The sequence below is a fragment of the Pseudomonas sp. GW821-FHT09C10 genome (assembly GCF_059418085.1).
This window is the reverse complement of the sequence record NZ_JBWKPE010000021.1, coordinates 1-55563: the sequence shown is the minus strand read 5'-3', so window position 1 is coordinate 55563 and position 55563 is coordinate 1. Positions and strand designations below refer to the sequence as shown.

Sequence of the window (55563 nt, the reverse complement as noted above, 5' to 3'; positions counted from 1 at the left end):
GGTCACCCTGCGTGCCTGGGAGCGCCGTTATGGGCTGATACAGCCCACGCGCACCGAAAGTGGGCATCGCCTCTATTCCAAGGCCGATATACAGACAGTCCATCGTATTCTCGATTGGATCGAGCGCGGCGTGGCCGTGAGCAAAGTGGGCAAGATCCTCGCTCGCGACGATCAGCAGGCCGAAGCCGTGCGTGCGCAGCGCGATGCCGTCGAGGAAAGCGAATGGCCGCAATGGCAGGCGCGGCTGATGCAGGCCGTCAGCGACTTCGATGACCGTCAACTGGAGCGTGTGTATGGGCAGGTCCTGGCGACCTACCCACTCGACGTGGTGTTTCAGGACATTCTGATGCCTCTGTGGAATGAGCTGTTGCGTCATCAGGGGCGTTTCGGCCAGGCCAGCGAGTGGCTGTTCTTCGACAACTTCCTGCGAGTGCGTGCCTTGGAGCGCCTGCAACTGGCGTGTGCTTCACCCGTGCCGCGGGTATTGCTGGCGGCCATGGCGGGTGAGTGCCGCAAGTTGGAGTTGCTGGTGGCGGCGCTCTTGATGAGCCGGGATGACCTGGCCGTGAAGGTGCTGGGCATGGGGCAGCCGTTTGACGAGTTGACGCTGGTCTGCGAGAAGACTCGCCCACAGGCGCTGATCCTCTTCTCCAATTACTCGCATAACCATGATCTTGCCGGGCGCTTGAACCGCTTGGCGTTGACCCTGGATTGCCCGCTGCTGCTTGCAGGTGCGGCGTCGGATCTTGCCGAGTACGACCTGGCCGGCACGTCCATCGGCTGCCTGGGCAATGAAGGTCGCTTGATGCGGCGGCGCTTGCAACAGTTTCTCAGCGGCGCGCTGGATACCTGATTTCAGGCATGCATGTGCGGGTGGACCAGGCGGTGCTGGTGCAGGATGAACTGACGCAGACGCTCGGTTTCATCCGCATCGCTTTGACTCAAGCGGTAGGCAAACAAGCCCCGCGCCGTTTCCCGCTCGAACGCGCCGCGCAGCACGATGCGTTCGTAGCCCGACGGGCTGAACCACAGGGAAAAGGTTTTTGGCGGCTTGATCCGGCCGCGAATCTCCACCAGCACGCCCTTGAACGACACTTCATGCACCCACAGAGCGCTCGCAGTGCCCCGAATTTTCTCCAGAGCCACCGGCGTTTCAAGCGCCAGGCGCCACGGACGTATCATCGGCCCGTCTTCAAAAATACTCGGCACGCCCAAACGCAGATGCACCGCGTTGAACTCATCCTCCACCAGATGCAGGGGGAAGGTCAGTTGCTGGTTGTCGAACTGCGCCTGGATGGTGACATGGTCGTGGGCGGCGAGGCGGGTGAGCAAGTCGCGAATCTGCGCACCGCCGTTGACGGTCAGGCTCGACGAAGCATCCCGCAGGTTGAGTTGCGGGTTGTGCTGCATGTTCTGAATGAAATCCAGCTCATCCTGGGTCAGAAGCGCATTGCGTTGCATCGTGCTTGCTCAATGGAGAGTGCTAAAGTGCCATTATCCGCTCTTATCGCTGCACTTTCTAAATTTTGTTCAATCCGCTTGTCACTTTGAGCGCTGCCAGCTCGGCCTTGACCTGGGCCAGTTCGCTTTCCAACTGCGCAACACGCTGCTGGGCCTTGACCTGAAGCGTGACGTCCTTTTGTACTCCGACGAAATACGTCTGCTTGTCCGCGGCGTTGTAAACCGTTGAAAGCGACAGTTCGTTCCAGAAATGGCTGCCGTCCTTGCGGTAATTGCGCAGGGTTTCCCGGCAGGCACCGCCGTTCTCCAACGCGTCACGGATGGCCATCAGGGCCGGCTGGTCGCGGTCGCCGGATTGCAGGAAGCGGCAGTCCTGATAGAGGATTTCGTCGAGGGTGTAGCCGGTCAGCCGTTCGAATGCAGGGTTCACGTAGATCAGCGGCTTGTCCTTGCCTTCTCTTTCAGCGACGACGATGCCGTCGTTGGAAGCGTTGATCACCATTTGCATCAGCTTGGCGTTAATCATTGAGCGGTCCATGGCTTGTGGTTGGAGTGGGCAGTTTAAGACATGCCTTGAATCTTGCACGGCGGGCGCCGAAATATTTGCGCCAGCTGCTAATATCCCAGGCTTTCGCTCAACTACAGGATCAGATTGATGAAAGTCGCCATCCTTTCCGGCTCGGTGTACGGCACGGCTGAAGAAGTCGCGCGCCACGCCGCCGACCTCCTCAACAAGGCCGGCTTTGAGGCCTGGCACAATCCCCGTGCGACCTTGGCGGATGTACTAGCCTTCAGTCCGCAAGCCTTTCTGGCGGTGACCTCCACCACCGGCATGGGCGAATTGCCCGACAACCTGCAACCCCTGTATTCAACCATTCGCGACCAACTGCCCGCCGCTTGGCGCGGCCTGCCCGGCGCAGTGATCGGCCTGGGCGATGCCAGCTACGGCGATACCTTCTGTGGCGGTGGCGAGCAAATGCGCGAGCTGTTCGGCGAGTTGGGTGTGCGTGAAGTGCTGCCGATGCTGCGCCTGGACGCCAGCGAAAGCGTCACCCCGGAAGCCGACGCCGAGCCATGGCTGGCCGAGCTCGTCACTGCACTGCGCGCTTGACCGGAAACTCGCGTAACAACGCCAGCCAGGCCTGGGCGGCTCTCGACAGGTAGGCGCCCTCACGCCAGATAAAGGCAATGTCCCAGCGCAGGTAATCGGGCGCCTTCAACGTCAGGCGCACCACGCCAGGTCGCACCAGCCCACGGGCGACCACGCTGGGCAGCAGCACCACGCCTTGGCCGGCGGCCACCAAGGCTGCGAGGAAGTCCGCCTGGCCGCTGCGGCCGATTTCCTTCGGGGTAAAACCCAACTGCTGACACGCCTGCATCAGGCGGTCGTTAAGCACAAAGCTGCGCTGGTACATCAGGAACGGCGTGTCCGCCAATTCCTCAAGGCGCACCTGGGCGTTGTCCGCCAGGGGATGGTCAATCGGCAGCAGTGCGTCCAGGGGTTCATCGCAAAAGGCCTGCCAGGCAAACGCCGGGTCATTGGGTTTCAAGCTGCCGCCCACTTCCAGCTCACCGTTCAGGATGGCCTGTTCGATATTGCGGCTGCCGCCTTCCAGCAGTTGGATGGTGACGTTCGGGTAGCGCCGGCGGTACTCGGCAAATAGCCCGGCGAACAGCGTGTCACCCGCCAGCAGCGGCAGGCCCAGGCGCAACTCGCCGCGGGTGAGCTGCTGCATATCGTCCAGCTCGCTCAGCAGTTCGGCTTGCAGGCGCAACATGGCTTCGGCGCGTTGCAGTACGACCTGGCCGGCGGCGGTCAGGCGGATCTGCGAGCCGATGCGGTCGAGCAGCGGTGTGCCAAGGCTTTGCTCCAGTTGCGCCACCTGTTTGCTGACGGCGGACTGGCTGATATGCAGGGTTTTCCCCGCCTGGGTAAAGCCCCCTCGGTGGATCACTTCGACAAAGCTGCGCAGCTGTTTGAATTCCATCGGCCTGATTCCATTTTGGAATGGTTGGCAGTCTAACAATTCGCTGTGGGGATGGAAGGCCGCACTCTAAAATGGGGGCCTGCGAGGATCCAAAGCCCATGAAACGTTTTCCCTTCAAACACCTTGGTCGTTTGCTGACTGAACTGGTCGTGCTGCTCGCGATTTATCTGCTGGGCACCCACTTGGCGACCTGGCTGGCCTGGCCCATTCCCGGTGGCGTGGTGGGCCTGGGCCTGTTGCTGGCAACGTTCGCCAGCGGCCTGGTCAAACCGGCGGCACTGCAATTGGGCGCCGGGGTGTTGATGGCCGAGATGCTGCTGTTCTTCATCCCGGCCCTGATGAGCCTGCTCGATTACGGCGGCCTGCTGCGCAACGATGGCTGGCGCATCCTGTTGGTGATCGGCTTGAGCACGCTGGCGGTGATGCTGGTCACGGCGTTTACGGTGGAAGCGGTGTGCCGCTGGAGTTTGCGCCATGAAGCTTGAGCTGATGCCGCTGTTCTGGCTCGCCTTGACCCTGGGCGCCTACGTGTTCAGCCGCTGGCTCTACCGGCGTACCGGGCGCTACCTGCTGTCGCCGCTGATCCTGGTGCCGGCACTGTTGTTGGCGGTGGCCGTGCCGATGCACACCGCCTATGCCGAATACGCCACCGACACCCACTGGCTGATGCTGGTGCTGGGCCCGGTGACCGTGGCGTTTGCCGTGCCGATCTGGCAGCAACGCCGCTTGCTGGCGCGGCACTGGCCGGCGTTGCTGCTGGGTATGGTGGCGGGCAGTGTGGCGTCGATCGCGACCTCGTTCGGCCTGGCGAAGGCACTGGCGCTGGACGGTGCGGTGACGATGTCGCTGGTGCCGCGCTCGATCACCACACCGTTCGCCATGCCGGTGTCTTCCGACCTGGGCGGCGTGCCGGAGCTGACGGCGGTGTTCGTGATGTTCACCGGTGTGTTCGGCGCCATGCTCGGCGGTGTATTGCTCAAATGGCTGCCGCTGCGGACACCCCTGGCACGTGGCGCGTTGTTTGGCGTGGGCGCCCACGGTGCGGGTGTCAGCCGCGCCCATGAAGTGGGTGGCGAAGAGGGCTCGGTCGCCGGTCTGGTGATGGTGTTGACGGGGTTGCTCAACCTGTTTGCCGTGCCTTTTCTGGCGGCGCTTCTATGACGCGCTTTAAACAAACTTCAACTATTCTCTGAACTGACCCGCTCGGTCATCAAGCTGGCTGCCAAGGCAACTCCGGCGGCCATGAGGTCTGACTAGACTGGCCCATCACACAAAAAAACAACAATAAGACAGTGCGCCAAGGAGGTCATCGCCGTGAGCCTAGCCCCCGTTCTATCGCCGCAGAATGTCAAAGACCAGGTCAGCGCTGCCGAATGGCAGACCCGCGTCGACCTGGCGGCCTGTTATCGCCTGGTGGCGCTGCATGGCTGGGATGACCTGATCTTCACCCATATCTCGGCCAAGGTGCCGGGCACCGATGACTTCCTGATCAACCCCTACGGGCTGATGTTCCACGAGATCACCGCGTCGAGCCTGGTCAAGGTCGACCTGGCCGGCAACAAACTGATGGACAGCCCCTACGACATCAATCCGGCGGGCTACACCATCCACAGTGCCATCCATGAAGTTCGCCATGATGTGACGTGCGTGCTGCATACCCACACGGCTGCGGGTGTGGCCGTCGCTGCACAGCAGCAGGGCGTGTTGCCCATCAGCCAGCAATCGCTCTTCGTGCTGTCGAGCCTGGCCTATCACGCCTACGAAGGCGTGGCCTTGAACCACGAAGAAAAAGCCCGCCTGCAGGCCGACCTCGGGGATAGCAATTTCCTGATGCTGCACAACCATGGCCTGCTGACCTGCGGCAGTACCATTGCCGACACCTTTCTGATGATGTTCACCTTCCAGCGTGCCTGCGATATTCAGGTGCTGGCGCAGAGTGGCGGCGCCGAATTGATCGCCATCGGGCCGCAGATTCTTGCCGGTGCCAAGGCGATGGTGGCGGCTGTTACAAAGAGCGCCCAAGGCATGGGCGGCGCGCTGGCCTGGCCGGCCTTGCTGCGCAAATTGGACCTGCAAGACTCAGGGTATAACCGCTGATGCCACTCGCCGAAATCCCGCTCAGAGTCTGGCGCAAGCGTGGCCAGGATTTCGTCTTTCGCGGCCGTACCCTTCGCTATTGGGTGGCCGGGCAGGGCGAACCGCTGCTGCTGATCCATGGCTTCCCCACGGCCAGTTGGGACTGGCATTACCTATGGCAACCCCTGGCCCAGCGGCACCTGGTGATCGCCTGCGACATGCTCGGCTTCGGTGACTCGGCCAAGCCGCTGGACCACGATTATTGCCTGCTGGAGCAGGCGGACTTGCAACAGGCCCTGCTCGAACACTTGCGAGTGGAACAGCCGGTGCATGTGTTGGCCCACGACTACGGTGATAGCGTCGCCCAGGAACTCCTGGCCCGGCACTACGAAGGCCGGTTTGAGATGGCCAGCTGTGTGTTCCTCAATGGCGGGTTGTTCCCCGAAACCCATCGCCTGGCGCTGGTGCAAAAACTCTTGCTCAGCCCCTTGGGCTGGATGATCGGCCGCGCCTTTGGGCGCAGTGCCTTGTCTGATAGTTTCGGCCAGATATTCGGCCCCGACACCCGGCCCAGTGAAAGTGCCCTGGATGATTTCTGGAGCCTGATCAATGCCAACGGCGGCACGCGCATCCTGCACAAACTGATCGCCTACGTCCCCCAGCGCCGTCGCCTGCGTGATCGCTGGGTCGGCGCGATGCAGCGCGGCGAAGTGCCGTTGCGGGTGATCGACGGCGAAGTGGACCCGATCTCCGGCGCGCATATGGTCGAGCGTTACCAGCAACTGGTGCCCGACGCCGACACGGTGTTGCTGGCCAATATCGGCCACTACCCGCAGATCGAGGCGCCGGTGCAGGTGCTCAGGCACTACCAGGCCTTTCGTGATCGGCTCGGGCAGCCCGTGGTGTGGCAGGGGGCTTGCCCCCGATGGCAGAGTGTCAGTCACTGAATGCGCTGACTGACACTCTGCCATCGGGTCATCTTCATCATCCCCCAGCCTTATCGAGCACCATTCAGCCTCCGCCGTATTTATTGTGACCGCAGGCGCGTTGCCGGACACTCGAACCATTCCCATTGTCGCCAGCGGAGTTTGGTATGAGTGAGTCAGTGCAGTTCCAGGATAAGGTCGTGATCGTCACCGGTGCCGGCGGCGGATTGGGCCGGGCCCATGCGCTGCTGTTCGCCAGGCACGGGGCCAAGGTCCTGGTCAACGACCTCGGCGGTTCTACCCAGGGCGAGGGCGCCAATGCCTCCGCCGCCGACCGGGTGGTCGCCGAGATTCGTGCTGCGGGTGGTGTCGCCGAGGCCAACCATGACTCTGTCACCGACGGTGACAAGATCGTCCAGAACGCCCTCGACGTTTTCGGCCGCATCGACGTAGTGGTCAACAACGCCGGCATCCTGCGTGACAAAACCTTCCACAAAATGGACGACGCCGACTGGGACCTGGTTTACCGCGTGCATGTCGAAGGTGCCTACAAAGTCACCCGCGCTGCCTGGCCCCACCTGCGTGAGCAAGGTTACGGCCGGGTGATCTTCACCGCGTCCACCTCGGGCATCTACGGCAATTTCGGCCAGTCCAACTACGGCATGGCCAAGCTCGGGCTGTACGGCCTGACCCGCACCCTGGCCCTGGAAGGGCGCAAGAACAACATCCTGGTCAATGCGATTGCCCCTACCGGCGGTACGCGCATGACCGAAGGCCTGATCCCGCCGCAAGTGTTCGAGCGCCTCAAGCCGGAACTGGTCAGCCCGCTAGTGGTGTACCTGGGCAGCGAAGCGTGCCAGGAAACGTCCGGGCTGTTCGAGGTGGGTGGCGGCTGGATCGGCAAGACCCGCTGGGAACGCAGCCTGGGCGTGGGCTTCGACCCTGAAGCCGGGTTCTCCCCCGATGATGTGGCGGCGCATTGGGCGCAGATCTGCGACTTTGAAGGCGCAGCCCACCCCAACGACAACATCGAAGCGTTGAAGGAGATGATGGCGAACTTGCAGAAGTACAGCCTGTGATCGTTGCTTGAAAAAGCTTGAATCCCACGGGGCGCTGATGGCGCCCCGTTTTATTTCAGGCAAAAAAAAGCCGCTGCAAACGCAGCGGCTGAAGTAAGACGTTGGATCAAGGAGCGACAAATCAACGTCAGTGAACACGGGTAACAGATTGAAAAAAGGCATCAATCCATTCAAGTCTGGCTGTTCTTCCCGAGGGGGAAGCGGGCTGTTTGCCCTGAAAGCCAAGCAAGAATAGTCGGTTGTTACAAAATGAGTAATCCCGATTCATGACAAGGACTGTTACTGAAATCGCAACAGTTTCAGGGCAAGCCATCCATTCCCCTGATAACCCGCCATCCACCCAATCCATGGGCCCGCCCGCACCCCGGCCAGAGCGGCTTGTCATCCTTTCGAGCGATAGAGCGAATCCCTCCTTGGTGCGCTTATCGCTCCTGATGCGCGGCAGTAGGGTGAGGCCTTCTGTCACTCACCGGGGAAGACGCATGACAAAAACAACAATGCGCGCCATCTTCACGCCACAGGCGCTGGCCGCTGCGGTTGCGTTGGGTTGCTGTGCCCAGGCACAGGCTGTTTCCTTCAACATTGGCGAGATCGAAGGGCAATTCGACTCCTCGCTGTCGGTCGGCTCGAGCTGGGGCATGCGCGATGCCGATAAAAAACTCGTGGGCACCGTCAATGGCGGTACGGGGCAGGCTTCCACGGGGGATGACGGGCGTCTCAACTTCAAGAAGGGCGAGACCTTCTCCAAGATCTTCAAAGGCCTGCATGACCTGGAGCTGAAGTACGGCGATACCGGTGTGTTCGTGCGCGGCAAATACTGGTACGACTTCGAACTCAAGGACGAAGACCGCGAGTTCAAGCAGATCAGCGACCACAATCGCAAGGAAGGTGCCAAGTCCAGCGGCGCGCAGATCCTCGATGCGTTCGTCTACCACAACTACTCCCTGGGCGACCTGCCGGGCACCGTGCGTGCCGGCAAGCAGGTGGTCAGTTGGGGCGAAAGTACCTTCATCGGCAACTCCATCAACAGCATCAACCCGATTGACGTGTCGGCGTTCCGTCGGCCCGGTGCTGAGATCAAGGAAGGGCTGATCCCGGTCAACATGCTGTTCGCGTCCCAGAGCCTGACCAACCAACTGACCGTGGAAGGCTTCTACCAGATGGAGTGGGACCAGACGGTGCTGGATAACTGCGGCACCTTCTTTGGCGGTGACGTGGCGGCGGATGGCTGTACCGGCAACTACACGGTGGGTAGTCCGGCGATTGCACCGCTCCAACCGATCGCAGCGGCTCGCGGCCAAGGCTTTGTGGTGACCCGCGAAGGCGTGGTGGTGCAGCGTGCCGGTGACCGCGATGCACGGGACTCCGGCCAATTCGGTGCAGCCTTGCGCTGGCTGGGCGATGACACGGAGTACGGCCTGTACTTCATGAACTACCACAGCCGCACGCCGACTGTGGGCACGATTACCGCCAACACCAATCTGGCGACCATCGGTGGTATCGCGGCGGCAGCTCCGGCGGGCTTCGGTTCGGCCCTGGCCCAGAGCACCATGCTTGGCCGTGGCCAGTACTACCTCGACTATCCGGAAGACATCCGCCTGTTCGGCGCCAGCTTCTCCACCACCTTGCCCACCGGCACGGCGTGGACCGGCGAGATCAGCTACCGCCCGAATGCACCGGTGCAGCTCAACACCACTGACTTGACCCTGGCCCTGATCAACCCGATTGCCGGCAATGCGGCATCGCCGATCCGTTCCTCCTTCGGCACCGACAACAAGGGCTACCGCCGCAAGGAAATCACCCAGATCCAAAGCACCATGACTCAGTTCTTCGACCAGGTGCTGGGCGCTGAACGCTTGACCCTGGTGGGCGAAGCGGCCGTGGTGCATGTGGCCGGCCTGGAGGATAAATCCAAGCTGCGTTACGGCCGCGACTCGGTGTACGGCGCCTATGGTTTCCAGGGTGACACCGACGGTTTCGTCACCTCCACCTCCTGGGGCTACCGCGCGCGGGCGATCCTCGACTACAACAATGCGATTGCTGGGGTGAACCTCAAGCCCAACCTGTCCTGGTCCCATGACGTGGCCGGCTACGGGCCCAACGGGATCTTCAATAAAGGCGCCAAGGCCATCAGCGTCGGCGTGGATGCGGACTATCGCAGCACCTACACCGCCAGCCTCAGTTACACCGACTTCTTTGGCGGCGACTACAACACCCTGACCGACCGCGACTTCCTCGCCCTCAGCTTCGGCGTGAACTTCTGATTTGGCTTAAAAAAGAAGGACAAGAATCCATGCGTAAGACAATTGCAGTATTGGCCCTCAGCCTGTTGGCTTCCCACGTGATGGCGGCGGTGTCGCCGGAAGAGGCGGCCAAGCTGGGCACCACCCTGACACCGGTCGGCGCCGAAAAAGCCGGCAACGCCGATGGCTCGATCCCGGCGTGGACCGGCGGTATCCCGAAAAACGCCGGCGCGGTAGACAGCAAAGGCTTCCTCGCCGACCCGTTCGCCAATGAAAAACCGCTGTTCGTGATCACCGCCGCCACGGTGGACAAGTACAAGGACAAACTCTCCGACGGCCAGGTGGCGATGTTCAAGCGCTACCCCGAGACCTACAAGATCCCGGTGTACCCGAGCCACCGTACGGTCAACCTGCCACCGGACATCTACGAGTCGATCAAGCGCAGCGCGCTGAACGTCAAGACGATCAACGACGGCAACGGCCTGGAAAACTTCACCGGCAACCGGTACTACGCTTTCCCGATTCCCAAGAATGGCGTGGAAGTGCTGTGGAACCACATCACCCGCTACCACGGTGGCAACCTGCGCCGCATCATCACCCAGGCCACCCCGCAGACCAATGGCAGCTACACGCCGATCCGCTTCGAGGAGGAAGTGGCGGTGCCCCAGGCGATTCCCGATATCGACCAGGCCAAGGCGGCCAACGTGCTGAGCTATTTCAAGCAATCGGTGACCGCCCCGGCGCGCCTGGCGGGTAACGTGCTGCTGGTGCACGAGACCCTCGACCAGGTGAAGGAGCCGCGCCTGGCCTGGATCTACAACGCCGGCCAGCGCCGCGTGCGCCGCGCGCCGCAAGTGTCCTATGACGGCCCGGGCACCGCGTCCGACGGCCTGCGCACCACCGACAACTTCGACATGTTCTCCGGCGCCCCCGACCGCTATGACTGGAAGCTGGTGGGCAAGAAAGAGATGTACATCCCCTACAACAGCTACAAGCTCGATTCGCCGTCGCTCAAGTACGACGACATCATCAAGGCCGGTCATATCAACCAGGACCTGACCCGTTACGAACTGCACCGCGTGTGGGAAGTGGTCGGCACGGTCAAGCCGAGCGAGCGGCACATCTACGCCAAGCGCCACATGTACATCGACGAAGACAGCTGGCAAGTCGCGCTGGTGGATCACTACGACGGTCGTGGCCAACTGTGGCGCGTCGCCGAAGGCCATGCGCAGTTCTACTACGACCACCAGGTGCCGGCCTACACCGTCGAGACCCTGTACGACATCATTGCCGGGCGCTACATCGCACTGGGCATGAAGAACGAGGAGAAGAGCAGCTTCGTGTTCGGCTTTGCGGCCAAGGCAGCGGACTACACCCCGGCGGCGTTGAGGGCTGAAGGCGTGCGCTGATCCCAATATGAAATGCAACCAAATGTGGGAGGGGGCTTGCCCCCGATGGCGGTGTATCAGTCAACCAATCCAGTGACTGACAGTCCCTCATCGGGGGCAAGCCCCCTCCCACAGTGGGTTTTGTACACATGGGGTTCTGTGCATGGCCCTCAATCACCCCGCTGAATACTTCTTCAACAACCACCCGCCACAGGACTAGGGTAAGCACCAAGTTGCATAACAATAAAAAAGCAGGATGCAGCAATGACTGCCATGACACGCTGCCTGGACCGTCCTGGATTCATGCCCCGGCTGTCCGCTCACCATCTGCTGCGCCCACGCCTGGCCGAACCGTTGCTGACGGACCAGGCCAGGGTCAAATTACTCTGCGCCCCCGGCGGCAGTGGCAAGAGCGCACTGCTCGCCGAATGTGCGTTGCAGGCGCCAGCGGGTTGCCAGGTGTACTGGTTGCCCCTCAATGGCGCGGTGCTCAGCCCCCTCGACCTGTGCCTGCGGCTGGCGCAAAACCTGGGCCTGACGTTTACCGATGAAGCCACCTTGTTGCTCGACCTCAGCCGCTGGCAGGCCTCGGCGTGGCTGTTCCTCGATGATTTTTGCCGCTTGCCCACGCCCGACACCGACGCCTTGCTTGACCGCCTGCTCACCGCCAGCAGCCCGGCCCTGAGCTGGTGGCTGGGCGCACGACGGCGACCGGCGTGCAACTGGCCGCGCCTGCTGCTCGACGATGAGTTGCTCGAATGTGGCGCCGAACTGGCCTTCAGCCCTGGGGAGATCCAGCAACTGCTCAGCCATGCACCCGGGCATTCGGTCGACAGCGTGCAGCAGTTCAGCGCCGGTTGGTGCGCGGGTGTGCGCATCGCCCTGCTGGGGGATGGGCACCCCGACAGAACCTTGCTCGACTACCTGCAACACGAACTGTTCAGCACACTGCCGCCGGAGCTGGCGGAGGCCTGGCGCGTGCTGGCCCATCTGCCGCGCTTCAACGCCGGCCTGTGCGAGCACTTGTTCGGCGCGGGGGACGGTGACCAGTACCTGAGGGATCTGCAGGTGCTCGGCGCGTTTATCCAGCCGTGGGAAGACACCGACTGGCTGCAGGTTTTTCCGCCCCTGGCGCAGCTGATGCAAAACGAACCCTGGCCGGCCAAACGCTCCTGGCATCGCCGCGCCTGCCAATGGTTCTGCGCCGAACAGGACTGGCAGGCCGCCTTCGAACAGGCGCTGCTGGCCGAAGAATATGAAATGGCGGTGAGCCTGTTGCAGCATTTCAGTTTCGAGGACCTGTTCCGCCAGCAGAACGCCGTCTTGCTGTTGCACCTGCATGAGCAGCATGGCGATGAATTGATGCTCGGCTCGGCACAACTGGTGGGGCTGGTGACGGCGGCGTTGCTGTTTGCCGGGCGCTTCGAACAGGCAGCGGTGTGCATCGATCAACTGGCCCGGTTTGCCCCGCAACCGACGGCGGCGCAGCAGCGGTATTTGTTGGCGCGCTGGCAGGCGCAATGGGGCTGGCTGCTGCATCTGAGCGGCGATGCCGAGGGCTCGCGCCTGCATTTTCTGGAGGCGCTGCAAGCCTTGCCCGACAGCGCGTGGACCTCGCGGCTGATGTGCCTGTCGGGCCTGACCCAGCAGGCCTTGTTGCGCGGCGAACTGGACGTGGCCCAAAGCCTGAACCGCGAAGCGCTGTGCCTGGCGCGCGCCCAGGGTTCGTTGCTGCTGGAGGCGCTGCTTGAACTGGATCACGCTCAACTGCTGGAACAACGCGGGGCACCGTACCGGGCCCAGAGCCTGCTGGAAAATGTACAGGCCATGTTGCTTGAACAGCGGCTCAAGGCCGGCCCCTTGGTGGGGCGTATCGCCTTGCGACGCGGGCACCTGGCCTTGCGCCAGGGTCAGGACAGCCTGGCCGCCGAGTGTTTCGACACGGGCTTGAAGATGTGCCTGCACAGCCAGGACAAACGCGTGCTCTACGGCTTTCTCGGCCTGGCACTGTTGGCTGCCAACCGTGGCGATTACGCCCAGGCCTTTGTCCAGTTGCGTGAGGCCGAGCGGCTGATGCAGCAACGCCAGGTGCCGGACACGGTGTACCGCGCGGTGCTGCTGTTGGTCAGCGGGCACTTCTGGTTGCAGCAGGGGCGCGCCGAATTGACCGTGGAAGCGGTGCGCCGCGTGCTGCGTCACTTCCGTGGGCCCCAGGCCAAACAAGCACCGCCGGCGACCCTGGAACTGATCCCGCGTCTTGAATACCTGTTGGTGCTGGCGGAGGTGAAGCTGGGCTGCGCCGAGCAACCGCTGGAACGGCTCCACGCCTTGCTGCAAGCCACCCATCAGCGCGGCATGCTGTGCCTGGAAATCGAACTGCACCTGGTGCTGGGCGAAGTCGCCTGGCAGTTGGGTGATCCGGCCTTGGCGCGCCGCTCTCTGCAAGCCGGCCTGGAGCTGGCGGCGCGTTGCCAGGTGCAGCAAGCGATTCGCGAATTGCGTCTACGCGCGCCGGGACTGCTGAGTGAGCTGGGCCTGGAGCCTCAGGCATCAACCCCGGGCACGGTGGAAAGCCCCTTGAGCCAGCGTGAGCTGGAAGTGTTGCAACTGATCGCCCTCGGCAGTTCCAACCTGGAGATCGCCGACCGCCTGTTTATCTCCCTGCACACCGTCAAGACCCACGCGCGGCGCATTCACAGCAAGCTTGGCGTAGAGCGGCGTACCCAGGCGGTGGCCAAGGCCAAGACCTTGGGCCTGATGGTTTAGATGAACGCCTGACGGTATTCGCCGGGCGTGGCGCCCACGGCCTGGCGGAAGCGATGGGTAAAGTGGCTGGCGCTGGAAAAACCGCACAGCAAGGCAATCTCGCCCAACGGCAGGGCGCCGCCACGCAGCAGGCTCTGCGCGCGGGTCAGCCGGCGCGCCAGCAGGTACTGATGGGGCGGCAGGCCGAAGCTTTGGCGAAACATCCGTGCGAAATGGTACTCCGACAGTGCGCACAACCCAGCCAGTTGCCCAAGGCTGATGGGCTCCTCCAAGTGCTGGTCGATGTAGTCCACCAGCAACCGTCGTTGGTAGGCGGCCAGCCCGCCTTTCAACCGCAGGCCTTCGCGGGCGCCCACCTGGCTGAGCAGGGTGTGGCTGAGCATTTCATGGGCGAGGCTGCTGGTGAGCAGGCGTTCGGCGGGTTCATCCCAGTTGAGGGCGATCAACTGGTGGAAGCGTCGGGCCAGGCGCTGGTCTTCCAGGAAGGTACTTTCCCGCAGCTCCAGCGTGCGCGGTTCGCGGTCAAGCAGGGTAACGCAGCCCAGGGCAAATTGTTCCGGGCTGAAATACACATGGGCCAGGCGAATCTCACCGTTGATCACCCAGGCCGATTGGTGCTCGGCAGGCAGGATGCACAGCTTGTCGGGGCCGCCCTTGTTGCCCGGACGGTCGCGCCGAAACGTGCCGGTGCCGCCACCGACATAGCAGGACAAGGTGTGATGGCTGGGCGCCTGGTAGTCCTGGGAATCGTGATGGTTGCTCCACAAGGCTGCGGACAAGCCGTCACCGAGCTCGGCGCAGGCTTCCAGGCGTGCGTTGGGCGAGCGGTTAAGGGCTTGGAAGACTTGCAGGGATTCCAGGTCTGGCATGGTGTGTGTTCTCCGACGCCTTGCATCCTACTCCGCGCGGTTGGCGCTGTGATCCCATCGCCCGACAAAAGCGCAAGATTGTGCAAGAGCCTTGCCCGGGTTGAAGGCGACACTGTGGCTCAATCGATGGAGCCCGCTATGAACCTTTCCCTATATTTACTCACCGTGCTGATCTGGGGCACCACCTGGATCGCCCTCAAATGGCAATTGGGTGTGGTGGCGATTCCCGTGTCCATCGTCTACCGCTTCGGCCTGGCGGCCCTGGTGTTGTTTGCGTTGTTGCTGGTCAGTCGCAAGTTGCAGGTGATGAACCGGCGCGGGCACCTCATCTGCCTGGCCCAGGGGCTGTGCCTTTTCTGTGTCAACTTCATGTGCTTTCTCACGGCCAGCCAATGGATCCCCAGCGGCCTGGTGGCGGTGGTGTTTTCCACGGCCACGCTGTGGAATGCGCTGAACGCCCGGGTGTTTTTCGGCCAGCGGGTGGCACGCAATGTGTTGATGGGCGGTGGCCTGGGCTTGGCCGGCTTGGGCCTGCTGTTCTGGCCGGAGCTGGTGGGGCATGCCGCCAGTCCGCAGACCTTGCTGGGGTTGGGGTTGGCGTTGCTGGGGACGATGTGTTTCTCGGCGGGCAATATGCTCTCGAGCCTGCAGCAGAAGGCCGGTCTGAGGCCGCTGACCACGAATGCCTGGGGCATGTTGTATGGTTCGTTGATGCTGGCGACCTACTGCGTGGTGCGCGGCATTCCGTTTGAGATGGACTGGAGCGCACGTTACATCGGTGCGTTGTGGTACCTGGTGATTCCGGGTTCGGTGATCGGGTTTACCGCGTACCTGACCTTGGTCGGGCGCATGGGGCCGGAGCGTGCGGCGTATTGCACGGTGCTGTTCCCGGTGGTGGCGCTGAATGTGTCGGCGTTTGCCGAAGGCTACCAGTGGACCGCGCCGGCGTTGGCGGGGTTGGTGCTGGTGATGCTGGGGAATGTGTTGGTGTTTCGTAAGCCTAAGGTGGCTCAGCCGGTGAATCCGATCCTTCAGGCAAAGCAGGTCTAGTGTGGGAGGGGGCAAGCTCCCTCCCACATTTCCTGCATTTCTCACATTTGACCGAGTTGTCTGGTTTATTTGAGCCCTAAACGCTTGGCCATCCGGCCGAGGTTGGCGCGGTCCAGGCCCAGTTCGCGGGCGGCGCCGGCCCAGTTGTGCTGGTGGCGTTCCAGGCAGGCGTTGATGACTTGGCGCTGGTAGTCCTCGGTGGCCTGGCGCAGGTCACCGGTGACGGCCAGGGCGGTTTCTGCCGCTGCTTCGATCACCGGCGTGCTGACGTCGGGCAAGTCCAGGTCCTGGGCGCTCAGGCTCAGAATCTTCGGGCGTTCGCGACAGTTGCCCAGGGCTTTCAGCGCGCTGCGGCCGATCAAATGTTCCAGCTCCCGCACATTGCCCGGCCAGTTATAGGCCAGCAGCGCCGCCTGGGCATCGCTGGTCAGGCGCAGGCTGCCCAGGCCCATGCGTGAGCGGTTCTGCTCGAGGAAGAAGCCGGCGAGCAGCAACACATCACGCCCGCGCTCGCGCAGGGCCGGCACTTGCAACGGGTACACGCTCAGGCGGTGGTAGAAGTCGGCGCGGTAGCGGCCGTTGCGCACTTCGTCGGCGAGGTCGCGGTTGGTGGCGGCGATCAGGCGCACGTCCACCTGGTGTTCCTTGTCCGAGCCCAGGCGCTGCAACTGGCCGCTTTGCAATACCCGCAGCAACTTGGCCTGCACAGTCAGCGACAGTTCGCCCACCTCATCCAGAAACAGCGTGCCGCCATTGGCCAGCTCGAACTTGCCGCGCCGTTCATTCAGCGCGCCGGTGAAGGCGCCACGCACATGGCCGAACAACTCGCTTTCCACCAGGGTTTCCGGCAGGGCCGCGCAGTTGAGGCTGATCAGTGGTTTGTCCGCCCGGGACGACGCCGCGTGAATGGCCTGGGCCACCAGTTCCTTGCCCACCCCGGTTTCGCCGGTGATCAGCACCGTGAGGTCGCTGCCACCCACCAGCTTGATTTCCTCCACCAGGCGCTTGTGGGTTTTACTCTGGCCGATCATTTCCTTGTGCTGCTGGCCGCTGGCCTGGCGGTAGATCTCGGCGCGCTGGTGTTCGTCTTCGGCGCGCAACGCCAGGCGTTCGATACGTTCGGCCACGTTGACGGTGGCGGCGGCGAGGCTGGCGAAGGCTTGAAGGGCGTCCAGTTCCACGCGTTCGAAGCGTTCGGTGTCCAGCGCGTCCAGGGTCAACAGGCCCCAGGGCAGGTCGTCGACAAACAGCGGGCAGCCCATGCAGTCGTGGACTTCCAGGTGGCCGTGCACGCCATCGACCAGGCCGTCGTAGGGATCGGGCAATTCGCTGTCACTGTCAAAGCGTGTGGGCCCAGGGCTGCTGAGCAACACGGCGAAGCGCGGATGTTCGCTGACCTTGAAGCGGCGGCCCAGGGTGTCCGCGCTCAAGCCATCCACCGCCAGCGGCACCAGCGACTCGCCGTCCAGGCGCAGCAGGGCGGCCGCATCACACGGCAACAGGGCGCGCATGGCTTGCAGCAGGCGTCGATAGCGTTCGCCTTCGGGCAGTTCCCGCGACAGGTCGGCGACCAGCGGCAGCAGGGTGGTGAGCAGCGAATGTGCAGTCATAATGACTCCTTGTGGTCCTTATGACTATAAGGTGTAGGAGGTCATACTGACTACATAATGTTCAACCTATTGAAATTAAAGGATTTATTAGTTGGCATGAATGCTGAGTAGCTAAGGGCAATCAGTAAAGAAGCCCAGGAGGCTCCCATGCTTAGTGCCCAAGACCGTGCCATCGTCAAATCCACCGTGCCCCTGCTGGAAAGCGGCGGTGAAGCGCTGATCACCCATTTCTACCGCATGATGCTCTCCGAGTACCCTGAGGTTCGCCCGCTGTTCAACCAGGCTCACCAGGCCAGCGGTGACCAGCCCCGGGCCCTGGCCAATGGCGTATTGATGTACGCGCGGCATATCGACCAGCTCGACCAACTGGGCGACCTGGTGGCGAAGATCATCAACAAGCACGTGGCCTTGCAGATCCTGCCGGAGCATTACCCGATCGTGGGCGCTTGCCTGCTGCGGGCGATTTCCGAGGTGCTGGGCAGTGAGATCGCCACCCCTGAGGTGATGAATGCCTGGGGCGCCGCGTACGGCCAACTGGCGGACATCCTGATCGGTGCCGAAGCCGCTATTTACACAGAGAAAGCCCAGGCCCCCGGCGGCTGGCGCGGTGCGCGGGCGTTTACCCTGGTCAAGCGGGTGGAGGAGAGCGCCGAGATCACTTCCTTCTATTTCGCGCCGGCGGACAACGGGGCGATCCTCGCGGCCGCGCCGGGCCAATACATCGGCATGAGGCTGGTGCTCGACGGTGAGGAAGTGCGCCGCAACTATTCACTGTCGGCGTTGAGTGATGGGGGTGAATACCGCATCAGCGTCAAGCGCGAGGCCGGCGGGCGGGTTTCCAATCACCTGCATGACCAGTTGCAGGTCGGTGCGACGATTGACCTGTTTCCGCCGTCGGGCGAGTTCACCCTGGCGGCCAGCGATAAGCCGCTGGTGCTGATCAGCGGCGGAGTAGGGATCACCCCAACCTTGCCGATGCTGGAGGCCGCACTGGCCACCGAGCGCCCGGTGCACTTTATCCACTGCGCGCGCAATGGCGGGGTGCATGCGTTCCGCGATTGGGTGGATGCACTGGCGGCCAAGCACCCGCAGCTCAAGCGCTTTTATTGCTATGCCGAGGACGACGGCGTGAGCCCGGCGGCGGATAAAGTCGGTCTGTTGAGCCAGGAGCAACTGGCGGCGTGGTTGCCGGAGCAGCGTGACATGGATGCGTACTTCCTGGGACCTAAAGGCTTCATGGCGGCGATCAAGCGCCACCTCAAGGCTCTGGGCGTACCCGAAAAGCAAAGTCGCTACGAATTCTTCGGCCCGGCGGCTGCCTTGGAATAAGACCTGAAGGTTCACACTGTTCAAAATAATGTGGGAGGGGGCTTGCCTCTCCCACATTTGGATCTCTGTTCCTCTCGATTAATCCCCTGTTAACCCCTCTCTGTTTAAACCACTCTCTGTGTGTAAACTTGCGGCCATTGGCACAACCAAACAAAGGGATACGGGGATGAGTGACGAATTGCGTTTAGGCAGGGAGCGGCGCTTTCTGGTGTTGCTGGGCATCATCTGCCTGGCGCTGATCGGTGGAGCGTTGTACATGCAGGTGGTGTTGGGCGAGGCGCCGTGCCCGTTGTGCATCCTGCAACGCTATGCCTTGCTGTTGATTGCGATCTTCGCGTTCATCGGTGCCGCCATGCGCACCAAGGGCGCCCTCACGCTGTTCGAAGGCCTGGTGGTACTCAGCGCTCTCGGCGGGGTGGCCGCGGCCGGTCACCATGTGTACACCCAATTCTTCCCGCAGGTGAGCTGCGGCGTCGATGTGCTGCAACCTATCGTCGACGACCTGCCCCTGGCCAAGGTCTTCCCGCTGGGCTTCCAGGTCGATGGCTTCTGCAGCACCCCGTACCCGCCGGTGCTGGGCCTGTCTTTGGCGCAATGGGCGCTGGTGGCGTTCGTGCTGACGGTCATCCTGGTGCCCCTGGGTATCTATCGTAATCGCCGCCACAAAGGCTGAACCCATCAGTGAAACGCCCCGGTCTTTCCTCAAGGTAGGCCGGGGCGTTTTTGCATGTAGGCTTTTGTGAACAGAGCGTGACGCCGGACAATTTTGGCTGCGCGCAGTGTGCGACATGTTGTCACACGGAAGCCGCCGCAGGACGTTTCTGACCCGCCAAACCAACGCTTAAATTTGCAAAAAGCCTCCAGGATGTGCTGTCAGTTCGTGGTTTGGACGACGCCACGTACCTCACGTCGTACAAGGCTTTGAGTGATGTCCGAATGCCTTGTTTTATGGGGGGTTGCATAGGTTTCGTAGGCCCTTACGGGGTGTAAGGGCTGTGACCGTTTGCCCTATAACACGGCAATTTTTGTGGTTTTTGTTGAGAATTGAACGCGATAAGATCGCGAACCATTGCAATATTGGTGAAGGATTATTGCTGTAATCGATAAAAATTATTTCTTTATAAGACATGGTTTATACATCGCTAGCTAACTACAATCGCCCGCACTGAATGTCCGGTGCTGCTCAATATTTGAGCACTGGAGCGGTCGAGGGGCAGATGGACGGCTCTGTGCGACCCCAAGGTTCCGGCAGCCTTTCAACTATCCGCACCAAATGGAATTGGTCTGTAACAAGGCCTTTAACCACGAAATCGAATAAGAACTCACCGCAGGTCCGTGAAACGCTCCGTTATATGGCGTGCCGGGCAGGCTCTTATTCAATCGAAGAGAAATGCCAACCCTTGGCAGGGTGAAGTGTTGGCGATCAAAACCCAACTGCATTGCGCAAGCTGCTTTAGAGGTCGTGAGATGAGTAAAAACAGGTACCCCCGATTACTAGGCTTTTTGCCGCTGCTTGGCATGATGTTAATGCTGGGAGGCTGCAAGTGGACCTTGATGGACCCAAAAGGACAGATCGGTCTGGATCAACGAAACCTGATCATCACTGCCACCCTGCTGATGTTGTTGGTCGTGGTGCCTGTGATCATCATGACCTTTGCCTTCGCCTGGAAATACCGCGCGTCGAACACCAGCGCGACCTACGCGCCTAAGTGGTCGCACTCCACCAAGATCGAAATCGCGGTGTGGCTGGTCCCGATCCTCATCATCATCGCCCTGGGTTACATCACCTATAAGTCGACCCACGAGCTGGACCCGTACCGTCCGCTGGAGTCCGACGTCAAGCCGATCAACATCGAAGTGGTCGCGCTGGACTGGAAGTGGCTGTTCATCTACCCGGACCTGGGTATCGCCACGGTTAACCAGATTCGCTTCCCTGAGAACACCCCGCTTAACTTCCGGATCACCTCCGACGCCGTGATGAACTCGTTCTTCATCCCTGCCCTGGGCGGTCAGATCTACGCGATGGCAGGCATGCAGACCCGACTGCACCTGATCGCCAACGAAAAAGCTGAAATGGAAGGCATCTCCGCGAACTACAGCGGCGCTGGCTTCACCGGCATGAAATTCAAAGCGATCTCGACGAGCCAGGAAGATTTCAACGCCTGGGTAGCCGAAGTCAAGGCCGCACCTAAACAGCTTGATCAAGCTGAATACGACGCCCTGACCAAACCAAGCCAGAACAACCCTGTCGCCCTGTACTCCGCGTATGAGCCGAACCTGTTTCAGAAAATCGTCGACAAGTACGAAGGTATGAAGCCAGGCAAGCCGGTCAAGCACGAGAAGAAAGAAGTGGCCGCGGTTGAAGGTTCTGACACGGGCTCGCATTCAACTGCTGGGGCAGAGGAGTAAACGATGTTTGGTAAATTAAGTTGGGATGCGGTCCCGTTCCACGAGCCGATTGTGATGATTACCATCGCCATGATCGCGCTGGGTGGTCTGGCACTGTTTGCAGCAATCACTTATTTCAAGAAGTGGACCTACCTGTGGACCGAGTGGCTGACGTCGGTCGACCACAAGAAAATCGGCGTGATGTACATCATCGTTGCCATGGTCATGCTGCTGCGTGGTTTTGCCGACGCCATCATGATGCGTACCCAGTTGGCCATGGCCACCGAAGGTTCGCCTGGCTACCTGCCGCCTGAACACTATGACCAGATCTTCACCGCCCACGGTGTGATCATGATCATCTTCATGGCGATGCCTTTCTTCACCGGCCTGATGAACCTTGCAGTGCCGCTGCAGATCGGTGCGCGTGACGTTGCCTACCCGTTCCTGAACTCCCTGAGCTTCTGGCTGCTGGTTTCCGGCGTGGTGCTGATCAACGTTTCCCTGGGTGTCGGCGAATTCGCCAAGACCGGTTGGGTTGCGTATCCGCCATTGTCGGGCATCCAGTACAGCCCTGGCGTGGGTGTGGACTACTACATCTGGGCGCTACAGTTATCAGGACTCGGGACGACGCTGACGGGGGTCAACTTCCTGGCCACCGTCCTGAAAATGCGCGCCCCTGGCATGAAACTGATGGACATGCCGATCTTCACCTGGACCTGCACCTGGGCCAACGTCCTGATCGTGGCGTCGTTCCCGATCCTGGCCGCTACCATGGCGCTGCTGTCGCTTGACCGTTACCTGGATTTCCACATTTTCACCAATGAACTTGGTGGCAATCCAATGATGTACGTGAACCTGTTCTGGGCATGGGGTCACCCTGAGGTGTACATCCTGATCCTGCCAGCGTTCGGTATCTTCTCCGAAGTGATCTCGACCTTTACCGGCAAGCGCCTGTTCGGTCACCACTCGATGGTCTACGCATCGGGCGCAATCTCCGTACTGGGCTTCATGGTGTGGCTGCACCACTTCTTCACCATGGGTTCGGGGGCCAGCGTCAACGCCTTCTTCGGCCTTGCGACGATGCTGATTTCCATCCCGACGGGGGTGAAGCTATTCAACTGGCTGTTCACCATCTACCACGGCCGTCTGCGCATCACTAGCCAGGTCCTGTGGACCCTGGGCTTCATGGTGACCTTCGCCATCGGCGGCATGACCGGCGTACTGCTGGCCATTCCGGGTGCTGACTTCGTCCTGCACAACAGCCTGTTCGTGATCGCTCACTTCCACAACGTGATCATCGGTGGTGCGGTATTCGGCTACATCGCTGGTTTCAGCTTCTACTTCCCGAAAGCGTTCGGCTTCAAGCTGCACGAAGGCTGGGGCAAGGCTGCGTTCTGGTTCTGGATCTCGGGCTTCTTCGTTGCGTTCATGCCGCTCTATGCACTGGGCTTCATGGGCATGACCCGTCGTCTGAACGCCACTACCAACCCTGAGTGGGTGCCGTACCTGTACGTCGCCATGTTTGGTGCACTCATGATCGCTGTGGGTATCGCCTGCCAGTTGATCCAACTGTACGTGAGCATCCGTGACCGTAAGCAGAACGCTTGCGAATCCGGCGACCCATGGAATGGCCACACCCTGGAATGGTCGACCTCGTCGCCACCTCCGTTCTACAACTTCGCCGTGATCCCGACTGCGAACACCATCGATGCGTTCACCGAAGCCAAGGAAGACGGTACTGCGTACCAGAAGCCCAAGCACTACGAGCCGATCCACATGCCAAGCAACACCGCTACTGGCGTGGTGATGGGTGCGCTGTTGACCGTGTTCGGTTTTGCGATGATCTGGCACATCTGGTGGCTGGCAATCGTGAGCCTGGTGGGCACCATCGGCTACTTCATTGTCCACGCAGCACGTGATGATCAAGGCTACATGGTGCCGGTCGAAACGATCGAGCGCATCGAAGCCGAGCAGCACGCTCGCCTGGTCGCCGAGAAGAAAATCCCGGCCAACCGTGTAGAAACCTCGTTGGAACAGGCTTAAACCATGTCGAACTTAGTGACCAATGCTGGACACGCCCATGTCGATGACCATGGGCACGATGACCATCACCACGACTCGGGGCCGATGACCGTTTTCGGTTTCTGGCTCTACCTGATGACCGACTGCATCTTGTTTGCGTCGATCTTTGCGGTGTACGCGGTGCTGGTAAACAACGTTGCGGGTGGCCCGTCGGGCCACGACATCTTCGAACTGCCTTACGTGCTCGGCGAAACCGCCTTGCTGTTGTTCAGTTCGATCACCTACGGCTTCGCCATGTTGGCCTTCTACAAGGGCAACAAGAAAGGCGTCCTGAGCTGGTTGGCACTGACCTTCCTGTTCGGCCTGGGCTTCATCGGCATGGAGATCAACGAGTTCCATCTGCTGATCTCCGAAGGCTACGGCCCGCACCGTTCCGGCTTCCTGTCGGCGTTCTTCACGCTGGTAGGCACCCACGGTCTGCACGTAACGGCCGGCCTGCTGTGGATGGCGGTGATGATGTATCAGGTCAATAAACACGGCCTGACCAACACCAACAAGACTCGCCTGAGCTGCCTGAGCCTGTTCTGGCACTTCCTGGACGTGGTCTGGATCTGCGTCTTCACCGTTGTTTACCTGATGGGGACTCTGTAATGGCTAATGCACACTCCCATGACCATGACAGCCATGATGCGAGCCACGGCAGCGTTAAGTCGTACGCCATCGGCTTCATCCTGTCGGTAATCCTGACGCTCATCCCGTTCGGTCTGGTGATGTACCCGACCCTGCCGAAATCGATCACTTTGATGATCGTGCTGGCGTTCGCGGTGATTCAGGTTCTGGTTCACCTGGTGTACTTCCTGCACCTGGATCGTTCTAAAGAGCAGCGCGATAACGTGATTGCGTTCGTGTTCGCAGGCTTAGTAATCCTGCTGCTGGTTGGCCTGTCGATATGGATCATGTTCAGCATCCATACGTTCATGATGGCGAAGTGAGGTAAGACCCGATGTCGCTTAAGCACTTTATCCAAATCACCAAACCGGGGATCATTTTCGGTAACGTGCTTTCTGTGGCGGGCGGTTTCTTCCTGGCCTCCAAGGGACATGTCGATCTGGCCATCTTCCTGGCTGCGATGATCGGCACGTCCCTGGTGGTAGCTTCCGGTTGTGTCTTCAACAACTGCATCGACCGTGACATCGATATCAAGATGGAGCGCACCAAGAATCGCGTGCTGGTCCAGGGGCTTATTTCCCTGAAACTGGCGCTGATCTTCGCGACCGTCCTGGGTGTTGCCGGTGTGGCCCTGTTGTACCAGGTGGCCAACCCGCTGGCGGCGTTGTTTGCCGTGATCGGTTTTGTCATCTACGTCGGCCTCTACAGCCTGTACCTCAAGCGCAAGTCGGTTCACGGCACGCTGGTGGGCAGTCTGTCGGGGGCGATGCCGCCGGTGATTGGTTATGTGGCTGTGACCAATAGCTTCGACATGGCTGCGCTGGTGCTGCTGGTGATGTTCAGCCTGTGGCAGATGCCGCATTCCTACGCCATCGCGATCTTCCGCTTCAACGACTACCTGGCTGCTTCGATTCCGGTCCTGCCGGTCAAGCGTGGCATCCAGGTCGCCAAGAAACACATCCTGCTCTACATCCTGGCCTTCCTCGTGGCGACCTTGATGTTGACCTTCAGTGGCTACGCCGGCATGAGCTACCTTGCCGTCGCCGCGGCCATGGGCATGTACTGGTTGTACATGGCCTGGACCGGCTACAAGGCGGTGGACGACACCGTCTGGGCGCGCAAGCTGTTCGTGTTCTCGATCTTCACCATCACCGCGCTCAGCGTGATGATGTCCCTGGATTTCCAAGTGCCGAAAGAGCTGTTGCTGACCTACGCCCACTGAGTGTCTGAGTAATAAAAAGGCCCCGCCTTCGAAAGAAGCGCGGGGTTTTTTATTGAGTGACCTTTAAACTACGACCAAACCCTACCCCTGCAGGAAGCAAAGTGATGAGTAAAAAAGCCGTTATGGTGTTCAGTGGCGGTCAGGATTCGACGACCTGCCTGATCCAGGCGCTGCCGCTGTATGACGAAGTGCACTGCATCACCTTCGATTACGGTCAGCGCCATGTCGCGGAAATCGAAGTCGCCCGGCAGCTGGCCAAGCAACTGGGGGCCACCGTTCACAAAGTGATGGACGTGTCGCTGCTCAACGAACTGGCGATCAGCAGCCTGACCCGCGACAACATCCCGGTGCCTACCGTGAACAGCTCCGGAGAAAGCCTGCCGAGCACCTTTGTGCCGGGCCGCAATATTCTGTTTTTAACCCTGGCGGCTATCTACGCGTATCAGGTCAAGGCCGAGACGGTGATCACCGGCGTGTGTGAAACCGACTTCTCCGGCTACCCCGATTGCCGCGATGAGTTCGTCAAAGCCTTGAACCAGGCGCTCAAGCTGGGCATGGAGTACGACGTACGCCTGGAAACCCCGTTGATGTGGCTGAACAAGGCCGAGACCTGGGCATTGGCGGATTACCACCAGCAACTGGACCTGGTCCGCGAGCAGACCCTGACCTGCTACAACGGCATTATCGGCACCGGCTGCGGCGAGTGCGATGCGTGCAACCTGCGTGCACGTGGCTTGAATGACTACCTGCAGAAAAAGGCAGCGGTCATGCAGAGCCTGAAGCAGAAATTGCAGCTGAACTGACCTCCAACACGCAGCTGTCGAGTCTCGACAAGGCTCGACAGCTGCTACGCATCAGGCAGTGGCGGCGGTCAGGTAGCGCTTGAACAACGAGCGGGCACCGTAGGCCGGCAGGATATTGAAGAACGCAAAGCCGACTTTGATCGCGATCTGTACGTAGATCATGCTCAGGATGTCGCTGGTCTGCATGGCGCCGTAGAACGCGATGAAGCAGAACAGGAAGCTGTCGATAATCACCGCAAAGAACGTACTGAGGAAAATGCGCAGGTACAGGTATTTGGAATTGGTCAGCTCTTTGATCTTGCACAGTAAATACGAGTTGATATTTTCCGACACCAGGAACGACACCGAAGAGGCGATCAATACCGACGATACCTGGACGATCACATCGTTGTAAGGACCGTCGAGCTTCCAACCTGGCAGGCCGGGCAGGAAGGTCGAGCCGTAGAGCAGGATGATGATCATCGCGTTGCTGGCAAAGGCAAACAGAATGGCCTTTCTGGCGAGTCTCAGGCCGAAGTTTTCGTTGAGCAGGTCCACGATCAAAAAGGTCAACGGATACAGGAAAGTGCCGGGCGTGACGATGATGTCGAGTGACTCGATGTAGATCGGTTTGGTCGCGGCGATGCTGGTGAAAATATAAAAAGTGAAGAGCAGCAGGTTCAGGATGATGTAGATCATCCATGAGTTTTCATTACGGTCATTGAGGTCGTACGCGGTCACCGAGCCGCCTTGGGAATAGAACTTCTTGTACAGGTTTTTAACTTCCATTTTATTTAAGTTGTCCATGATTTCGCTGTTGATGACTTCGCTCAACTTGACCCGGATGATCTTGCCCGTGGCGATGATCATGATCACGGCCAGGCTCTTGTCATTTTCGAAGCCAAGCAGTTTGTACTTGCTGTTTTCTATCTCGCTTTCATGCGTGATCATTGAAGCGCTCCTCAATGATATCGCCCAGTACACACAGGCGTTCTGAGTTGGCGCAGGCCTCACGGCTGATCAACAGCGCCTGAGTGACCTTGTCGAACACCAGCTTTTCCTTGGCATCGCTCGATGAACCCTTCTGGATGATCAGCAGGTCACCTGGCTCGTTCACTCCCGCGATGGGATGCTCCAGCTGCACGCCGATCAGGTTATGGGACGCGCCGAAGTAGTACGTGAGCGGGAAGAGGGTGGCCAGTTCGCCGATGCGCTTGTCCAGGTGTTGCATGACCTGGCTTTGCTTGAGCACAGGCACGGCTGCCGGGTTCATATTGCCCTGGGGCGAAACACTGCTCTCGATGATTTCCTTGGCTTCAAAATCGATGGTCTCGATTTCTTCGTAAGACACGCCGAAAAAATCGGAAATCTTGCGCAGGGTCGACTGTTGAACGTTGACGACCTTGCCTTCGAGGATGTTGTAGATCGTGGTGCGGGTCAGGCCGGCCGCGCTGCACAACGACAGTTGGGTCTCGCCGCGGCTCTTGATCAAGTACTTGATGTTGCTCTTCAAGTGCTCGGTTTTTTCTCGTCTGTGCATCACGTGCTCACCACTTCCCTTTAGTAAAAACCGTTGATCCTTGAAGACGCCACGCAGGCTGTTTCAGCACTGAAGTACCCATCCAGGGCGTTCAGGCTTTGCGGCGGGCGCAAGTGTTGCACGCGCGTGGCTTAACAATAAAGCCCAAGATGCTCGACCCTGTCAGGCGGAAAGGCAAATGGCCAGTTACTCGGCAAAGGGGGACAAAAGCGAACATTTAATTTGGAAAATGTTTAATTTCCTGTTTAATTGGGCGCCACGGTTCAGGACGAACCGCTACGCAGCGACCAAGGAAAGGACACTCCCCATGGCAGTCAATACCGTACACCTGCAGGATCAGGCTGACCTGTTGCGCCGAGGCATGGCGGATCTGCACGCCGAGGACATGGAGTTGGCGATGCTGCTGGACGCGGAAGTGGCGCGCCAGCACCGCACACTGTCACTGGTCGCGTCCTCCTGTGCGGTCGAACCCCGCACCCTGGTGGCCTCCGCGTCTGCATTGGTGAACATCACTGCCGAGGGCGCGCCTGGCCGACGCCATCGGGCGGGCTGCGAGAATGTCGATCTGGTCGAGTCCCTGGCTATCCGCAGGGCGCGTGAATTGTTCGATGCCCACTACGCCGGCGTGCAGTCGCACTCGGCTTCCAACGCCAACGCCCAAGTGCTGTCCGCCCTGCTTGAACCGGGGGATACCCTGCTGGGCATGGCCCACGATCACGGTGGGCACCTTACCCATGGCAGCCCCGCTGTATTTACCGGTGCCTACTACAAGGCCATTCGCTACGGCACCACCGCCGACGGACTGATCGATTACGCGCAGGTGCGTAGTCTGGCGCTTGCCCATCGCCCACGCATCATCATCTGCGGTGCATCGGCTTATTCGCGGGTTGTGGATTTCGAGCGGTTTCGCGCCATAGCCGATGAAGCGGGTGCGATCCTGCTCGCCGACATTTCTCATATTGCCGGGCTGGTCGTGACGGGGCGGCACCCGAGTCCGATCAATGCCGCGCATGTCACCACCACCTGTACCCACAAGCAGCTGGGTGGGCCGCGCGGAGGCTTGATCCTGTCCGGCCGCGATGCCCATACCAAGGTGCCCGGCTTGAGGGCGACCTTCAGCCGTGTACTTGATCAAGCCGTGTTCCCACGCATGCAGGGCGCGCCGGCGGTTAATATGATCGCCGCCAAAGCCGCTGCGCTGGGCTACGCGATGACGCCGGAGTTCGACGCGTGCATGGGGCGGATTCGCGCCCTGGCCGATGAAGTGGCCAGCGCGTTTCAGGCCCATGACTATGAAGTGGTCGGCGGGCGCAGTGAAAACCATACCGTGCTGATTCGCTTGCGCGGCGGCGTTACCGGCGCTATCGCCGAGTCGGCGCTGGAAAGCTGCGGTGTCGTGGTGGATAAAAACCGCATACCGGGTGAGACGCGTTCGTCTGCCGTTGCCAGTGGCTTGTGTATCGGCACGGGCTCCATGGCGCAACGCGGTGTCGATGCCGAGGGCTGTCGACACATCATCGATCTGGTGTGCCGGGTATTGGACAATGTCACCCCGCTGGGGGAGCACGCGTACCGCCTCGAACCGATTCTGCAGCAACAACTGCGTGCAGAACTCGAAGCCTTGTGTGCGAAATATCCCATCGCCGGCTACTGGGAACGCTGAAGCGCCCTGCTCGAAAAAAGCCCCGTCTTCGCACGTTGTACGGGGCTTTTTCATGGCGGCTCGGTTAAATCCTTCGTTCCTTGTCTCGTCATACCCTTCTATACGAGCTGTGCGAATTCCTCACCCGTCTACAAGGAGTAGTCACCATGGTCAGCGTTAGTCGTCGATCCCTTCTCGCTCTTGGCGCCGCCCTGCCTTTGCTCGGGCGCCTGGATTGGGCGCTCGCCGCACCCGCGCCGACCAAGACTGACAAGGTACTGCTCAACTACAACGAAAGCCCCTACGGGCCTTCGACGGCGGCCCGCGAAGCGATGCAGCGCGGCATCGCGACAGCCGGGCGGTATCCGTACAAACATATGTACGCCTTGGCCGGCCTGTTTGCCCAGCAGCACGGGATTGCCGAAGAGCAGGTGGCGGTATTCGCCGGCTCCATGGCCGCGCTGCGCTACGCGGTGTTGGCGTTCACCAGCGAAACCCGCGGCCTGGTGATGGCCACGCCGTCCTACGAAGTACCGCGCCAGGCCGCCGAGTCCCGTAAGGCGCCGGTGCGCGAAGTGGACCTTGACGCCGACCACGCCCACGACGTTCCCGCCATGCTCGCCGCCGATCCTCAGGCGGGGATGCTCTATGTCTGCAATCCCAACAATCCGACGGGCACCATCACCTCCACTGAGGCTATTCGCCAGGCGCTGGCGAACAAGCCCAAAGGCAGCGTATTGGTGGTGGACGAGGCCTACATCGACTTCGCCGACACCCCAAGCGTGGTGAGCTGGGTCAAGGACCATGACGACCTGTTGGTGTTGCGCACCTTCTCGAAAATCTACGGCATGGCCGGCGCCCGCCTGGGCCTGGCGATCGGCCACCCGGCGCTGCTGGAACGGCTGGCGGTATTCGGCGGTGACAATGTCCCGGCGGGTTCTTCCCTGCTCGGCGGCCTCTCCAGCCTGGAAGACGTAAAGCTGCTGCCACAACGCAAGGCGCTCAATGCCCAGTTGCGCGATGAAACAATCACTTGGCTCAAGGGCCGTGGCTTCACCTGCACGGCGTCCCAGGCCAACTGCTTCATGATCGACGTGAAGCAACCGGCCGAGCAGGTCATCGACAAGCTTGCCGCACAGGGCGTGTTCATCGGGCGGGTGTGGAAAAACTGGCCGCAGTGGGTGCGCGTGACGGTGGGGAACAAGCGGGAGATGGAGCGGTTTCGCGAGGTGTTTGCGGCGACGGTCTAGCGCCGACGTGGGAGGGGGCTTTCTTCCTCCCACATCAGTTCAGGGATGTCACTGCTGCGCGATGCTGTAGCCCTCAAACGCCGTCTGCTGTTGCAGCGCAGTAATCACGCTCTTGCGGCTCAGCGGCTGCTCGACGCCGGCGTTATCCACAAAGCTTTCAACCTCCAGCTCGGCTTCGTCGCCTTCGCCTACAAAGCTGAAGCCCAGGAACTCAAACGCCTCACGGTCGACGTTCAACCGCGAGCGTGGCGTGCGCAGCGGCAGGGTGACGCTGATGCCGTCCTTGCTGATCACAAACACTTCGGCTTCTTTCTTGGGGCGGGCGGCCTTGCCTTTGCCGGCGCTTGGGTTGCTGATGGCCTGGTGAGACTGGTTCAGCACTTTGAGGGCCAGCCCGTAGACCAGCTCCTGAAACTCAGGATCATCCTTGAAGCTCGACAGGATGCGGCTGATGGAGAACTTACTGCTCAGGTCTTCAAGGGCGAGGTTGTCAGCGGCTTCGGCGTCCTTGAGCTGCTTGAGCTGGCCCATCAGGTCGTAGGCCTTGTCGTCGTCGAAGGCGTCGTGGGCCTGACGGATGGCCACGCGCAGTTCGCGGATCTGGTCGCTTTCCTTGGAGGTGTGAAAGGCGTCCAGCACCATCTCGCTGATGATCTTGGCGGCTGGCACATGCTGTGAAAGATTGATGGCGTTTTCGTATTCAGCTTTGGCGTGCAAGGCGACTACGGATTCTTCGGCGGAGTGTTCGGTGTAAGAATCGGACATTGAAATTTCACTACTTCAGTAAACGGAAGACAAAAAAGCGTCGCGCATTTTCAGCGGGGAGGGGGATCAGGTCAAGGCTGCCGACCGGCGAATGCAGAGCGTCAAACCAACTGCTTCAGGCACGCCTGGAGAATATCCAGTCCTTCTTCCAACACCGCAGGCTCGATGGTCAGCGGTGCCAGCAAGCGCACGATGTGCCGCGACTTGCCGCTGGGCATCAACAACAGCCCGGCGTCTCGCGCCAGGCTCAGCAATTGGGCCAGTTGCCGGGGCGCGGGCGTGCCGTCGGCGTTGGCCAGTTCGATGCCACGCATGGCACCGACGCCGGTCAGGCGACCCAGGTACGGCGACAGGTGCTGCGAACGCCAGGCGGCATAGCGGGCGACGATCGCTTCTTCCTGCTGCGAGCCCCAGGCCTGCAAGTGTTCGTCCGTCATCGCATCGAGGGTGGCCAATGCCGCCGCGCAAGCGATGGGGTTACCCGAGTAAGTACCACCGAGGCCGCCTTTGGGCAGGTTGTCCATCAAGGCCTTGCGCCCGACTACCGCACCCAGCGGTACGCCGCCGGCGATGCTTTTGCCCAGCAGGATCAGATCCGGTTCGATGCCCAGACGTGAGAAGGCGAAACGCTGGCCGGTGCGCCCGAAGCCCGATTGGATCTCATCGGCAATCAGCAGGATATTGTGTTCATCGCAAAAGCGCCGCAGGGCGTGGGCAAACTCGATATCCAGCGCCAGGAAACCGCCTTCGCCCTGCACCGGCTCGATGATGAAACAGGCGACGTCAGCGACGTCGATTTCCACGCTGAACAAGCGGTCCATGGCTTTCAGCGCTTCAGCGCAGCTCACGCCGTTATCGGCGCTGGGGTAGGGCAGGTGATACACCGGGCCGGGCAGGACGCCGACCTTTTGTTTGTAGGGCGCCACCTTGCCATTGAGGTTGAGGGTGGCCAGGGTGCGGCCGTGGAAGGCGCCGTCAAAGGCGATCACCGCCGTGCGGCCGGTGGCGCCGCGCACGATTTTCAAGGCGTTTTCTGCCGCTTCCGCACCGCTGTTGGTGAGCATGCCGCTGACGGGGTAGTCCACCGGGATAAACCCGGTCAGGCGATCCATCAGTTCGATGTAGGGCGTGTGCGGTGCAGCGTTGAACGCATAGTGGGTCAACTTCGTCGCCTGTTCACGAATCGCCGCCACCACGCCCGGGTGGCAATGGCCAAGGTTGAGCACGCCGATCCCGCCGACAAAGTCGATATAGCGTTTGCCCGTGGTGTCCCAGACCTCGGCGTTGCTGCCATGGCTGAGGCTGATGGGATGAACGATGGAAATCGACTGGCTGATGGTTTCGCGGCTCATGAATCTCGGACTCGGCAGTGGCGGGTATATTTTTATCTAAGCCGTGGGCCACGCCCTGCCGCAAACGAAATAAAGTCGCCGGGTCATTCCAAATCGGAAGGAGCTGTTGCCAAAAGGTCGTTTGTGGCCACGCGGTAAACCCGTCGATACTCCCCCGGCAGCATCAGAAGCCGGCGCGGGCGGTGTGGCGCCGAATAACAAGAAACGACAGGGAGAGCCTCGCATGAACCGATTCAACATTACCTTGGCCATGATCAGTGCCGCCGCCATGTTTGGCCTGGCCGGTACCGCGCACGCCGGTTCGACCCTGGACGCGATCCAGAAAAAAGGGTTTATCCAGTGCGGGGTCAGCGACGGGTTGCCAGGTTTTGGCGTGCCTGACAGCCAGGGCAAGATGACCGGCATCGATGTGGACGTGTGCCACGCCGTTGCGGCCGCCGTATTCGGTGACGCATCCAAAGTGAAGTTCACCCAACTGACCGCCAAGGAGCGTTTCACTGCCCTGCAGTCCGGCGAAATCGACGTGATTTCGCGCAACACCACCTGGACCAGCTCCCGCGACTCGGGCATGGGCCTGGTGTTCACGGGGGTGACCTACTATGACGGCATCGGCTTTCTGGTGAACAACAAACTGGGGGTCACCGCCGCCAGACAACTGGACGGCGCAACCGTGTGCATCCAGGCCGGCACCACCACCGAACTCAACGTTTCCGACTATTTTCGTACACATGGCATGAAGTTCACGCCGATAACCTTCGACACCGCCGACGAAAGCGCCAAGGGCCTTGAAGCCGGGCGTTGCGATGTGCTCACCACCGACCAGTCGGGGCTGTATGCCCAACGGATCAAGATGGCCCACCCGGATGAGTTCGTGGTGTTGCCGGAAGTGATTTCCAAAGAGCCGCTGGGGCCGCTGGTGCGCAAGGGCGATGACGAGTGGTTCAGCATCGTCAAGTGGACCCTGTTTGCGATGATCAACGCCGAGGAGATGGGCATCACCTCGCAGAACGTCGAAGAGCAGGCCAAGACCACGAAAAATCCGGATATAGCGCGACTGCTGGGCGCCGACGGCGAGTACGGCAAGGACCTCAAGCTGCGCAAGGATTGGGTGGTGCAGATCGTCAAGCAGGTGGGTAATTACGGTGAAGTGTTCGAGCGCAACATCGGCCAAGGCAGTGTGTTGAAGATCAAGCGCGGGCTCAATGCCCTGTGGAGCAACGGCGGCATCCAGTACGCGCCACCGGTGCGCTGACAGGCTCGGCTTACGCCGACACGCCATCTTTCCCCGCCGCCTTGGCGCGATACAACGCCTGATCGGCACGCGCCATCAGGGCGGCGGGGGATTCATCCATATGGCGCTCGGCCACACCCAGGCTCAGGGTCACGGGCAGGTCGCCGCGCATCGGCCGCTTGCGCATCGTCTGGCAGATGGTCTCGGCTAACTGCGTGGCGGTTTCCAGCGAGCTCTTGGGCAGGACCACCATGAACTCGTCGCCCCCCCAGCGGGCCAGCAGATCGCCTTGGCGCAGGCAGCTTTCCAGGCATTCCACGACCTGCACCAGGGTCTGGTCGCCGACGCCGTGCCCGTGCCGGTCGTTGATGGGCTTGAAGTCATCGATATCCATCGCGATCAATGCCAGCGGCAGGCGAAAACGCTGGGCGCGGTCGCATTCTTCCAGCAGGACTTTTTCCAGGCGATAGCGGTTGGCAACAAGGGTCAGGGCATCCCGTTCGGCCAGGGAGCGGTTTTCGTCCAGCTGTAATTGCAACTGCTGGTTGACCCGTGACAACTCGCGCGTGCGCTCGGCCACCAGTGCCTCAAGGGATTGGTTGCGCCGCTCCAGCTGTTCGACGGAGCACTTGCGTATATGAATATCGCGATGGGCGCCGACCATCCGCGCCACCGAGCCATCGGGGTTACGGGCAATCACGTAGCCCCGGTCTTCGATCCACAGGTAGCTGCCATCTTTTTTGCGGCAACGGTATTCGATTTGATAATGGGGGGCGCGACGGTGGATGTAGTCATCGAACAGCGTCATCACGTGGGGGTAGTCTTCCGGGTGGATGACGGTCTCCCAGGTGAACACGCTGTTTTCCAGGGAGTGGCGGGGGTAGCCCAGCATTTCGTACCAACCCGGGTTGCGGTAGACGAACCCGGTATTGGCGTTCCAGTCCCAGATCCCGTCGCTGACCAGCTCCAGCACGGTATGCAGCATGTCAGCATTGAGGTGGGAGAAATTACCGTTGTCGGAGGTATCGTCCATCTGTGCGCTCCTTGCATGGGCTGGCGTCCAAGGCCAGTCATATTGATGCCGATACTCCGTGGCTGGAGCTACTGTACAACGGAGCTTGTGCGCTTTGAATAGGGCGGATGGACGGCTACAGGAGGGTGGCCATGGGCTATTGCTTCGGCGCGATCATCCTCGTACGCGCCTTCCCGTCGGCGTTGTGCTGGTAGATCGTGTCAGGCTGCCCCCGCTCGTTGAAGAACACTTGGCCGATGCCTGCCGAATTCCATAACCGTTCACCGGCCTCGGCATGCTCCGGGATATGCGGCACCACCTGCATGGTGCGGCGGCGAGTGAACCAGTTGAGGGGCGAGCGCGGCGAGTACAGCCAGCGGTTGAGGCGGTCGAACCATTCCAGCAAGCGCGGCGGGAATTCGTTCTTGATGCCGCTGCTGGTGATCTGCCAGATCCTGGGGCCGGCGTTGCGATGGCGGATCAGCACTTCATAGACGAACGAATAGTGCACATCCCCCGAGAGGATCACGTAGTTACCCGGTGTGCGCGAGTGGCGAAAGATATTGAGGATCACCTGGGCCGCACCGCGATGGGCCATCCAGTTTTCTGCGTCCACCAGCAACGGGTGACCGCACCAACTGAAGATTTTCTGCACGGTCTCGATCAGCTTGACGCCGAAGATCGGCGCGGGGGAGACGATGATGGCCGAAGGATGGTCGAGCAGTTCCTGTTGCAGTTCGCTCAAGGCTTCCCAGTCCAGCAGGCCGGAGGGTTGCTTGAGGGTGAATTCGCTGCGCCAGCGCCGGGTGCGGGTGTCGAGCACCACCAGGGCCGGGGTGGTGGGCAGTACGTAGTGCCACTGCTGGAACTTCAGCAGCGCCGCGAGCAAAGCATCCTGTGCCTGGGCATTCAAGTGATTGTTCTGCGCCTGAATGGCCAGTGCCTGGGTGTGGCCCACCAGCTCATCAAAGGCGTCCGGGTTATTGCCCCAGCCCTGGCACAGCAGGTATGCCAGCAGGGCGTTACCGATGATGCGTCTGGAGAACGGATGGCCGTAGGCGGTTTCTTCCCATTGCGCGCTGAGGTTCCAGTCGTCGGTGATGTCGTGATCGTCAAAGATCATCAAGGTGGGCAGATGGGCGAATACCCGCGCCACGCCCGGCAAGCCATCGCGAAATTTATCCACCTGCACCTGTTCGCGGGCATAGCGCGCAGTTTCATCGGCGTTCAGTTGCGGTGGCTGTACGGCGATCAGGGACCAAGGGGTGGGCGACCACACCAGCAGGTACATCGCCATGACTTCGGCGAACGTCACCAGGTGATTGTCGGCGGTGCTGCTGGTGAAAATCGGCTTTTTCACGCCGCCAAAAAAACGTTCGCGCAAGGTCTCGTTGCTGTCCAGCGCGGGTAGCAGGTCCGCGCGGTGGTAGTAGCTGGCGCGATGCCCGTAGAGGCTGGCGCTGTCTTCTACCACGGCGCCTTCCAGGTACTCGTCGAACAGGCCCAGGCGCGCAATCAGCCCATGGATCGCCCGCAACATCGGCCCGGCCACATCGTCGGCGTACACCTGGTCGCCGCTCATCATCAGCAAGGCTGGGCGGTCGGCCGGGGTCGGCGCATCGGCCAGCAGCCGATCGACACAGAGCAGGCCTTCGTCGGCGCTGTGGTGAGGTTTGCGGCAGGAGCCGTGTACCAGTTGATGGATGTGGCTGTGCAGTACGAAACTTGGGCAGTGTGTGTCGGTGTACAGCAGGTGCGGTGCCCACTCGGTAATGCCGGTGTCTTCAATCAGCAGGTCATAGCCGATCCCCACGTCCAAGGGCAGGGCGTCGTCCAACGGTACATCGATCAAATGAATAACGGCGTGGCGGCCTACGGGTACGGTTTTGCATTGGCCCTGATCCAGCGGGATATCGCGGGGCTGCCCGTCGATGTACAGCTTCAGGGTCAGTGCCAGCGCCCGGCTGCCCACCAGCCACAGCACCAGCCGTCGGGGCTCCAGGCGCCGCAGTAACGGGCCTGCCAGAACGTCGGGCAAAGTATCTGGTTGAGACATGTAGGCAGAGGCTCCAGGCGCTATAGAGCCGGCGAGGTTATCGCAGTGAATGTCAGCATTTTGTTAATACGGCGCAAAGGGCAGCCCGAATGGCTGCCCTTTGTGATGTGTCAAAGCAGTTTTCCTCCAATGCTAACCAGTGTGCCCTGATTCTTGTGCGTGTCTTTCGCTGCGATGCCGCCCAATTCGATGGTGGAGGATCTCTCCTGAATGGGTTCGATGCTGCGATTCTGGCGCCGGTGCGCCTCAGACTCTTGCCGCACATTCAGTGCGCGATTCATATTCAGTGTGTGAAAGATGGAGTCAATCATGGGGAAATCCTTCTGTCGGTTGGACACCTCACCGTGAGCAGTGAAGCGCAGTCAAGCCTACAGAAGGGTAAGAGGGGGGACCTATAAACGCCTCGCTGCAAATGATGACGACGGCGTGTTATTCCCCTCAGAAATCATCAGCGCTGCTTTTGGTGCATTCGTCAACTTTGGGGGAAGTCGCGCCGCGCTTGCCTTCCAGCACAAAGGCCGCGCGGTTTTGCGCGACCACGTTACGTAATGCACTGTAGTAGTCCGGCAATTTTTGCAGGCTGTCGGTGAGCGGCAACAGCGATGCCCGCGTGTCCACGGTGCCACCTACCAGGCTGAGGGTGCCCAGGGTCTGTACGGTGTCACTGTCTCCCAACGGCGAGACCAGGAAACTCAAGACCTTGCCCGCCGCATCGCGGCTGTTGCTGGTACCCAGCAGTGGCAGTTCGACAATCGGCCCGTTACCGATGCCCCATACGCCGAATGTCTGGCCGAAGTCGGCGCTATGGCGCGGGATGCCCACGCGGTCTGATACATCGATCAGTCCCACCACCCCTACTGTGGTATTCAGCGCAAAACGCCCAAGGGTATTGACCGAGCGCCTTGGGTTGCCTTGCAACAGGTCATTGATAAACACCTTCGGCTCGCCGAAGTTGCTCGCGAAGTTATGCACACCCTGCTGGAAAAAATCCGGCAGGTAGCGGTAGCCACGTGCTACCGGCGCCAGGGCGTAGTTATCCACCGTCCGGTTGAAGGCAAACACCCCGCGATTGAGCGGTTCGGCCGGGTCATACACCGGGTAATTCACCTGTGCGCACTGGGTGGTGGTGCCCGAGGGGGCCGGGCTGGCGCAGCCCGTGAGGTAAGACACGGTCAACAACAGCACGACCTGACGAGCCAGGTGCCGGGGATAGGTCAGCGAGCGCATAAGCACGGTCTCCGCAAAAGGGAGACCGATGCTGGCAGCCGTCCCTTGCGCAAAGATGTCTGGTTTATTGCGGCGCTGACGCTTTATTGCACGATTGAAATATATGACGGGCTGCGTCGAATGGTTTTAGATGGCGCATCGACAACACCCAGTGATGCCCGCCTGTGAGCAACCTTTTGATCGTGGACGATGACCTTGAAGTCCTCGCGCTGCTGAAGAAATTCTTTATGCAACATGGCTATGCGGTCGAGACCGTCGCCGGTGGCACCGAGCTGTGGGCCGCCATGGAGCGTCATCCCGCCGACCTGATCATTCTTGACCTGATGCTGCCGGGGGAGAACGGCTTGTTGCTGTGCCAGCGCCTGCGCCAGCAGTACGCAACACCGGTGATCATGCTCACCGCCATGGGCGAACTCAGTGACCGCGTGGTAGGCCTGGAAATGGGCGCCGACGATTACCTGAGCAAACCCTTCGACGCCCGTGAACTGCTGGCGCGGGTGCGTGCGGTATTGCGTCGGGCAGGCGAGGGGCGGCCGGTGTTGGGCGAGTCTGCCCGTCCCTTGATTTGCTTTGCGGGCTGGCAACTGGACGTTACGCGCCGTGAACTGCGCTCCCCCGACGAGGTGATGATCCCGCTGTCATCCGGCGAATTCGACCTGCTGCTGGTCTTCGTCGAACACCCCCAGCGCGTGCTGACCCGCGAACAACTGCTCAACCTGGCGCGGGGCCATAGCCATGACGCGTTCGACCGCAGCATCGACGTGCAGGTCAGCCGCCTGCGGCGCAAGCTGGAGTTCGATACCAAGCGCCCGGCCATGATCCGCACGGTGCGCAATGGCGGTTACCAATTCACGGCCAGCGTGAGCCGTTCATGAGCCGCCGCCCGCGTGACACCGTAGCGCGCTGGATCGCCCTGACCATCCTGGTTGCGATGTTTACCGCGCTGGCGCTTAACGCCCTGTTCGTACAATTGGCGGGCGTGTGGGCACGACCACCGTTGACCGAAATCGGCTTGCTGGAAAAGATCGCCGTGGTGGTGCGCGCGGTCGAGGCGTCGCAGTCTGCCCAGCGAGCACACCTGGCTCAGGTGATGGGCGATGAGTCCTTCAGCGTGACGTGGGTAGCGCAGCGCGCGGCCTTTGATTTGCCCGTGCTGAACGACCCGGACTTTGATTCGGGGGAGCAAGCGTTCAAGCACCTGCTTCAGGGACCGACCCGGCCCATGGAAGCCTACGAACCGTCCGACTGGCCAGGTGGCAACGGGCAGTATGTGCTTCTGATGCAACTGGCCGATCAATCCTGGCTGATGTTCAGCGCACGTGCGCGCAGCTGGGGTTTGGACGAGGGTGCACGCAGTGTGATCGTGGTGTTGCTGGTGCTGATCTCCACCGCGCTGGTCACCCTGGTCGCGACCCGTCGCCTGGCTCGCCCCCTGCAACACTTCGCCCAGGGTGCGCGGCGCTTTGGCGCCGACTTCCGCGCGCCGCCCATCGAACCGGTCGGGCCCCACGAAATCCGCCAGGCAATCCTCGCGTTCAACGGCATGCAGGCGCAGTTGCGGCACTTTATCCAGGACCGCACGCAAATGCTCGCGGCCATCTCCCACGACCTGCGTGCGCCCCTGACCCGCCTGCGCCTGCGCGGTGAATTCATCGAAGATGCCGACCAGCAACGCCGGCTGTTCAATGATGTCGATGAAATGCAGGCCATGATCAACACGGCCCTGGCGTTCTTCCGCGACGACGCACGCCTGGAGCAGGCCACCCAGCTGGACCTGGCGGAACTGCTGCAAACCCTGATCGACGACTACCGCGACCAGGCGATTGAACTGGCTTTCAGCGGACCGCCGCGCCTGGTGTACTTTGGCCGGCCCCTGGGCCTCAAGCGGGTGATGACCAACCTGATGGACAATGCCATTCACTACGGTCGGGCGCCGGAAATCGAACTGCAACAAGGGCCGGCTGAAGTGGTGATCCGCGTGCTGGATCGCGGCCCGGGGATCGCGGCGCAGTATCGCGAACAGGTGTTCCTGCCGTTCTACCGCCTCGAAAATTCACGCAATAAAAGCACCGGCGGCGTCGGACTTGGGCTGTCTACCGCCCGTGCGATTGTGCTGGAGCACGGCGGCACACTCACCCTGTCGGAGCGCCAGGGTGGTGGGTTGGAGGCGGTGGTGGTGTTGCCGGTGTAACCGGCGCTGGTCACAGGGGCGGTCAGGTATGGGAGTCCTCAATCACCTTCGGCACCGTAAACCGGAACTCACTGCCACGGCCCACTTCACTTTCAGCCATGATCTTGCCGCCATGGGCCTGGACAATCCCCTGGGTGATATACAGCCCCAGGCCGGTGCCGGTGGGATTGTTTTCCGACTGGGTCCAGTAGCGATCAAACACGTGGGGCAGTTGCTCAGGCGCAATACCTTCGCCTGAGTCACGCACCGAAAACACGATCTCTGCACCATTGGTCATCGCACTGATGCCGATATTGCCCTGGCGCGGAGTGAACTTGATGGCATTGCCGATCAGGTTCGACAGCACCTGGAACAGCCGCTCCGGGTCGCCGTTGATCTGCAGGCCAGGCTCGGCGTTGAACGACAGGTCGATGCCTTTTTCCATCGCCAACGGCGCGAGCAGGGAATAGGCCTCTTCGAACATTTGGCTGACGTCCAGGGCCACGGGTTTGACCACGTAGCGCCCGGCCTCGATTTTCGAGGTATCGAGCAAGTCTTCCAGCAAGATGTTCATGCGTCCGGCGGCCTGTTGCATGGTGTCGATGGCCGAGGAAATGCGTCGCGAGGTGTGCGGGCCGTCGGAGCTGAAGGCCTTTTGCATCATGCCGCAGAGCATGGAGATCACCGTCATCGGGTTGCGCAGGTCGTGGGACACCACCGCCACCAGGTCATCGCGGGCGCGCACGGCCTGTTGTTCGCGCAGCACCTGGCGGGCCAGGTCGTTTTCCAAGGCAGAGCGGCGCAGGTCGTTGGCGGCGAACAGGTCGCCATGGCTCCACTTGGTGGAAATACCGGCCATCTCCACCTTCCAGATTTCAAACGAGGTACGTGGGCGAAGGCGCAGGCCGGCATCGGAGTTTTCCAGGTCGAGCGGCTTTTTCGGGTCACCACTCCAGTTGATGTTTTCTTTCACTTCCGGGCGGAACCACAGCACGCCGTTATCCACAGGCTTTGGCAGGCTCATGGCCAGGACACCGCTGGCCACCTGTTGGAACTCGGCGCCTGGCGGGTAGATCGACACCAGGTTATGGCTGGAGAACACCGGCTCGCCGCTGTCCTGCAGCCACTTGTGCAAGGCCCGGATCTGCGCCGGTTCCGGGCAGTTGCCGTAGCGGTGCAATTGCTTGTCTTCGATGATCGCCACGCCGCCGGACAAGGTCAGGTCCATCAGCACCTGGCCGCGCTGGGCCAGGCCGTCGAACACGTTTTCTTCGGAGGCCTTCATGGCTTTATCCAGCAACGCCAGGGCCTCGACTTTTTCTTCCCGCTGACGGCTCAGGTCCAGGGCTTCCATGGCGCTGATCTGCAATGACAGCACCTGGCCGATGGTCTGGCAGGTGATGCGCAAATCATTGGGTACCAGCAGCGGCTCGCGATTGCCGCAACTGATCAGGCCCCAGAGCTTGTCGCCCTTCATCAGCGAAATGCTCATGGACGACAGCACGCCCATGTTTTGCATGTACTGGCAGTGAATCGGCGACACGCTGCGCAGGGTGGCAAAGCTCAAATCCAGCGGTTCGCCGGTATCCGGGCGCAGCTTGGGCAGCAATGGCACCGGCTCGTAGGCCGCATTTGGGATGATGCGCAACCAGTTGGTGCGATACAGCTCGCGGGCCTGTTCCGGTATATCGGACGCGGGGAAGAACAGCCCGTTGAACAGCTCCATGGACGGTGCCGACGCTTCCGCGATCACCTGGCCATGGCCTTCTTCTTCGAAGCGGTAGATCAACACCCGGTCGTAACCGGTCATGGCCTGGATTTCAGTCACGCTGATTTCGTACAGCGCTTGCAGGGTTTTCGCTGATTGCAAACGTTGCAGCATCTTGCCCAAGTCACTGCTGCGGCCTTTCAGGGCCCGTGGCCGGAAGTCCTTGAGCCGCGGTTCGAATTCCAGCACCAGCACGTCCTGATGGCGGTGCAACAGGCCTTCGAACTCGGCGCCGTTGAGGGTGACGTGCAAAGGCGGCGCATCAAAGAAGCTGTTGTGTTCGGCCATGGCCTGCACGGCCTGGGCATGCTCGGCACCGATCAGCGTGTGCAGTGGCTGGCCCAGCAACGACTCGGGGGCGCGGTTGAACAGGCTGGCGACGTTAGTGCTGACTTGAATGATGTTCAGGTCGGGCTCCGACAACGTCAGCAGCACACCGTGGGGTTGGATCGCCCCTGGAAAGCGGATGGGCTCGTCGGCACAGTTGGCAAGCAGTTCTTCAAAATCTTCGGGTTTCATAGCAGTACCTCCTGGCTGTCGAGCCATTGCTCAAAGCAGCTGAATGTCGAACGGGCCGCGTGCACCGCGCACTGTTTGGCTGGCGCGTCCAGCGGCAGGCGGCCCAGGTAGTCGAGAAAATCTTTCCAGCGCCGACCGGTTTCGGCACCGTATACATCGAGGAATGCCCCTCCGTTATCGGCGTCCAGCGCCAGGCGTCGAGCCATTTCCCGACGCAGTACCTGGCCGCCCAGGGTCGCGCCTTCAAGCACATACAAGGCGCCGAGGCAGGCGGCGGGGGTGTCGAAAGCGGGCAATTGCCCACAATGCGGCAAGGCGTTGATCGCGCAGGCGTCCAGGCCAAGGGCGTGAAGATCGCTGATCAGCGTCGGCGTTTTCATACGCAACGCCGGGTCGAAGCCTTCAGGGATAAACTCACAGCCGTACAGCGCTGCTTCAATCGGCCGGTAAAACCCGTAATACGCCTGGATCAGGCGCCGATACCAGTCGGCATCCAGCTCCTCGGAAAAAAACGGCAGGCGTTCTTCCAAGGCTACGTGCAATAGGCCGGTGCCTGCGCGCAACGCGTCCAGCAATGAGGGCGCACCATCATCATGGGCCTGTGAATGCATGCAATGAGCTCGAACTGTGGGCCTTCCGGCCATGAATGACGCGTTGTAAAAGGCGACAATTCTACACAACAGGTGAGCATCAGCTGAACGCACAAGACGAAAAGGCTGACCAGCGGATCAGAAAAGTCGCTCCCTGCTGATGCAAGTGACCACAAGGCAGGCTGTGAAGTTCGGCAAAAGTGATATCGCGAAGCTATCAATGCATGGATGAGCCCTGCTGAGTCAGCGCCGTTTGCACACACTCAAGCAAATGTTCGGTGCTCCACGGCTTGGGCAGAAACCGCACGGAGCCGCCCAATTGCTGTGCAAGTTTGGCATTGCCGGAGGTGAGCAGTACCGGCACCGACGGCCAGCGATGAGCCACTACCCGGCTCAAGTCATAGCCGTTGAGCAACCCCGGCATCTGCACATCGCTGACAATCAAGTCCACCGGATCATCGCCGCGCTCCAGGTAAATCATTCCTTCATCGGCTGAAGGAAAAGACGTCACAACCGCGCCGAAATCCTCCAGTACATCCACCATCAACGACCGAATGATCTCGTCGTCTTCCAATACCAAAATCGATGGCTGAGCCATGATCCTTACTCCACCATCAGGGTTCAGTAAGGTGGAGTGGAACAGGGTCGGATAGGTTCGATTGGATGCGTATGGGGCGATGGGTGGTCAGTTTTGAGGGTCTAGGTTGCGCATTTGCGCGGAGGTACGGCAGGATACCGGCGTTCTGCAATCAGGATCGGCCCGAATCCCGTGGGCCCTCGCACAAGGTCGTCAACCGTGAACGCTTCCGCAGCCCCCTTGATCGACCCTGACCTGGGCAATCGCATGATCAAAGTCGACCACGCCGGCGAGCATGGGGCGATCTGTATCTACAGCGGCCAGCTGTTTATGGCGCGATTGTTTGTACCCGGCATGGTGGGTGAGCTCGAGGAATTCCTGTCCCACGAACGTCGCCATCGCGCGGTGTTCCAGGCCGAGTTGCAACGACGGGGTTACCGACGCTGCCGCAGCTACTGGCTGTGCGGCCTTGGCGGACTGGTGCTGGGTCTGCTCACCGGGGTGTGCGGGCGCAAGGCTATTGTTGCCACCACCGTCGCGGTGGAAAGCGTGGTGCTCAAGCACCTGGCCCATCAGCTTCATGCGTTACGCGAAATCGACCCACTGGCCGTGGCGGCCATTGCTTCCATCGTTGAAGAAGAGCAACACCACCATGACCACTCGGCTGCGCAGATCGATGTGCAGGATCCCTGGTTCCGTGCGCTGACGCCGGTGGTTACGGCGTGGACCGAAGCGGTGATCTGGATGGGCATGCGCTCCTGACAAACCGGCATAATCGCCGCCAACACCGATGTGGAGTCACCCATGAAGTACGTCCTGCTGACCCTTGCGCTGATTCTTAATACCGGCGCCGCCAATGCCGCCGGCGATGCCGAGGCCGGCGGCAAACTCTTCACCAAGACCTGCGGCGGCTGCCACAGCGTCGGCGAAGGCGCACGCGGTGGCTTTGGCCCGGAGCTCAACGGCATCATCGGCCGACCTGCCGGCACCACCACCGACTATCAATATTCGGACGCGATGAAAAACTCCGGTGTGGTCTGGACCCGCGACAAGCTCGCGGCCTACATCGAAGCGCCCAAAAAGGTGGTGAGTGGTACGCGCATGATTTTCTGGGGCATCAGCGACCCGGAAAAAATCGACAATATCCTGGCGTACCTCGAGACGTTCCAACCCAAGTAATCACTCACGCACATTCCTGAACAGCATCAACCGCGCACTCTCGTGCAGCCCACGGGTCAGTGCCTGCAATCGCTGGAACTCCTCGGGGTGCTGCGCGGCCACATCGTCACGCGGGGTGAGTGATGCCAGGTCATGCAAGGTGGGTGAGCTGCCGTCGTGCTGCATCTGCAGCAAAAAGTGCCGGGTCACGCCGCCGATGATCGGGAAGGTGCCTTCGCGCAATACCAGCGGCACCACGCGCTCGCCCTCGGGCGCCGGTTGCTGGATGTCCCGGCCCATCGCACCGTTGCGGAACGGTACGCCTGCCATGCCGGCCACGGTGGGCAGCAGGTCGGCCAGCCCCACCGCTTCTTCGATCACCCGCGGCGCAAGGCCGGGTGCGTGGATCAGCAGCGGCACGTTGTTACTTTCCAGGCCCAGCTGTTCGAAGGCCGGCGCCATGTGCGGGATCTGGCTGATGCGGGTGTTGTGGTCACCGAAGAACACAAAGATGCTGTTGTCGTAGTAGCCACCGGCCTTGGCGATGTCCATCAGCCGGCCGATGTTGTAGTCCAGCAGACGCACGGCGTTGTACTGCTCGACACTGCGGGACCCCGCAGCCTGGGCCTGTTCCAGCGTCACGTGGCTGAGCTGGAAGCCATCGTTGTGTTTGGGGATGGTGAAGGGGCGATGGTTGCCGGAGGTTTGCAGGTAGGCAAAGAACGGTTGGTCCTTGGGAAGCGTGCTCAGCAGATCGTCAGCTTCCTTGAACAGGTCCAGGTCGGAAATTCCCCACACGTCTACCCGTGGCGACTGCCAGTCGCTCTCCTCGAACAGTTGCACATCGTCGATGCTCTGGCGGATCAGAGCATTGATATTCGCCCAGCCGGCGTTGCCGCCGATCATGTAGAACTTCTGGTAGCCCTCGAATGCATTGATCAATGTGTGTTGCCGGGTGATCAGCGGGTTGCGCGTGGCGGTCTCCTGGCGGGTGACGTCGGGCACGCCGGTGATGCTGGCCCACACGGTTTTGGCCGTGCCGGTGACAGGCACATAGAAGTGTTTGAAGAACCAGCTTTGCGTCGCCAGTTTGTCCAGGTTCGGCGTGGGGTTGAGCGGGTTGCCATAGGCGCCTACGGCGCTGGTGCCGAGGGATTCGAGCATCACGAAAATTACGTTGGGTGGGCGCTCGCCGGCCAGTCGATAGGGCTGCACGCCTTGTTCGCGGATGAAGTCCAGGGACTGGGCATCGGGTTGGGTCACGCCCAGGTATTGGGCGACTTGCGGGTAATACTGGCGGACCTGGGCCTCATCGAACTGCGATTGGCCGACCTTGAGCGTGTCATAGAAAAACAGCACCGGGTTCAGGCCCACGGCGGCCAGTTGGCTGTTGCCGGCAAAGAAGGCATCGCTCCAGCGCAGGGGCACCGGGTTTTCCAGGTTGAGATGGGCGACACGGCCGAGCAGGGCCAGCAGCACCGCGACGACGCCCATCACACTCACCACCGCCAGTGCCGGTTTGCCGATAAGGGCGGGCGCTCGATCCAGGGTCAACCGCTCCAGGCAGACCAATGCCCAGACCCAAAGCGTCACTGCCGCGAGCCAGCAGGCGGTTATCCACAGTACCGGGTAGGTTTCCCACACCATCTGCTGGGAAATCTGCGCATCCTGCAGGTAGCGCAGCACCGTCGCATTGATACGCACGCCGAGGTAGGCGTAGTGGCCGAAGTCGATGATGTACACCAGCCCCACCGCCGCCAGTGCGATGACCAGATAAGCGCGCGCCAGCCAGCGCAGGGCCGGCAGGGTGGTGAGGTTCCAGCGCGGCAACCACGCCAGCGCGGCCAGCGGCAGCAGGAGCAACACCGCCAGGCGCAGGTCGAAACGCAGGCCGATTCCCAGGGTTTCCAGCAGCGCCGGGGTGTTCAAGGGCAGGTCGGAAAAAACCAGCACAAACACCAGCCGCAACGCAGCCAGCAACACAAACACCAACCCGATCGCGCCCAGGCCGTAGCGCAGGCGGCGTGATTGCAACGCACTCATCATTGACCCCGGTGCCATTTCAAAAGAGGGCGCCAGGCGGCGCTGATCAGCAGCCCCGCGCCGGCGATCAGGCAGTAACCGGTCAGCAACGGATCGACCAGATAGTCCCAATAGTTTTCCGACGCCTTGAGCCGTAACGCAAAAGCCAACGTGCCCATCGCCAACATCCACACCGCCAGCGTATTACGCAGCCACAGCATCAACAGTGCGGCCGCCGCCACCAGCACGATCATCGGTCGCGGGTTGAAGCCCCAGCGGTACGGGTCGAAGTAGGTCAGGCCCAAGGTGGCCGGGTACAGCACCAGGCTCAGCAGGCCAAACAGCAGCAACGTCTGCACTTGATGCCGATGAGCGAGTGGTTGCACTAAGCCCAGGCGGCTGAGCACGACCCACGCCAACAACACCAATGTGCTGATTGCCAAATCGTCGGTAAAGCTGCGCACATACGCCGCCAGCGGCAGCGCGTTGACTGGGATAAAACTGACCGCCACCAGCACCGGCAGCAGCCATGGCCGCCAGGGCGCGGTAAACCTGAGCGCGCTCAACAGCACAAACCCCAGCAGCACAAAACTCAAATGGGCCTGCCACACAGAAACCATCACAGACGCTCCGCCAGCCAGGCTTCGTTGAAGCTGACATGTTTGATAAAGGTGTTATTCCACGAGTACACCACGTGGTACATGCCGTCCGGGCTGCGGCTGAAGTACGGGTACTCGTATTCGAAATCGCAGCCCCGGGGTTTGCACACGCGGTAGTCGAGGTTGCTGAGAAAGCGCTGTTCCAGCGGCAGGCGTTTGGCGCCGCTGGAGGCGCGGAAGCCTTCGCCGATGATTGCTTTATAGGCCTCGGGGGAGAACGGTTGGCCGAGCGGGTCGGGTGACTCATCCAGTTGCACCACAGTGCGCCATTGGCTGAGCTGGGCGTCGGTGCCGTAGAGGCTGAGCTTGAAGCGGCCGTCCTGCAGGTCGTTGAGGGCCACGAGCAGCCCGTCATCCTCGGTACCCACCGCCGCCAACGATGAATTGGGATTTGCCGGTTCCAGGGGGTATGGCTCGCTCCAGGTTTGCCCCGCATCTTCGGTGCGGCTGGCCAGGACGCGGTGGTGGGTGTCGCCGGCGTAGCGCAACATCGCTACGGCACGCTTGCCATCCAGCGGCACGATGGTCGGTTGCAGGGAATTCTTGCCGCGGCTGATGCGGAATTTGTCGATCACCGCGCCGTCGGCACTCAAGTACAGGTACTCGGCAAACTTGCCCATGAACTCGTGGTACACCGGCAGGCCGATGGAGCCGTCGGCGTGGAACACCGGCGCGGCGCGTACCAGGGTACTGATGTTGAAAAACGGTGAGGTCACCAACTGCCGGGGCGCGGACCAACTGGCGCCGAGGTCATCCGAGACCATCAGGTTGATCGCACTGGTGGCCCAGCCGCCGACCGACACCGACACATAAAACATCCACAGGCGTTTATCCGGCCCGAGGGCGATGACCGGGTTGCCGAGTTTGCGGATATAGCGCTGGGTGCCGTCGCGGGTGCTTTCCCGCGTGGCCAGCACCTGCTCGGTGCCCCATTCGCCGCTGCGCGCATCGAAGCGTGCGGTGCGCACCTGCACATCGGCGGCGCCTTCCCGCGAACCGGCAAACCACACGGCCATCAAGTCGCCGCCGGGCAGGGCGGTGACGGAGGAAGAGTGCACAAAGTCCGTGAGCTGCGAGGACACAAAACGGCTGGTGTATTGCGGCGCCGCCGCCACCTTCGAGGTGTTTGGCGTCACTTGGGCAAAGGGGGCCAGCACATGGGGCGGATGGCTTAGCCACGCGGCGACGAAGACGGCGAGCAGGCTGCAGATCAGTAAGGCGGAGCGCATAGAGGACCTGTCGAGAAAAGGATTACTGCGCACGTTCATCCGGCAGGCGCTTCCTGCGACCGGTGAGCATGGATAACGGCAGGTTGTCCCGCACCTGGATACTTTCAAACACCGCGGCCAGCACATGGATGCACACCAGGCCCAGCAGCACATTGGCGGCGGTCTCATGGATTTGCAGGGGCCAATCGGCGCCCCACAGGGCATCCACTTCCTGCATCAAAAAGCCGCTGACACCGATGGTCAGCAACGCCAGCAACATCGACAGCATCACCAGCGCACCGAGGGGCGAATGGCCCAGGCGATGCTGCGGGCGGCGGTTGAGCAGCGAGCGCAGATGGGTGTTCAAGCGTTTCGGGGTCGGCCAGAAGTCCGCCCAGCGTGCACTGCGCGGCCCGATGAATCCCCACACCGTTCGTACCAGCAGCCAGGCCATGGCGTAGTAGCCCAGCCAGACATGCCAGTCGTCGCCCGCTTCGTTAAAGAAGTAATTGGCGACGAAGACCCCGGCGATCGACAGATGAAACAGCCTCACCAGTGGGTCCCACAGGCGCAGGGATTCGCCTGGCATCAGCCTTTGATCTCAGTCTTCACGGCCTTGCCGGTGACCGGGTCGTGGTAGATCTCGACCTTGCGCTTGTCCTTGTCGAAGCCGTAGATCTCGTAGCAGTTGCCATCGGTGACCTTGAACTTGCTGATCTCGTAGCCTTCGGCCTTGAGCTTGTCCTGGAAGGTTTTTTCGTCTTGCCATTGCGAGCGTTCGGCGGTGGTGCATTGCGGACCGGCAACGGCCAGGGGGCTGGCGATAATCAGGGACAGCAGGAGAATTTTGCGCATGGAAAAGCTCTCAGCAGATGTGGGAGATTTAACAGTGCAAAACCAACCTTAGGGCAACCTTAGTTGGCAACGCGCCGTAACATCTTTGCTGGAATAGCCCCGCCCAGAACCCGGCATGATGCCGCCGATTCCTACAGAGACTTTGCTATGCGCCTACTCCTTGTCGAAGATGATCGCGCCCTTGGCCAAGGGATTCGCGTGGCATTGGGCGTTGAAGGCTACACCCTGGATTGGTTGCAGGATGGCGTTGCGGCCCTGCATGCCCTGCGCACGGAAAGCTTCGACCTGTTGCTGCTCGACCTCGGCCTGCCGCGCCTCGATGGCCTGGACCTGTTGCAGCAACTGCGCGCCGAGCAGCACGACCTGCCGGTACTGATCCTCACCGCCCGCGACGGCACCGCCGAGCGCATTGCCGGCCTGGATGCCGGTGCCGATGATTACCTGGTCAAGCCCTTCGCTGTGGAAGAACTCAAGGCCCGCGTGCGTGCCCTGCTGCGCCGCAGCCAGGGGCGCGCGCAACCGATGCTGGAACATGCCGGCGTCAGCCTCGACCCGGCCACCCAACAGGTGCGGTACCTGGACGCGGACATCATCGTGACGCCGATGGAGTACCAACTGCTGCACCAACTGATGGTGCGCCCCGGCAAAGTGGTGACCCGCGAGCGCCTGTCCCGCGCGTTGTATGGCTGGCAGGACCGGGTCGAGAGCAACACCTTGGAAGTGTTGATCCATAACCTGCGTAAAAAGTTATCCACCGAGCTGATCCGCACCGTGCGCGGCGTTGGCTATGTACTGGCGCTCAAACCATGACCTCCGTGCGTGCTCGTATCCTCATCCCTGTCCTGGTGCTGATCCTGTTGGGCGACGCGCTGATCAGCTGGCTGGTGCTGCGCGATAGCCACCACGAAATCGAAGAAGTCTACGACGCCCAACTCGCCCAAAGCGCGCGCCTGTTGCAAGGCGTGCTGCGCCAACGCGACCCCGGCGAGGCTGATTGGGACCGGCTGTACCAGGCCTTCGATCAGGCCATGAGCCGTGTCGGCGAAGGCGGCGTCGCTCACCCTTATGAAACCCGGTTGACCTTCCAGGTGTGGCGCAGCGACGGCCAATTGCTCGTACGCTCCACCGAAGCGCCGGTGTTGGCCGCACCGCCGGCTACCCTCGGCTCCCACGACATCATGGACAACGGCAACGACTGGTGCGCCTTTCTCCTCGCCGATCCGCAACAGGGCCTGCTGATCTGGGTGGGCGAGCGCGACGATATTCGCCAGGACGTGATCCAGCGCATCATGCGCCACACCCTCTGGCCTACATTGATCGGCGTGCCGTTGCTCACGGTGTTGATCTGGCTGGTGATCGGCTGGGGCCTCAAACCCCTGCGCGCCATGGCCCGCAAGATTCGCGGGCGAACCGCCGAGACCCTGCAACCGCTGCACCTCAAGCCGCTGCCCAGCGACCTGGAGCCGATGCAAACCGCGCTCAACCGGCTGTTGGTCCAGGTGGATGATCTATTGGAACGCGAACGCCGTTTTATCGCCGACGCCGCCCACGAACTGCGCACCCCCCTGGCGATCCTGCGCATCCACGCGCAGAACGCCCAAAGCGCCGGTACCGAGGCCCAGCGGCGCGAAGCGTTGGACTTCCTGGTCAACGGCGTCGACCGCGCCACCCGCATTGGCAGCCAACTGTTGACCATGGCGCGCATCGAACCACAGTTGAACAACCCCAAGCGCAGCCGTGTACAACTCACCGAACTGGTGCGCGAAGAACTCGCCGAACTGACACCGCTGGCCATGGAGAAAGGCGTGGAGTTGGTGCTGGAAGGGGATGAAGACTGTTGGATCGAAACCGAACCGGTGGCGCTGGCCATCGCCCTGCAAAACCTGGTGACCAACGCCCTCAACTTCTCCCCGCCGGGCAGCGAAGTCAAAGTGGTCATTGGCGCCCATTGCCTGAGCGTGGAGGACCAGGGCCCGGGCATTGATGAGGCGGAAATGGGGCGTTTGTTCGAGCGGTTCTACAGCCGTGGCAATGCCAATGGCGCTGGGCTGGGGCTGGCGATTGTGGAGATGATCGTGGGCAAGATCGGCAGCCGGTTGGCGTTGCATAACCGGGAGCAGGGCGGGCTGTGTGCGCGGTTGGTGTTTAACGAGACCTGAGGCGATCATGGCGGAACATTCTGTTTAATCACAGGTCCAGTCATCATCGTTCACCCTGATAAGGACATCCTCCCGTGAAGCGAATCGCGCTGCTGTCCCTGGTCCTGGCGCTATGTGCCTGTCAATCCAACCAGCGAGACTCATCGCCCAGCCTGCTCAAGGATGGCATCCAGCTGCGTCAGAAAACCGTGGCCGTCGATGCGGACCACGCCAAAGTCATCATGAAAGCCTATGGCGGCACCGCTCCCGTCGAGTTCTCGATACGCCGCGAAGGCGACCCCGATGAACGCATGGAAACCCTGGGCACGGTGATGGATGCAGGTGAAGGCCGCGTCTTCAACTGGATTGCAAAACTCAACCAGACGGTGGCCAGCGCTGGGTTCAAGCGCTTCCCGCAGTTGGAGATCCAGGCAGATCCTGGCAAGAAGCTGACCGTTGCCAGTTCGTCCACCGACTCACGCCCTGGCATCTACGCCATTTGCGGGCCTCTGTTAAGTCGCTTCCAGCCTGAAAAGGGCAAGGTGTATCTGGTGGAGTTCCAGTTCAAACCCTCGGCGTGTGCGCAGCAGGTGTTTGATATTACGGATCCGGGGAAACGGGTTCTGATTGGGGAGTGAGGCGAAAGAGGGTTAGGTGGACGGCCGAACAAATGCGGATGCTGCGCCTGGAAGGACGTGAAGGTTTGATACTTCCAGCGCTATCCGCCAGGGTCTTCATCGGTCGTGCTGACTTCGCCGGAGTACCAATGCTCTGATCGAAAACGTTTCCTTTTTCGTCCTCGTGGAGGATGAAGTGAAAGCCAACTCGTGGAGGCCTGCCTGAACGACAGTCTGCGCATGAAGACGAATTCTCTAAGTCTGTGTTATTCGTTTGCACCTTCGTAATCAAACGCGATGAAGTAGTCGCTTTCTGAAAGAGCAATTTCATGAGAGAAGTGTGTCTGTATCAGTGATAGCCATTCCCGCCGCAGTTCAAACATACCGTTATTGACGTCCTCGTCTATCGACAGTCCAAGTTTAGAAATCACGGAGTAGTCGTTTCCTAGGTCCGCTGAGTCCTCCGTTCCGCGTAGCCACTCTGTGGTTCTGTCGAACCATTCCAATCTCATTTTTAGTCCCATGTGTCCCTCATAGATATTTTTTGATGTTTCGTTTTTTCTTCGGCTCTTTTAGCTGCTCGCCGGTTATGTGACTGAACGCACCTAAATGGCTCCCATCACTTGCGAGATAAACTTCCAACTCTCCATGTTGGGAGTCCCATTCATAGATCTTCCTGCCTTTTTCCTCAATCCAACGCTCTCTCAGCCCGGCACCGCCCTGTCTGGGAGTCATGGGTTTTGCTTTTATCAGGTTTCCAAAGCCAGTTATTTGTTCAGTATTTGGAGCCTTGTGGTACTTGTGATCCCCAGCCTTGACACTAATCACCACATACAGCGGTCGAACCCCCGACTCCACCGGGAACACCAGAATAAAATCCCGATACTCCGGCGGATAAATCGGGTTTACCAGAATCTGCGCCGCTTTCTCCGTCGGTGGGTAAATCCAGATCACCGGTGCTTGCGGCGCAGCCTCCAGGGTCGGAATACCCAGCGTGTCACTTGGATCAACGGCGGGTGTCCAGATCAGCTCGACACCCTCACCCAAATCCGCCACAAACTGATCGCCACGGCTTTGGAACTGCACCACATCAATCATTTGCCAATCAGGATTATTGCCGGTGTAAAACCCATACCCCTTGAGCGTGCCGTCCTCGCGTTGCTCGATATGCAAGCGCATCTGCGAACGCGCCCTTTGCATCGAACGCAATTGTGCCTCGCTGTAGAGCGCGCTATCTCCCAACTCTGATGGCCAGGCCAACGCCACCAAACCCGTCAACAGGCCACCGGCGACGGACCCGACTGCAGTGGCTGCCGACTCAAAAAACGCCGAACGCAACGCCAACTGTCCTAGACCCGCCGGTAGTGCACTGCCACCGATCTTGCGCAAGGCAACTGCGCGCCGACCGTCTACCTCACGCCCACCTAGCAGGCTTAAATTGCCGTACTCTTTGATCAGCTCCAACGAGACATAACCGGCGGGGTTGAAGTAATGGGTGATGCCGTCAGGCAATTGGCAGGGCTTGATGAAGACGCAGCCGGGAGGTTTGGCTGGCGTGGTTACCGGGGCATGGGGTGGCTCGAAAAAATCAACAAACGGCGAATACGGCGCATGCGACGACTGTGGGGTCAGGATTCGCTGTTTGAGTAACTCTTCTTCGGTGGGGGGATAAAAGCGTTCTGACATGGATGGCTCACTTCCTTGTGCGAGGGAGTGAGGCTACGAGGGGGGATCAGAAGCTGATGTCGGCTTAATTCGTTGGCTAGTGTCGGAAAAGTAGACTGATGTTTGAGTCAGTCGCGCTGCTTCGATTATTTCGATTTTCGTTTGTTTCGTTCAGTGACTCAAATGTGGGAATTGTCGGTGAAGGCCGGGTTTTCAACTGGCATGACACTCACTGTATCCATGTCGGCGAGAAATCAGGCAACAGGTAGTGGTGGAGAGTGTGGCCAGGTAAGGCGCGCGGCGATTTGCTCGCCGCGCGGTTCAACGTTACATCGGCGCGAAATCGAACGACCACAGGCCGCTGGCACGGTTTACTGTCACGTTCACTTCAGTGGCGGTGAAGCGTCAGCTGTTGACTGGGGGCTCCATTTATTTGATGAGTTTGCGTGTAGTCAGCGTCGGCTTACTTTTAGGTGATCGGGCTCGGTTCAACAGCTCGGATGACGATCAATAGGCGTCATCGGTGATGCTCTGAAGCATGCCTGCTGATCAGCTCAGCAAGTGCTTGGAGATCAAGCGCGAGATTTCAACAATCGAGGTTTTGCCGGTGAATTCAAATTTCACTTTTCCCAGCGACGAAAAGTAAATCTCCAGTTCCGAATCCAGGTCAAACGTCCCGGACGTTTCCACCGAGTACGCGACGATGTTCTTGTACGGCAGCGAGGTGAAGTCCTTCTTGCTGCCTGTTATGCCTTGTACGTTCACTGCGATGATGCGTTTGGTGGTGAATACCACGCCGTCGCGCATAGCTTTGTAGGCGTCGATGACTTCTTCTCCGTCCAGCAGCAGGGCCGCGACGCGTTCGGCGTATTCGTTGTTTTGCTTGAGTTTGAAGAAGCCTTTGTTGTTGAAGTCGATCATGTGAAGGTCCTTGTGGTGAGTCCGTTATTGAATGGCTTTAAGGTAGTCCTTCAGTGTCGCGAGCAGTGGCTTGAGTTCCTCCAGCGTGGAGGCTTGCTGTACGTCGGTAGACAACCGCTGCAGCTCACGTCCCAATACCGTATCGGCCCCACCCAAAGCGGCCAGCGCCTGCACCACACATTCGTCTATCTTCAGCAGAACGCTCGGCAGATCCCCCTGTCGCACCAGCAACCCGAACACCTCCCGCTCATACCTATCCATCACCAGGTCGTCCCTCAACACCGGGCTGCCACCGTCCTCCTCATGCACGAGCTTGAGTGCAAAGAGCGCAACAGCTTCCAGCGTCAATTCCATGGTCTCGGTTCCTCTGGGGGTGGGGGAGGGCGATGATCCCTGTTCTGGGCGTGAAAACAAAGACCCCCTGCGTACCGGGCACTCCTGCGGTATTAAAGAGTCGCCTGACTTCACGGGAACACCGCCGTGATCCTTGGCAGCCGAATCCCCTGTTGGCCAAGTTCACCTTCTATCTATATAGACGCAACGACGCCCTTCTTTTAAAGGAGGGCGTCATTGCGTTGCGGCGGGGGGTTCTTTGTTAGGGAAAAGATTTTCCAGAAGAGGGGTTGACCAGGTAATTCAATACTGTATTATTCGCCTCCCGCTGACGAGAGATCGCAAGCGCAAGTGGTTGAAGTTGTTGAAGAAATCTTCGAAAGCTTCTGAAAATAATCACTTGACAGCAAATGAGGCTGC

54 protein-coding genes (1 of these 54 only partly in view) are annotated in these 55563 nt (G+C 60.7%); 29 read left to right on the top strand and 25 right to left on the bottom strand.

Features of this window, described 5'->3' with window-relative positions; translation table 11 throughout:
- Window positions 1-853, top strand: partial view of a MerR family transcriptional regulator gene (locus AC07OT_RS29230; RefSeq protein ID WP_495109719.1) — the 3' portion only. It extends 107 nt beyond the left edge of the window; the window shows 853 of its 960 coding nt (coding positions 108-960); its start codon lies beyond the left edge, outside the window; the stop codon is at window positions 851-853.
- A gap of 2 nt (window positions 854-855) precedes the next feature.
- Here the strand turns inward: AC07OT_RS29230 and AC07OT_RS29225 are convergent, their stop codons facing one another.
- A complete protein-coding gene (locus AC07OT_RS29225; protein WP_495109718.1) occupies window positions 856-1461 on the bottom strand; it encodes a hypothetical protein in 606 nt (201 codons plus the stop codon).
- 58 nt (window positions 1462-1519) lie between these two features.
- Window positions 1520-1987, bottom strand: coding sequence for a PAS domain-containing protein (locus AC07OT_RS29220; protein WP_495109717.1), 468 nt, complete (start codon window positions 1985-1987; stop codon window positions 1520-1522).
- 129 nt (window positions 1988-2116) lie between these two features.
- Here AC07OT_RS29220 and AC07OT_RS29215 point away from each other — a divergent pair, with 129 nt between their 5' ends.
- The gene (locus AC07OT_RS29215) at window positions 2117-2572 is read left to right on the top strand and encodes a flavodoxin (protein WP_027607637.1); all 456 of its coding nucleotides are present in this window, start codon (window positions 2117-2119) and stop codon (window positions 2570-2572) included.
- Here the strand turns inward: AC07OT_RS29215 and AC07OT_RS29210 are convergent.
- The gene (locus AC07OT_RS29210; RefSeq protein WP_495109716.1) at window positions 2553-3449 is read right to left on the bottom strand and encodes a LysR substrate-binding domain-containing protein; all 897 of its coding nucleotides are present in this window, start codon (window positions 3447-3449) and stop codon (window positions 2553-2555) included. The genes AC07OT_RS29215 and AC07OT_RS29210 overlap by 20 nt on opposite strands.
- A 98-nt stretch (window positions 3450-3547) precedes the next feature.
- On the opposite strand from AC07OT_RS29210, the gene AC07OT_RS29205 reads away from it, so the two are divergent.
- The 8 genes from AC07OT_RS29205 (at window position 3548) to AC07OT_RS29170 (ending at window position 13927) form a co-directional block, all read left to right on the top strand.
- Complete coding sequence (locus AC07OT_RS29205) at window positions 3548-3934, top strand: CidA/LrgA family protein (protein ID WP_495109715.1); 387 nt, start codon at window positions 3548-3550, stop codon at window positions 3932-3934.
- Entirely contained in the window at window positions 3924-4610 is a 687-nt protein-coding gene (locus AC07OT_RS29200) for an LrgB family protein (protein ID WP_495109714.1), read from the top strand. The genes AC07OT_RS29205 and AC07OT_RS29200 overlap by 11 nt, the downstream gene beginning before the upstream one ends.
- 153 nt (window positions 4611-4763) lie before the next feature.
- Entirely contained in the window at window positions 4764-5546 is a 783-nt protein-coding gene (locus AC07OT_RS29195; protein WP_495109713.1) for a class II aldolase/adducin family protein, read from the top strand.
- On the top strand, window positions 5546-6472 hold the full coding sequence (locus tag AC07OT_RS29190; protein ID WP_141155979.1) for an alpha/beta fold hydrolase: 927 nt from the start codon (window positions 5546-5548) through the stop codon (window positions 6470-6472). Before AC07OT_RS29195 ends, AC07OT_RS29190 begins: the two co-directional genes overlap by 1 nt.
- Before the next feature lie 146 nt (window positions 6473-6618).
- Window positions 6619-7530, top strand: a complete 912-nt coding sequence (locus AC07OT_RS29185) for an SDR family oxidoreductase (protein WP_074847598.1) — start codon at window positions 6619-6621, stop codon at window positions 7528-7530.
- A 482-nt stretch (window positions 7531-8012) separates the two neighbouring features.
- Window positions 8013-9794, top strand: a complete 1782-nt coding sequence (locus AC07OT_RS29180) for a DUF1302 domain-containing protein (RefSeq protein WP_495109712.1) — start codon at window positions 8013-8015, stop codon at window positions 9792-9794.
- A 29-nt stretch (window positions 9795-9823) separates the two neighbouring features.
- On the top strand, window positions 9824-11182 hold the full coding sequence (locus AC07OT_RS29175) for a DUF1329 domain-containing protein (RefSeq protein WP_027607629.1): 1359 nt from the start codon (window positions 9824-9826) through the stop codon (window positions 11180-11182).
- A gap of 243 nt (window positions 11183-11425) precedes the next feature.
- Complete coding sequence (locus AC07OT_RS29170; RefSeq protein ID WP_495109711.1) at window positions 11426-13927, top strand: LuxR C-terminal-related transcriptional regulator; 2502 nt, start codon at window positions 11426-11428, stop codon at window positions 13925-13927.
- On the opposite strand, the gene AC07OT_RS29165 is transcribed toward AC07OT_RS29170, so the two are convergent.
- The gene (locus tag AC07OT_RS29165; RefSeq protein WP_495109710.1) at window positions 13924-14796 is read right to left on the bottom strand and encodes a helix-turn-helix domain-containing protein; all 873 of its coding nucleotides are present in this window, start codon (window positions 14794-14796) and stop codon (window positions 13924-13926) included. The genes AC07OT_RS29170 and AC07OT_RS29165 overlap by 4 nt on opposite strands.
- Before the next feature lie 138 nt (window positions 14797-14934).
- On the opposite strand from AC07OT_RS29165, the gene AC07OT_RS29160 reads away from it, so the two are divergent.
- Entirely contained in the window at window positions 14935-15846 is a 912-nt protein-coding gene (locus AC07OT_RS29160; protein ID WP_495102762.1) for a DMT family transporter, read from the top strand.
- Window positions 15847-15911: 65 nt separating this feature from the next.
- On the opposite strand, the gene norR is transcribed toward AC07OT_RS29160, so the two are convergent.
- Window positions 15912-17456 carry a nitric oxide reductase transcriptional regulator NorR gene (gene norR / locus AC07OT_RS29155; RefSeq protein ID WP_495109709.1) on the bottom strand — a complete coding sequence of 515 codons (1545 nt, stop codon included), beginning with the start codon at window positions 17454-17456 and terminating at the stop codon, window positions 15912-15914.
- Window positions 17457-17603: 147 nt separating this feature from the next.
- Between norR and hmpA the strand changes: the two genes are divergently transcribed.
- The 8 genes from hmpA (at window position 17604) to queC (ending at window position 25889) form a co-directional block, all read left to right on the top strand.
- Window positions 17604-18785 (top strand): NO-inducible flavohemoprotein, encoded by a 1182-nt coding sequence (gene hmpA, locus AC07OT_RS29150; RefSeq protein WP_495109708.1) that lies wholly within the window; start codon window positions 17604-17606, stop codon window positions 18783-18785.
- A gap of 166 nt (window positions 18786-18951) precedes the next feature.
- Window positions 18952-19458: a disulfide bond formation protein B gene (locus AC07OT_RS29145; RefSeq protein ID WP_027607623.1), complete on the top strand. Its 507-nt coding sequence runs from the start codon at window positions 18952-18954 to the stop codon at window positions 19456-19458.
- A gap of 794 nt (window positions 19459-20252) precedes the next feature.
- Window positions 20253-21194, top strand: a complete 942-nt coding sequence (cyoA, locus tag AC07OT_RS29140) for a ubiquinol oxidase subunit II (RefSeq protein ID WP_027607622.1) — start codon at window positions 20253-20255, stop codon at window positions 21192-21194.
- A 3-nt stretch (window positions 21195-21197) separates the two neighbouring features.
- Window positions 21198-23216 (top strand): cytochrome o ubiquinol oxidase subunit I, encoded by a 2019-nt coding sequence (gene cyoB / locus AC07OT_RS29135; RefSeq protein WP_065939027.1) that lies wholly within the window; start codon window positions 21198-21200, stop codon window positions 23214-23216.
- Between the two features lie 3 nt (window positions 23217-23219).
- Window positions 23220-23846: a cytochrome o ubiquinol oxidase subunit III gene (locus tag AC07OT_RS29130; RefSeq protein WP_010206435.1), complete on the top strand. Its 627-nt coding sequence runs from the start codon at window positions 23220-23222 to the stop codon at window positions 23844-23846.
- On the top strand, window positions 23846-24187 hold the full coding sequence (gene cyoD, locus AC07OT_RS29125; protein ID WP_010206434.1) for a cytochrome o ubiquinol oxidase subunit IV: 342 nt from the start codon (window positions 23846-23848) through the stop codon (window positions 24185-24187). Before AC07OT_RS29130 ends, cyoD begins: the two co-directional genes overlap by 1 nt.
- An 11-nt stretch (window positions 24188-24198) precedes the next feature.
- Complete coding sequence (cyoE, locus tag AC07OT_RS29120) at window positions 24199-25086, top strand: heme o synthase (RefSeq protein ID WP_027607620.1); 888 nt, start codon at window positions 24199-24201, stop codon at window positions 25084-25086.
- Window positions 25087-25190: 104 nt separating this feature from the next.
- Window positions 25191-25889, top strand: a complete 699-nt coding sequence (gene queC / locus AC07OT_RS29115) for a 7-cyano-7-deazaguanine synthase QueC (RefSeq protein WP_495109707.1) — start codon at window positions 25191-25193, stop codon at window positions 25887-25889.
- Window positions 25890-25940: 51 nt separating this feature from the next.
- Here queC and AC07OT_RS29110 read toward each other — a convergent pair whose 3' ends face one another.
- Together AC07OT_RS29110 and AC07OT_RS29105 are read right to left on the bottom strand one after the other, a co-directional pair.
- The gene (locus tag AC07OT_RS29110; RefSeq protein ID WP_495109706.1) at window positions 25941-26819 is read right to left on the bottom strand and encodes a queuosine precursor transporter; all 879 of its coding nucleotides are present in this window, start codon (window positions 26817-26819) and stop codon (window positions 25941-25943) included.
- Window positions 26806-27411 (bottom strand): helix-turn-helix transcriptional regulator, encoded by a 606-nt coding sequence (locus tag AC07OT_RS29105; protein ID WP_092359290.1) that lies wholly within the window; start codon window positions 27409-27411, stop codon window positions 26806-26808. The genes AC07OT_RS29110 and AC07OT_RS29105 overlap by 14 nt, the downstream gene beginning before the upstream one ends.
- 304 nt (window positions 27412-27715) lie before the next feature.
- Between AC07OT_RS29105 and glyA the strand changes: the two genes are divergently transcribed.
- Together glyA and ptaA are read left to right on the top strand one after the other, a co-directional pair.
- The gene (glyA, locus tag AC07OT_RS29100; protein WP_092359288.1) at window positions 27716-29071 is read left to right on the top strand and encodes a serine hydroxymethyltransferase; all 1356 of its coding nucleotides are present in this window, start codon (window positions 27716-27718) and stop codon (window positions 29069-29071) included.
- A 146-nt stretch (window positions 29072-29217) separates the two neighbouring features.
- Entirely contained in the window at window positions 29218-30300 is a 1083-nt protein-coding gene (gene ptaA / locus AC07OT_RS29095; RefSeq protein WP_495109705.1) for a pyoverdine biosynthesis transaminase PtaA, read from the top strand.
- Window positions 30301-30348: 48 nt separating this feature from the next.
- Here the strand turns inward: ptaA and AC07OT_RS29090 are convergent, their stop codons facing one another.
- Together AC07OT_RS29090 and AC07OT_RS29085 are read right to left on the bottom strand one after the other, a co-directional pair.
- Window positions 30349-31065 (bottom strand): hypothetical protein, encoded by a 717-nt coding sequence (locus AC07OT_RS29090; protein WP_115488660.1) that lies wholly within the window; start codon window positions 31063-31065, stop codon window positions 30349-30351.
- A 101-nt stretch (window positions 31066-31166) separates the two neighbouring features.
- Complete coding sequence (locus tag AC07OT_RS29085; RefSeq protein ID WP_495109704.1) at window positions 31167-32417, bottom strand: 2-aminoadipate transaminase; 1251 nt, start codon at window positions 32415-32417, stop codon at window positions 31167-31169.
- A 223-nt stretch (window positions 32418-32640) separates the two neighbouring features.
- On the opposite strand from AC07OT_RS29085, the gene AC07OT_RS29080 reads away from it, so the two are divergent.
- Window positions 32641-33669 carry an amino acid ABC transporter substrate-binding protein gene (locus tag AC07OT_RS29080; protein WP_495109703.1) on the top strand — a complete coding sequence of 343 codons (1029 nt, stop codon included), beginning with the start codon at window positions 32641-32643 and terminating at the stop codon, window positions 33667-33669.
- A 10-nt stretch (window positions 33670-33679) separates the two neighbouring features.
- Here the strand turns inward: AC07OT_RS29080 and AC07OT_RS29075 are convergent, their stop codons facing one another.
- The 4 genes from AC07OT_RS29075 to AC07OT_RS29060 all read right to left on the bottom strand — a co-directional run bounded on the left by AC07OT_RS29075 (window position 33680) and on the right by AC07OT_RS29060 (window position 37943).
- The gene (locus AC07OT_RS29075; RefSeq protein WP_065939033.1) at window positions 33680-34681 is read right to left on the bottom strand and encodes a diguanylate cyclase domain-containing protein; all 1002 of its coding nucleotides are present in this window, start codon (window positions 34679-34681) and stop codon (window positions 33680-33682) included.
- A 136-nt stretch (window positions 34682-34817) separates the two neighbouring features.
- Entirely contained in the window at window positions 34818-36716 is a 1899-nt protein-coding gene (locus AC07OT_RS29070) for an alkaline phosphatase D family protein (RefSeq protein WP_495109702.1), read from the bottom strand.
- Between the two features lie 110 nt (window positions 36717-36826).
- Window positions 36827-37027 carry a hypothetical protein gene (locus AC07OT_RS29065; protein WP_065939035.1) on the bottom strand — a complete coding sequence of 67 codons (201 nt, stop codon included), beginning with the start codon at window positions 37025-37027 and terminating at the stop codon, window positions 36827-36829.
- Between the two features lie 127 nt (window positions 37028-37154).
- The gene (locus AC07OT_RS29060) at window positions 37155-37943 is read right to left on the bottom strand and encodes an MlaA family lipoprotein (RefSeq protein ID WP_495109701.1); all 789 of its coding nucleotides are present in this window, start codon (window positions 37941-37943) and stop codon (window positions 37155-37157) included.
- 164 nt (window positions 37944-38107) lie between these two features.
- Here AC07OT_RS29060 and AC07OT_RS29055 point away from each other — a divergent pair, with 164 nt between their 5' ends.
- Window positions 38108-38818, top strand: coding sequence for a response regulator (locus AC07OT_RS29055; RefSeq protein ID WP_495109700.1), 711 nt, complete (start codon window positions 38108-38110; stop codon window positions 38816-38818).
- Window positions 38815-40134, top strand: coding sequence for an ATP-binding protein (locus AC07OT_RS29050; protein ID WP_495109699.1), 1320 nt, complete (start codon window positions 38815-38817; stop codon window positions 40132-40134). The genes AC07OT_RS29055 and AC07OT_RS29050 overlap by 4 nt, the downstream gene beginning before the upstream one ends.
- Before the next feature lie 22 nt (window positions 40135-40156).
- Here AC07OT_RS29050 and AC07OT_RS29045 read toward each other — a convergent pair whose 3' ends face one another.
- The 3 genes from AC07OT_RS29045 to AC07OT_RS29035 all read right to left on the bottom strand — a co-directional run bounded on the left by AC07OT_RS29045 (window position 40157) and on the right by AC07OT_RS29035 (window position 43588).
- Window positions 40157-42400: an ATP-binding protein gene (locus tag AC07OT_RS29045; RefSeq protein WP_495109698.1), complete on the bottom strand. Its 2244-nt coding sequence runs from the start codon at window positions 42398-42400 to the stop codon at window positions 40157-40159.
- Window positions 42397-43011: a biliverdin-producing heme oxygenase gene (locus AC07OT_RS29040; RefSeq protein ID WP_495102754.1), complete on the bottom strand. Its 615-nt coding sequence runs from the start codon at window positions 43009-43011 to the stop codon at window positions 42397-42399. The genes AC07OT_RS29045 and AC07OT_RS29040 overlap by 4 nt, the downstream gene beginning before the upstream one ends.
- Window positions 43012-43207: 196 nt before the next feature.
- Entirely contained in the window at window positions 43208-43588 is a 381-nt protein-coding gene (locus tag AC07OT_RS29035; protein ID WP_027607604.1) for a response regulator, read from the bottom strand.
- A 198-nt stretch (window positions 43589-43786) separates the two neighbouring features.
- Here AC07OT_RS29035 and AC07OT_RS29030 point away from each other — a divergent pair, with 198 nt between their 5' ends.
- Entirely contained in the window at window positions 43787-44329 is a 543-nt protein-coding gene (locus AC07OT_RS29030) for a demethoxyubiquinone hydroxylase family protein (protein ID WP_223841625.1), read from the top strand.
- Window positions 44330-44371: 42 nt separating this feature from the next.
- Window positions 44372-44746 (top strand): c-type cytochrome, encoded by a 375-nt coding sequence (locus AC07OT_RS29025; RefSeq protein ID WP_027607602.1) that lies wholly within the window; start codon window positions 44372-44374, stop codon window positions 44744-44746.
- On the opposite strand, the gene AC07OT_RS29020 is transcribed toward AC07OT_RS29025, so the two are convergent.
- The 5 genes from AC07OT_RS29020 to AC07OT_RS29000 are packed head-to-tail and all read right to left on the bottom strand — an operon-like array spanning window position 44747 to window position 49469.
- Window positions 44747-46768: an LTA synthase family protein gene (locus AC07OT_RS29020; protein WP_495109697.1), complete on the bottom strand. Its 2022-nt coding sequence runs from the start codon at window positions 46766-46768 to the stop codon at window positions 44747-44749. It lies immediately after the preceding gene.
- Window positions 46768-47367, bottom strand: coding sequence for a hypothetical protein (locus AC07OT_RS29015; protein ID WP_495109696.1), 600 nt, complete (start codon window positions 47365-47367; stop codon window positions 46768-46770). Before AC07OT_RS29015 ends, AC07OT_RS29020 begins: the two co-directional genes overlap by 1 nt.
- Window positions 47367-48635: a sialidase family protein gene (locus AC07OT_RS29010; protein ID WP_495109695.1), complete on the bottom strand. Its 1269-nt coding sequence runs from the start codon at window positions 48633-48635 to the stop codon at window positions 47367-47369. Before AC07OT_RS29010 ends, AC07OT_RS29015 begins: the two co-directional genes overlap by 1 nt.
- A gap of 22 nt (window positions 48636-48657) precedes the next feature.
- Window positions 48658-49203, bottom strand: a complete 546-nt coding sequence (locus tag AC07OT_RS29005) for a cytochrome b/b6 domain-containing protein (RefSeq protein ID WP_495109694.1) — start codon at window positions 49201-49203, stop codon at window positions 48658-48660.
- Window positions 49203-49469, bottom strand: coding sequence for a PepSY domain-containing protein (locus AC07OT_RS29000; RefSeq protein ID WP_167656666.1), 267 nt, complete (start codon window positions 49467-49469; stop codon window positions 49203-49205). The genes AC07OT_RS29005 and AC07OT_RS29000 overlap by 1 nt, the downstream gene beginning before the upstream one ends.
- A 147-nt stretch (window positions 49470-49616) precedes the next feature.
- On the opposite strand from AC07OT_RS29000, the gene AC07OT_RS28995 reads away from it, so the two are divergent.
- From AC07OT_RS28995 to AC07OT_RS28985, 3 genes are all read left to right on the top strand, one after another.
- Window positions 49617-50279 carry a response regulator gene (locus AC07OT_RS28995; protein WP_495102750.1) on the top strand — a complete coding sequence of 221 codons (663 nt, stop codon included), beginning with the start codon at window positions 49617-49619 and terminating at the stop codon, window positions 50277-50279.
- Window positions 50276-51628: a sensor histidine kinase gene (locus tag AC07OT_RS28990; protein WP_495102749.1), complete on the top strand. Its 1353-nt coding sequence runs from the start codon at window positions 50276-50278 to the stop codon at window positions 51626-51628. Before AC07OT_RS28995 ends, AC07OT_RS28990 begins: the two co-directional genes overlap by 4 nt.
- A 74-nt stretch (window positions 51629-51702) precedes the next feature.
- Window positions 51703-52245 carry a hypothetical protein gene (locus AC07OT_RS28985; RefSeq protein ID WP_495109693.1) on the top strand — a complete coding sequence of 181 codons (543 nt, stop codon included), beginning with the start codon at window positions 51703-51705 and terminating at the stop codon, window positions 52243-52245.
- A gap of 245 nt (window positions 52246-52490) precedes the next feature.
- On the opposite strand, the gene AC07OT_RS28980 is transcribed toward AC07OT_RS28985, so the two are convergent.
- The 4 genes from AC07OT_RS28980 to AC07OT_RS28965 all read right to left on the bottom strand — a co-directional run bounded on the left by AC07OT_RS28980 (window position 52491) and on the right by AC07OT_RS28965 (window position 55164).
- Entirely contained in the window at window positions 52491-52736 is a 246-nt protein-coding gene (locus AC07OT_RS28980) for a colicin E3-like toxin immunity protein (RefSeq protein ID WP_371856066.1), read from the bottom strand.
- A 19-nt stretch (window positions 52737-52755) separates the two neighbouring features.
- On the bottom strand, window positions 52756-53910 hold the full coding sequence (locus tag AC07OT_RS28975; protein WP_495109692.1) for an S-type pyocin domain-containing protein: 1155 nt from the start codon (window positions 53908-53910) through the stop codon (window positions 52756-52758).
- A gap of 528 nt (window positions 53911-54438) precedes the next feature.
- Complete coding sequence (locus tag AC07OT_RS28970) at window positions 54439-54810, bottom strand: PH domain-containing protein (RefSeq protein ID WP_027607590.1); 372 nt, start codon at window positions 54808-54810, stop codon at window positions 54439-54441.
- A 24-nt stretch (window positions 54811-54834) separates the two neighbouring features.
- The gene (locus tag AC07OT_RS28965) at window positions 54835-55164 is read right to left on the bottom strand and encodes a hypothetical protein (protein ID WP_495109691.1); all 330 of its coding nucleotides are present in this window, start codon (window positions 55162-55164) and stop codon (window positions 54835-54837) included.
- Window positions 55165-55563 lie beyond the last annotated feature (399 nt).

Excerpts from the sequence above, each read along its gene's own strand:
- AC07OT_RS29215 (WP_027607637.1), top strand. The coding sequence starts at position 2,117 with ATGAAAGTCGCCATCCTTTCCGGCTCGGTGTACGGCACGGCTGAAGAA.
- AC07OT_RS29210 (WP_495109716.1), bottom strand. The coding sequence starts at position 3,449 with ATGGAATTCAAACAGCTGCGCAGCTTTGTCGAAGTGATCCACCGAGGG.
- AC07OT_RS29045 (WP_495109698.1), bottom strand. The coding sequence starts at position 42,400 with ATGAAACCCGAAGATTTTGAAGAACTGCTTGCCAACTGTGCCGACGAG.
- AC07OT_RS28965 (WP_495109691.1), bottom strand. The coding sequence starts at position 55,164 with ATGGAATTGACGCTGGAAGCTGTTGCGCTCTTTGCACTCAAGCTCGTG.
- AC07OT_RS29040 (WP_495102754.1), bottom strand. The coding sequence starts at position 43,011 with ATGCATTCACAGGCCCATGATGATGGTGCGCCCTCATTGCTGGACGCG.
- AC07OT_RS29050 (WP_495109699.1), top strand. The coding sequence starts at position 38,815 with ATGAGCCGCCGCCCGCGTGACACCGTAGCGCGCTGGATCGCCCTGACC.
- AC07OT_RS29020 (WP_495109697.1), bottom strand. The coding sequence starts at position 46,768 with ATGAGTGCGTTGCAATCACGCCGCCTGCGCTACGGCCTGGGCGCGATC.
- hmpA (WP_495109708.1), top strand. The coding sequence starts at position 17,604 with ATGCTTAGTGCCCAAGACCGTGCCATCGTCAAATCCACCGTGCCCCTG.
- AC07OT_RS29080 (WP_495109703.1), top strand. The coding sequence starts at position 32,641 with ATGAACCGATTCAACATTACCTTGGCCATGATCAGTGCCGCCGCCATG.
- AC07OT_RS29205 (WP_495109715.1), top strand. The coding sequence starts at position 3,548 with ATGAAACGTTTTCCCTTCAAACACCTTGGTCGTTTGCTGACTGAACTG.
- glyA (WP_092359288.1), top strand. The coding sequence starts at position 27,716 with ATGGCAGTCAATACCGTACACCTGCAGGATCAGGCTGACCTGTTGCGC.
- ptaA (WP_495109705.1), top strand. The coding sequence starts at position 29,218 with ATGGTCAGCGTTAGTCGTCGATCCCTTCTCGCTCTTGGCGCCGCCCTG.
- queC (WP_495109707.1), top strand. The coding sequence starts at position 25,191 with ATGAGTAAAAAAGCCGTTATGGTGTTCAGTGGCGGTCAGGATTCGACG.
- AC07OT_RS29090 (WP_115488660.1), bottom strand. The coding sequence starts at position 31,065 with ATGTCCGATTCTTACACCGAACACTCCGCCGAAGAATCCGTAGTCGCC.
- AC07OT_RS29035 (WP_027607604.1), bottom strand. The coding sequence starts at position 43,588 with ATGGCTCAGCCATCGATTTTGGTATTGGAAGACGACGAGATCATTCGG.
- AC07OT_RS29160 (WP_495102762.1), top strand. The coding sequence starts at position 14,935 with ATGAACCTTTCCCTATATTTACTCACCGTGCTGATCTGGGGCACCACC.
- AC07OT_RS29075 (WP_065939033.1), bottom strand. The coding sequence starts at position 34,681 with ATGGACGATACCTCCGACAACGGTAATTTCTCCCACCTCAATGCTGAC.
- AC07OT_RS29070 (WP_495109702.1), bottom strand. The coding sequence starts at position 36,716 with ATGTCTCAACCAGATACTTTGCCCGACGTTCTGGCAGGCCCGTTACTG.
- AC07OT_RS29165 (WP_495109710.1), bottom strand. The coding sequence starts at position 14,796 with ATGCCAGACCTGGAATCCCTGCAAGTCTTCCAAGCCCTTAACCGCTCG.
- AC07OT_RS28980 (WP_371856066.1), bottom strand. The coding sequence starts at position 52,736 with ATGAGATTGGAATGGTTCGACAGAACCACAGAGTGGCTACGCGGAACG.
- AC07OT_RS29175 (WP_027607629.1), top strand. The coding sequence starts at position 9,824 with ATGCGTAAGACAATTGCAGTATTGGCCCTCAGCCTGTTGGCTTCCCAC.
- AC07OT_RS28990 (WP_495102749.1), top strand. The coding sequence starts at position 50,276 with ATGACCTCCGTGCGTGCTCGTATCCTCATCCCTGTCCTGGTGCTGATC.
- AC07OT_RS29110 (WP_495109706.1), bottom strand. The coding sequence starts at position 26,819 with ATGATCACGCATGAAAGCGAGATAGAAAACAGCAAGTACAAACTGCTT.
- AC07OT_RS29065 (WP_065939035.1), bottom strand. The coding sequence starts at position 37,027 with ATGATTGACTCCATCTTTCACACACTGAATATGAATCGCGCACTGAAT.
- cyoE (WP_027607620.1), top strand. The coding sequence starts at position 24,199 with ATGTCGCTTAAGCACTTTATCCAAATCACCAAACCGGGGATCATTTTC.
- AC07OT_RS29185 (WP_074847598.1), top strand. The coding sequence starts at position 6,619 with ATGAGTGAGTCAGTGCAGTTCCAGGATAAGGTCGTGATCGTCACCGGT.
- AC07OT_RS29190 (WP_141155979.1), top strand. The coding sequence starts at position 5,546 with ATGCCACTCGCCGAAATCCCGCTCAGAGTCTGGCGCAAGCGTGGCCAG.
- AC07OT_RS29220 (WP_495109717.1), bottom strand. The coding sequence starts at position 1,987 with ATGATTAACGCCAAGCTGATGCAAATGGTGATCAACGCTTCCAACGAC.
- cyoD (WP_010206434.1), top strand. The coding sequence starts at position 23,846 with ATGGCTAATGCACACTCCCATGACCATGACAGCCATGATGCGAGCCAC.
- AC07OT_RS29000 (WP_167656666.1), bottom strand. The coding sequence starts at position 49,469 with ATGCGCAAAATTCTCCTGCTGTCCCTGATTATCGCCAGCCCCCTGGCC.
- AC07OT_RS29145 (WP_027607623.1), top strand. The coding sequence starts at position 18,952 with ATGAGTGACGAATTGCGTTTAGGCAGGGAGCGGCGCTTTCTGGTGTTG.
- AC07OT_RS29015 (WP_495109696.1), bottom strand. The coding sequence starts at position 47,367 with ATGGTTTCTGTGTGGCAGGCCCATTTGAGTTTTGTGCTGCTGGGGTTT.
- cyoB (WP_065939027.1), top strand. The coding sequence starts at position 21,198 with ATGTTTGGTAAATTAAGTTGGGATGCGGTCCCGTTCCACGAGCCGATT.
- AC07OT_RS29130 (WP_010206435.1), top strand. The coding sequence starts at position 23,220 with ATGTCGAACTTAGTGACCAATGCTGGACACGCCCATGTCGATGACCAT.
- AC07OT_RS29225 (WP_495109718.1), bottom strand. The coding sequence starts at position 1,461 with ATGCAACGCAATGCGCTTCTGACCCAGGATGAGCTGGATTTCATTCAG.
- AC07OT_RS29025 (WP_027607602.1), top strand. The coding sequence starts at position 44,372 with ATGAAGTACGTCCTGCTGACCCTTGCGCTGATTCTTAATACCGGCGCC.
- cyoA (WP_027607622.1), top strand. The coding sequence starts at position 20,253 with ATGAGTAAAAACAGGTACCCCCGATTACTAGGCTTTTTGCCGCTGCTT.
- AC07OT_RS28970 (WP_027607590.1), bottom strand. The coding sequence starts at position 54,810 with ATGATCGACTTCAACAACAAAGGCTTCTTCAAACTCAAGCAAAACAAC.
- AC07OT_RS29005 (WP_495109694.1), bottom strand. The coding sequence starts at position 49,203 with ATGCCAGGCGAATCCCTGCGCCTGTGGGACCCACTGGTGAGGCTGTTT.
- AC07OT_RS28975 (WP_495109692.1), bottom strand. The coding sequence starts at position 53,910 with ATGTCAGAACGCTTTTATCCCCCCACCGAAGAAGAGTTACTCAAACAG.
- norR (WP_495109709.1), bottom strand. The coding sequence starts at position 17,456 with ATGACTGCACATTCGCTGCTCACCACCCTGCTGCCGCTGGTCGCCGAC.
- AC07OT_RS29170 (WP_495109711.1), top strand. The coding sequence starts at position 11,426 with ATGACTGCCATGACACGCTGCCTGGACCGTCCTGGATTCATGCCCCGG.
- AC07OT_RS29180 (WP_495109712.1), top strand. The coding sequence starts at position 8,013 with ATGACAAAAACAACAATGCGCGCCATCTTCACGCCACAGGCGCTGGCC.
- AC07OT_RS29085 (WP_495109704.1), bottom strand. The coding sequence starts at position 32,417 with ATGAGCCGCGAAACCATCAGCCAGTCGATTTCCATCGTTCATCCCATC.
- AC07OT_RS29060 (WP_495109701.1), bottom strand. The coding sequence starts at position 37,943 with ATGCGCTCGCTGACCTATCCCCGGCACCTGGCTCGTCAGGTCGTGCTG.
- AC07OT_RS29010 (WP_495109695.1), bottom strand. The coding sequence starts at position 48,635 with ATGCGCTCCGCCTTACTGATCTGCAGCCTGCTCGCCGTCTTCGTCGCC.
- AC07OT_RS28995 (WP_495102750.1), top strand. The coding sequence starts at position 49,617 with ATGCGCCTACTCCTTGTCGAAGATGATCGCGCCCTTGGCCAAGGGATT.
- AC07OT_RS29200 (WP_495109714.1), top strand. The coding sequence starts at position 3,924 with ATGAAGCTTGAGCTGATGCCGCTGTTCTGGCTCGCCTTGACCCTGGGC.